Source organism: Cloacibacterium rupense, from assembly GCF_014645495.1.
Taxonomy (GTDB): domain Bacteria; phylum Bacteroidota; class Bacteroidia; order Flavobacteriales; family Weeksellaceae; genus Cloacibacterium; species Cloacibacterium rupense.
Map to the genome: position 1 here is coordinate 173015 of NZ_BMLV01000004.1, position 57671 is coordinate 230685.

A 57671-nucleotide genomic window follows, 5' to 3' on the forward strand; every position below is an offset into this window, starting at 1 on the left:
TGTTTATCGCCTTTTTGTACGAAAGCATTTTTCCAATCATTGATTTCGCCTTTTGCTTTTTCTTTTTTCAGAGCTTCAACTTCGGATTTTAAAGCAGCATTTTCTTCTAATAATTTCTCAATAGATTTTACTAAATCTTTAGATTTTAATAAAGAAGAAACTTCTTTTAATTGATTTTCTAAATTTTTAAAATATTCTGTTGCTTTATCACCAGAAATCGCTTCTATTCTTCTAATTCCAGCTGCGGTAGAACTTTCTGCCATCAACTTGAAATGTCCAATTTCACCGGTAGATTTTACGTGAGTTCCGCCACATAATTCTTTAGAACTACCAAACTGAATCATTCTTACTTTGTCACCATATTTCTCCCCGAAAAGCATCATTGCGCCTTTTTCTGTAGCTTCTGCAATGGGTAAATCTCGGTATTCTTGCAATGGCAAATTCTCCTTGATTTTAGCATTCACTTTTTCTTCTACTAAAGCCAATTCTTCTTCGTTCATTTTAGAGAAATGCGAGAAATCAAAGCGCAAATAGTCTGGACCAACATAAGAACCTTTTTGCTCAACGTGAGTTCCCAAAACATCTCTTAATGCTTCGTGTAACAAGTGTGTAACAGAGTGATTGGCTTGTGAATTTTTTCTGTCAGAATTGTTCACTTTTGCAGTGAAATTCCCTGAAATATTTTGCGGTAAATCTTTAATTAAAGAAATCACTAAACCGTTTTCTTTTTTAGTTTCTAAAACTTCAAAAGTTCCTTCGTTATTTTCAAGTGTTCCTTTATCACCAACTTGACCGCCACCTTCTGGATAAAATGGCGTTTCATTTAAAACAATTTGATAAAATTCTCCGTCTTTATTTTCTACTTTTCTGTAACGCGTGATTTTAACTTCGTTTTCGGTTTTATCATAACCCACGAAATTTTCTGGTAATTCTGCCACAACTTCCCAATCGTAAACTTTCTGTGCAGACGATTTTTTGGAACGTTGTTTTTGCTTTTCCATTTCTTCGTCAAAGCCTTTTTCATCAACGGTTAACTGCTTTTCTTCAGCAATAATTCTAGATAAATCGGCGGGGAAACCATAAGTGTCGTACAATTCAAAAACTTCAGCTCCAGGAAGCACTTTTTCGTTTTTAGAAATGGTATCTTTTATAATATGGTCGAGACGAACTAAACCGTGTTCAATGGTTTTCAAAAAAGAATTTTCTTCTTCTTTGATGACTTCGGTTACCAATTTTTCTTGCTTCACAATTTCTGGGAAAAATACGCCCATTTGATTTTTCAAAACAGCAACCAACTCAAAAAGGAAAGGTTCTTTCATATCTAAAAATCGATAAGAATATGAAATGGCTCTTCTTAAAATTCTTCTGATAACATAACCAGCACCACCGTTTGAAGGCAATTGTCCGTCTGCAATCGCAAAAGAAACAGCGCGAATGTGATCAACTACAACTCTAATGGCAATATCTTTTTCGTCTTCTAAAATTGCTGTATATGTTGCGCCAGAAAGTTCTTCTACTTTTGCAATTAAAGGCGTAAAAACATCGGTATCGTAATTAGAAGATTTTTGTTGAAGCGCCATACAAAGACGTTCAAAACCCATTCCTGTATCAATATGCTTTGCAGGAAGATTTTCTAGCGAACCATCAGCTTTTCTGTTATATTGCATGAAAACCAAGTTCCAAATTTCTACCACTTGAGGATGGTCGTTATTCACCAAATCTAATCCAGAAACTTTTGCTTTTTCTTCGGGAGTTCTTAAATCAACGTGAATTTCAGAACACGGTCCGCAAGGTCCAGATTCGCCCATTTCCCAGAAATTATCTTTCTTGTTTCCGTTGATGATTCTGTCTTCAGAAACGTGAGTTTTCCAAAAATCGTAGGCTTCTGTATCTCTTGCTAAATTTTCCTTTTCGTCTCCTTCAAAAATGGTTACGTACAGATTTTCCTTTGGAATTTTGTATACATCCGTCAATAATTCCCAAGCCCAATCTATGGCTTCTTTTTTAAAATAATTGCCAAAACTCCAGTTTCCGAGCATTTCGAACATTGTGTGGTGGTATGTATCACGGCCTACATCGTCTAAATCATTGTGTTTTCCGGAAACTCTCAAACATTTTTGAGTATCGGCAATTCTGTGAGATTTCGGCTCTTTATACCCAAGAAAATAATCCTTAAATTGTGTCATTCCAGAGTTGGAGAACATCAGAGTTGGGTCATCTTTCAAAACGATGGGAGCAGAAGGAACGATGAGGTGTTCTTTGCTTTTAAAAAAATCTAAAAACTGTTGGCGTATTTCTTGTGAAGTCATATTTTGGTTGTCGGTTGCCCGTTGTTAGTTGATGGATTTGTAAGATTGCAAATTTAAGGATTTTGGATATGATGTGAAAATAAAAAACGTTCAAACTCAGTTGAACGTTTTTCTAAATTTTTATTTCTCCAAAAGCAAACTGCACCATTCTTCGCGCTGTTGTTTGTTTTTGAGTTTCAAACCTTGTTCTGTGCAAACTTCTAAAATATCTTCTACATCAAAGAAACATAAACCAGAAAGTAATAATTCGCTGCCTTGGTTCATATCTTTTACGTAAGTTGGGATGTCCGAAATTAGGATATTTCTATTGATATTTGCTAAAATAATGTCAAATTTTTCTTTGCCTAAATTTTCGGCAGTTCCTAATTCTATGCGAAGTTCTACATTGTTTCTTTCGGCGTTTTCTTTAGAATTTTCTACCGACCATTCGTCGATATCAATCGCGAGAACATCTTTTGCGCCTTTCATTTTGGCATAAATCGCTAGAACAGAAGTTCCGCAACCCATATCCAAAACTTTTTTGTCTTTGAAATCCATTTCCAGCATTTGCTGAATCATTAAATGTGTGGTAGGATGATGTCCAGTTCCGAAAGACATTTTCGGTTGAATAATGATTTCTTCCATTGCAGGATTGGCTTCGTGGAATTCTGCACGAATCAAAACTTTGTCTTCAACATTAATCGGGGAGAAGTTTTTTTCCCATTCTTCGTTCCAATTAATGTTGGGCATTTCTTGGAAGGTGTAAGAAATTTTCACGTTTTCGTTATTGAAAATTTCTAGATTTTTGAAATTTTCTTCATTCACTAAATCTGTTGGAATATAAGCTAAAATGCCTTCTAATTCTTCGGTGAAACTATCAAAACCTATTTCGATGAGTTCTGCCATTAAGATTTCGTTCCAAGGTTCTAGTGGTTGTATTTTGAAGTTGAATTCTGTATAGTTTTGCATTTGATGATTATTTCGAGTTACTAGATTTGCAAATTTACGGAATTTGTTTTACGAAATGGTGGAAAGTTTTTGTAACACAAAGTTCTCGGAGATTTTCACAAAGTTCACAAGGTTTTTTAAGATTTTTGAGAGGCTTTGCTTTTGGGAGTTTTCTGTTTTCAAAATGAATGATTCTTTTTGTAACACAAAGTTCTCAGAGATTTTCACAAATTCACAAAGAGTTTTAAGATTTTTGAGAGGCTTCGCTTTTGGAAGTTTTTTGGCGCGAGCGAAGCGAGTGTCGATTGTTTTCAAAGTTTGGAACGTTCACAAAATTCCTCTTCTTTGAAGGGGTGGATTCAAAAATTTATAATTTTTGAAGACGGGGTAGTTTAGAAAAGTGAAAAGAAAAACTGCCCGTGAATTTTAGCCACGATTGAGCGGCGTGTTTGAATATTTTTATAAATTTTTGTTGGATTAAGCAAAGGAAAATTTATAAAAATATGAGTAGCGAAAGCGTGTCTGAAAGTAAAAGTAATCCCAAAACGTGTGCTTCTAAAACTACACCGTCAAAAATTTATAAAATTTTTGCCATCCCTTCTAAAAGAAGGGGAATAAAAAAAGAGCTGAAATTTTATTTTCAACTCTTTCTTAATTTTTAATTTTTATTTCTTAATTATTAAAACCTTCAATAATTTTAGAAAAATCTTCTAGTTTAAGAGCAGCACCGCCAATTAAACCACCGTCTATATCTGGTTGAGAGAAAATTTCTTTCGCATTGTCTGGTTTTACAGAACCGCCATAAAGAATAGAAATTTCGTTGGCCACTTCTTGTCCGTATTTTGCGGCGATAAGACTTCTGATGTGCGCGTGAATTTCTTGCGCTTGTTCTGGAGTAGCAGTTTCGCCAGTTCCGATTGCCCAAACTGGCTCGTAAGCGATCACCACTTTTTTAATTTCTTCGGCAGAAAGCGTGAAAAGTGCAACTTCGGTTTGGTTTTTTACTACTTCTAAATGTTGTCCAGATTTTCTTTGTTCTAAAGTTTCGCCGTTGCAATAGATTGGAGTTAAACCTTTGTCTAAAGCCAATTTTACTTTTCTATTGCAGTGAGAATCGGTTTCGCCGTGATATTGTCTTCTTTCGCTGTGTCCGATGATAGAACCGTCTGCTTCGATAGATTGCAACATATCTGCAGAAATTTCACCTGTGTAAGCGCCACTTTCGTATTCGCTCATATCTTGTGAAAAAACGCCGATTTCATTGTTTTCAAAAATATCTCTTGCCATCATTAAATATAATGAAGGAGGAGCAATCCACACTTCGCAATTGGTGGTATTTGCTTTTTTATATTCTAGTAATTGAGCCATCAATTGTTGAGCGTCAATTACGTTTTTGTTCATTTTCCAGTTTCCTGCTACGATGTTTTTTCTCATTTCTATAAAGTGTTGAGGTTAAATTTAATATTTGCAAATTTCTGAAATTTTCAAGATTTACAGAAATATTATGGTATGAATTGCATCAGTTTTGTAATTTTTTCTCGTTGATTTAGCTAATTGCTAGTAGCCAATTACATTTTCCAAATAGACTTCATAATAGAGTAGAAGTCGTGTTCTTCTTCTGAAACTACATTATTTGCTTTGATGAGTTTTTTTGCAAATTTCTTGAATTCTTCTCTTTCTTTTTCGATGGAATCATCATAGAAACATTGTGCTTGAAACTCGAAATGTGGTTTCCATTCTTCTGGCTTTAGAGAAGCAATTTGGTCAATTTCGTTGTCAAAATTAATGGGTAATGGAAATTCTTCTTCCAAATATTCTCTAATTACTCTTTCTTCGTCTGAATGAAATTTATAATCTACAGCAGAAAGTATCATTAGTAAATGAAATCCTGCGATGGATTTGTTGGTTTTTCTCATGTTATTTATTATTTTTTTTCATGCAAAGTCGCAAATTTTTTCGCAATGAGCGCAATGTTTTTATTAAATTTTTAATGCTTTAAAAAATCTTTCACACTTTTCTTTTCTTTAATTATCCCGTTTTCTAAAACCAAAACAAATGGATTGCTTCTTGCAATGGTTTTTATGGCGGTTCCGTCCATTGTTAAATGTGTAAAGCCTAATAAATCATTTTTTTCTGTTGATATTTCGTAAACTGTAAAAGAGTTAAGCTTTTTTTGAATGTCTTCTTCTAATTCTTCTGAAGAATGTGCAGCTTGCAATACTTCATTTGGTTTATAGCTAAAAACCAAATACACTTTCGGCAGATGCAAAATTTGATCTGTAACATCATTTCCTTTGGCATCTTCTAGTTTAAAATGGTCAATTGCAGATTTATAACCTTGTTTTACCAAAACAGAAACTTCTTTACCCGACTGAATTTGCCAAGGTGTTCCTTCTTCCCAATATTGTTTTTGGTTCACGTAATCGTCTTGTCCAACTACTTTTTCTTCGCCTGTTTTAGAATTTTTTAAAGTATAAGAGGTTTTGTATTCTGAAGGATTGGCTGCAATTTTTTGTTTTTCTACATTCATATCAACGCCAATTTTATAATCTCTGAAATCAATCAAAGGTTCGTGAGCAATTCCGTGATAGATAATGTAAGCAGAAGCCAAAATTCCTAACCAAAGAAAAGGCATTTTCAGACAACCTTTTTCGTTGGTTAAAGTTTCAGATTTTTTATTCAAAAACCATAAAATAAGCAAACCAAAAAGCAATACCATATCTTTCCAAAAGCTTTGCCAAGGTGTGAATTTTATTGCATCACCGAAACAACCACAATCCGTAACTTTATTAAAATACGCCGAATAAAACGTAAGAAATGCAAAGAAAACACACAATGCAATCAACGAAAGTAGTGTAGTTTTCAGTTTTACTTTCATTAAAAGCATTAATCCTAAAACTAGTTCTAATGCTACCACAAAAACAGCGATTTCTAAAGTGTATTTTTCTAAAAATGGTAAATTAAAAACATCTGGCGAAAAATATTCTTCGAGTTTAAAGGAAAAACCTTTCACATCAACTGCTTTTACGAAGCCAGAAATAATGAAGATGATGGCAATGATGTAGCGTAAGATTCTTTTCATTTTTTTAAGTTTGGAAGTTGGAAGATTATTTTCCGTGAGTAATTCTTTTAATTTCACCAGTTCTGTCATCAATAATAATTTGGAAAACTCCTCCTTTAAAACCTTCTTGTAAAGTTCCTTCAATTAGCCAAAAATTATTAATTCTATAGGTTTTATAAGGTTTTTGTCTTAAAATATTTTCTTTTCCATAAATTTGAAAAAGTGTGGCTTCAGCAATTTTTATTATCGTTTGTTTTTCTAATAGGTGTTGTGAAGTTTTTTTAACAATAACATTATGAGCAGTTTTGTTATTCAAACTTTCTTCAACAAACTTTCTTGCCTCTTCTAAATCTGAATTTTTTGATTGAGCAAAAGAAGCTGAAAAAAATAAAATTAATAATATTTGTATAATTTTTTTCATTAAGTAAATTCCTACGGAATGACAAACTAGGTGGTTACTATTTAATTTTCAAATTAGTGCTTTTTTTAATTTTTTTCTTCCGAAAACTTTATCAAACAAAATGCTGCATAATTCAACATATCATAATAATTAGCGTCAATTCCTTCTGAAGCTACCGTTTTCCCTTGATTATCCTCAATTTGTTTGGTGCGCAAAACTTTTTGATAAATTAAATCTGTGATAGATGAAATTCTCATTTCACGCCAAGCTTCACCGTAATCGTGGTTTTTACGAAGCATTAAATCTTTGGCTTTTTGAGCGTAATCGTCATATAATTTCAGAATTTCGGTTTTGTCTTCGTCTAAATTTTCAGAAAAACCTTTCTCTAATTGTATTAAACCAATGATAGAGTAGTTTACAATCGCTATGAATTCATCTTCTTCGTGTTCATCTACCATTTTTACATCAGTCATCTGTAAAGTACGGATTCTATTGACTTTAATGTAAATTTGATCGGTAATAGAACTTGGTCTTAAAACACGCCAAGCTGCACCATAATCTTGTAATTTTTTAGAAAACAAATCACGACATTGATGGATAACTTCGCTAAATTGTAAAGCTGTATTTTGCATTGAATTTTTTAGAATTGAGTTGTAAAGATATTAAATAATTAAAAAAAATATTATTCTATTTACCTTTAAATAAATAAAAAATTAAAAGTGAAATGAATATTATTAAAATTAAGATAAGTGAAATTTTAAATATTTGCATAAACTTACTATCATCCTTACTAGGAAGTATATTGAATAAATTTAAAAGCATATCAATAAAATCAAACATTTCTTTTGTCTCTTTTGTGGTTAAAAAATTATTTTTCTAATTTATGAACTTTCTTCGTGCCTTCATACATTTCATATTGCAAGAAACGGCATTCTAATTTTCCGTTGAAGAGTTTTATTTTTCTGGAAGGTCTTAAACCTACATTTTTCACGCCTTCTAAATCAGAAGAAATCATCCAAGCCAAAGTATTGGGATATTTTTGTTTGAAAGTATCCCCGATTTTTTTGTAAAAATCCGGGTCATTAATCGTAATTCTCTCATCATAAGGCGGATTGAAAACCATCAACAACGGAAACATATCTTTTTCAGATTCAAAGAAATTTTGTTTTTTTACTTCTATTACATCTTCCATTTCAGCGGCTTCTATGTTGATTTTGGCAGCATTTAGCATTCTTGCATCGATGTCGTAACCTACAATTTTCCCTGAAAATTCTTTCACTCTATTGATTCTAAATTCTTTGATTTTGGTAAATAATTCCGCATCATAATTTTTCCAATTTTGGAACGCAAATTTCTTTCTAAAAATCTGTGCTGGTAAATCCATCGCCAACATTGCAGCTTCAATCAAAAGCGTTCCACTTCCGCACATTGGATCAAGGAAATTGCCTTTTCCGTCCCAACCTGCCAATTGCAACATCCCTGAAGCGAGAACTTCATTAATCGGCGCTTCTCCTTGTTCTTTTCGGTAACCACGCTTAAATAAAGGATCTCCCGAAGAATCCATAGAAATCGTTACCAATTCTCTATCAATATGAAGATGGAATTTGATGTCAGGATTTTTCGGGTCAACATCTGGTCTGCGTCTTTCTTTCATCACAAAATAATCACAAATGGCGTCTTTCATTTTCAAAGCTACAAATTGTGAATGTTTGAATGTTTCAGAATAAACCGTTGAATCTATTGCAAAAGTTTGATTGACGTTCATCACGGTTTCCCAAGGAAAATCGAAAATTTTGTCGTACAATTTATTCTCATTCCAAGCTTTAAAAGTAGCAATTGGAACTAAAATTTTCACAGCGGTTCTTGCAGAATAATTGATTTTGTAGAGAAAACCAAGGTCGCCTTCACAGTTTACGGCGCGGTTTTTAATTTCTACTTTTCTACCTCCAAGTTTTTTGATTTCTTCGGCCAGAATTTCTTCTAAACCGAAAAATGTTTTTATCTGAATTTGTAAATTTTCTGTATCCATAGGTTTTTCTGAAGGCATTTTTGCCTCATTTGAAATGAAAGTGTAAAAATACGGAAACTAAAAGAAATAAAAGTGAAGAATTATAATTATTGATTTTTAGAGTTCTTTTCCTCAATCCATTTACTTAAATATTTAGTGCTTTGCAAAGTATGATGTTGAAGAATTTGTCCTAGAAAATTAGCATTTCGGTGTTCGTTCAAATGTTCTAAAATCCAATTTATTTTTTCATTAAAATCACTTTCAAAAAGTTCTTTTTTAAATAAATTTTTAGCAATTAGATAGCCGTTTTCTTGTGATTTTTGCCAAATGTTTTCGTCTTGATAGAGTAGTATTGCTTTTTCTACAAATTCCGTTTCGTTATCAGTGATCGAACCATTCCAATCGAAATTTCCGTACATAGCTTCTGCTCCGATTGTAGAAGTTACGTTCGGCAAACCAAATTGCATACTTTCTAGCAATTTCCCTTTAATCCCAGCTCCGAAAGGAATTGGTGCAAGTAGAACTTTAGCTTGATTGAAAGTAGTTTTTACATTTTCTGCTCTTCCTTTGATGATGAAACCTTCTTTTTGTTTGTGCAATTGGAAGACTTTTTCCGTAGCATAAGCTCCATAAATATGAATTTCGGCTTCTGGAAGTTGTTTTTTGATGTTTTTCCAAATTTTCTTGAGTTGAAGAACGGTTTGCCAGTTCGGTTCGTGCAAGAAATTTCCGATGCTTACAAAGTTTCTTCTTTCAGAAAATTGAGTTTCAGATTTCTTAATTTCAGCAAAAAGTGGAAGGTAAAAGAGGATTTTCTCATCAATTCTGAATTGATTTTTGAGCATATTCATCTCAAATTCAGATATAATGAGCGATAAATCACATCTTAAAATAGAAGCTATTTCTCTTTTGAAAACTTCATTGATTAAATCTAAGTGTTCTATGTTTTTATTTTGTTTAAAGGCTTTTTCTCTAGCACTTCTTAAAAAATGTAAATCTTCGGTATCAAGAATTTTTACCGCATCAGGAACTTGTTCTGAAACTCTCCAACCAAATTGTTCTTCTGTGGTGAATCTATCAAAAATGACAATTTCAGGATTGATTTTTTTAATGAGTTCGTCAAAACTATTATCATTGAGTACAATGTTTTGAAATTGAATGTTTTTTGAGTTTAAATCAAAACTATTTTCTGAAATAGAAGCGGTAGAAAGAAAGGTGATTTGATAATTCTGAGCCAGAAATAAGTCCATCAACTGAAGCATTCTAGAACCAGCCGCTGTAGAATGAGGTTCGGGAAAAACCTTACCAATAATTACCAAATTTTTCATTTTTCAAAAATATTGAAAACATTCTTGATACAAAACAAAAAAGAGAAACCATTTCTGATTTCTCTTTCGTGAGCGCGACAGGATTCGAACCTGTGACCGTCTGCTTAGAAGGCAGATGCTCTATCCAGCTGAGCTACGCACCCTTGTTTTTTTAGTGATTTTCTCACCTGTGACCGTTCCAATTTGAGTCGGAATGCTCTATCCAGCTGAGCTACGCACCTTAAATTTTTAAACTAAAAAATTCCCGAAGGAATTTGTTTTTTGTCGGGGTGGCAGGATTCGAACCTGCGACCTCCTGGTCCCAAACCAGGCGCGATGACCGGACTACGCTACACCCCGAAATTCTCAGTTGCGGAGGGTAAGGGATTCGAACCCTTGCGACACTTTCGCGTCGACAGTTTAGCAAACTGCTCCGTTAACCACTCCGGCAACCCTCCTTGCAAATTCTTTAAGAACTTCTATTCCGTAATTGCGAGTGCAAATATAGGACAGTTTTCGTTAATAACCAAAAAAAAATGATAAAAAATTTTTGTATTTTTGACTTTATAAACATTAATAAATAAAGGAAAATGCGTAATTCATTATATCTCATAGGTTTAGCTTTTTTAATAATTTCTTGTGGTTCACAAAAAGAAGTTGCGAAAACTGTTGTTTTGCCTAAATCAGTGTCTTCAAAACCAGAAGGTACTCCCAAACCACAGATTAGAAAGGATATTCAGGGCGGAGAATATTACACTGTAAATATTGCTGACCCTACAAAAAATGATAACACCATAAGTTATGGTTCTATAGTAAGTGCAAATCCTAAAGGATATGCCATTGCTAAGGTTTATTTTCCTGCAATTGCCCAGAATTTTAGACAAAAATATGTCATTTTACACTACACAGCTATAGATCATGATAAATCTGTAAAAGTACTCACTACACAATCTGTAAGTGCTCATTATTTGGTAAATGATTTAGATAATTCTGAAATTTATCAATTGGTAGATGAGAATAAGAGAGCTTATCATGCAGGAATTAGTGAATGGAGAAAAGATACTGGTCTTAATGATATCTCTATCGGGATAGAAATTGTAAATAATGGTTTCACTGAACAAGCAGGAAAAAAAGTCTTTGTTCCGTATCCAAATTATCAAGTGAAAAAAGTAGCAGAGTTGGTAAAAGATTTGGTTGCTCGATATCAAATTCCGCCAACCAATGTTTTAGGCCATTCTGATGTTGCCCCAACTAGAAAACAAGACCCAGGTCCACTATTTCCTTGGAAAAAATTGTATGATGAATATGGGATTGGAATGTGGTATGATGAAGCTACAAAGCAAACTTTCCTTAGCCAGATTGTTCCAGAAGAGTTTACAGCAAAGTTTAATGATGCTGCTTTTGTAATGGGAGTTCAGATTGAATTAAAGAAATTTGGTTACAGTTCTTTGCCAGAATCAGGCGTTTGGGATAAAGCAACACAAACTACAATTGAGGCTTTGCAGTACCATTTCCGACCAGAAAATTATGACGGAAAATTGGATATGGAAACTTGGGCTATTTTACAAGCACTGAATCAAAAATATTCAACAAAATAGATATTAATTATCAAAAGAAATTGACTTCGGCAAGCTATTTTCAGTAAGTTTGTCGAAGTTTTTTTAATTTACAATATGATGCAGACGATGATTGAAAATCAATACACAACACAAAATTTAACAGATAAAAGCGGATACTCTTACCTGCAAGTTCAGAATGATGAAAATGGTGTAAGAATTTATACTTTAAAAAACGGATTAAAGGTTTATTTGGCTCAAAATAATGATGCTCCTAGAATTCAAACCTATATTCCTGTGAAGACTGGAAGTAATAATGATCCAGCTGATAATACAGGATTAGCGCATTATTTAGAACACATGATGTTCAAAGGAACTTCTAAATTAGGAACATTAGATTGGGGAAAAGAAAAAGAGTTGCTCGGCCAAATTTCTGATTTGTATGAACAGCACAAAGCCGAACAAAATCCCGATAAAAAGAACGAGATTTACAAAAAAATAGATGAAATTTCTCAAGAAGCTTCCAAATATGCTATTGCCAATGAATATGACAAAGCTATTTCTTCGCTGGGTGCATCGGGAACAAATGCGCACACTTGGCTAGACGAAACGGTTTACAAGAATAATATTCCGAATAACGAATTAGAAAAATGGCTTAAAATCGAAAAAGAACGTTTTTCTGATTTGGTTTTGAGATTGTTTCATACTGAATTAGAATCGGTTTATGAGGAATTTAATAGAGCTCAAGATAATGATGGCAGATTGGTACATTATGCTTTGATGGAAGAACTTTTCCCAAAACATCCTAATGGTCAACAAACCACTCTCGGGAAATCTGAGCATTTGAAAAATCCTTCTATGAAGGCAATTCACCAATATTTTAATGATTTTTATGTGCCTAATAATATGGCAATGGTTTTGGTGGGTGATTTAGATTTTGAAGCAACGATTCTTTTAATCGACCAATATTTCGGGAAATTTGAATACAAAGAACTCCCGAAAAAGAATAAAATAATAGAAGAACCTTTAACCAAAGTAGTAGAAAAAACGGTGAAAAGTCCTTCTGCACCACGATTGCACATGGCGTGGAGAACAGATTCTTACGGAACACAAGAAGAAAGATTGGCGGAAGTGGTGGCGCAAATTCTTTCTAATTCTGGGGAAGCTGGTTTGCTGGATTTAAACATTAATCAAAACCAAAAAGCATTGCGTGCGGTAGCTTATCAATCTGGTTTTAAGCAATACGGAATGTTTACTATGGTGATAATTCCAAAGGAAAATCAAACGTTAGATGAAGCTAAAAATTTGCTTTTAGAACAAATAGATTTGGTGAAAAAAGGAGAGTTTCCAGATTGGTTAATTCCTGCCATTATCAATGAAATGAAACTTCAAAAACTGAAAAATTTAGAAACAGCAGATGGTTTGGCAACGGTTCTTTATGGTGCATTTATCAGTGAAAGAACTTGGGAAGAAGAATTGAATGAAATCTCAGAATGCGAAAAAATAACGAAAGACGAGGTAGTAAATTTTGCACAAAATTTCTTTAAAGACAATTATGTTGCCATCAAAAAAGAAAGAGGAGCCAATGAAGATCTCATCAGAGTAGAAAATCCTGGGATTACACCGATTAAAATCAACAGAGAGGTTCAATCTGAGTTTTTGACTGAAATTCTTAACGAAAAGTCATCGGAGATTAAACCTCAATTCATTGATTATCAAAATGAAATAGAAGTAGCCGATGTGAAAGATAAAAAAGTGAGTTTTGTAAAAAATAAGTACAACAACATTGCACAAGTTCACTTGATTTACAAAATGGGAACAGACCACGACAAAGAACTTTCCTTAGCAATAGATGTTTTGCAGTTTTTGGGAACAGAAGAATTGCTTCCACATCAATTAAAAGAGGAATTTTATAAAATTGGTATCAGCTATAATTTTTATACTTCGGCAGATATTTTCAGAATTTCACTCAGTGGTTTAGAAGAAAATATAGTAAAAGGTTTAGGTTTAATGAAACATTGGCTTACTTCCGTGAGACCAGATTCTGAAGTCTATGAAGGAACGGTGGACTTGATTTTAGAAAGCAGAGAAGTAGCCAAAAAAGACAAAAATAAAATAATGTCTGCACTCACTCAATATGCCAAATTTGGTGAAAATTCTAGATTAAGAGACGTAATTTCAGAGGCAAGGCTTAAGGAAATTCAAGTAGAAGAATTGACGGATAAAATTAAAAATTTAGTCAATTTTCCTTACGAAATTTTCTTTTATGGTAAAGATTTTAATGGGTTTAAAGCGATTGCAGATGATTATATAGAAGTTTCAATATTAGATATTCCCGAAGCGAGAATTTTCCCAGAGCTTGAAACTCAAGGAAAGGTATTTTTTATCGATTATGATATGGTACAAGTAGAAATGAGCAAAATTGGTAGAGCTAACGAAATTAATACGTCTAATTTTGGAAAAATTAATGTTTTTAATGAATATTTCGGACGAGGATTGTCTTCTGTGGTTTTTCAGGAGCTGAGAGAAAGCAAGAGTTTGGCGTATTCAGCGTATGTAAATTATGCCAACGCTAATGCGATAGGAAAACGTAATTATGTAGCTGCTTACATCGGAACTCAGGCAAATAAATTACATTTGGCGGTAGATGCTATGGATGATTTGATGAAAGATTTGCCTAGAATTTCTGCGCAGTTCGAAAATGCTAAAAATTCTGCTTTGAAACAAATTGCTTCTACCAGAATTACTAGAACTAATATTTTCTTCAATTATTTGAATTTGAATAAACTAGATATTTATCACGACATTAGAAAAGATATCTACCACGAAATAGAATGTCTAACGATAGATGATTTGGCAGCGTTTTATCATCAAGAAATAAAACCTGTTCAGTATAATGTAGCACTAATTGGTAAAAAGGAAAATCTTGATATGAAAGCTATTGAGAATCTCGGCGAGTTTCAAGAAGTGACTTTGGAAGAAATTTTTGGGTATTAATTGATAATGAGTAAAGAAATATGAAAAATTTAATTTTAGGATTATTTTTGATGGTGTCTATCAAAAATTTTTCGCAAGAAAACCAAGAAGGGCAAAAATTCAGATTGTCGCCTGAACAAAAACAAAAATCCATCGAAATTCATAAAAAATTTGATGCAGATTTGCTAAAACTTAAAACCAAGCAAGAAAATCAACTCGCCAAAACTAAAAGCGAAAGAAAAATTAATAGGTTAAAAAAAATTCATAAAAAACAAATAGATAGTTTGCACGAAGCTCACGAAAAAGAAACCGAACAAATCTATACACCAGAACAATTGGAACGTATAAAAAATATGAAAAAGAAAAGACTAGAAAAAAGAAAATCTAGTTAGAAAGCTATTGAGCATCTCTGCGAGTTTCAAGGATTGACTTTAGAAGAGATTTTTGGGTATTGATTTTCAAGACAAAAAAAGAGGCGGTCCAAAACTTTTTAGACAGCCTCCTACATATAGATTTTAAAATTTATTTCACAATTTTCATTTCATCTAAGAGCCATTTTGCGCCTGCAAATTTATCAATAATGAAGAGAATGTATTTCGTTTGAACCATTATATTTCTACTGAATCTAGGGTCGTAATTAATGTCGCTCATCGTTCCTTCCCATTGTCTGTCGAAATTTAATCCTACCAGATTTCCGTTCGCGTCTAGAGCAGGGCTTCCAGAATTTCCACCAGTGGTGTGATTGGTCGCCGTAAATGCTAATGGAATTTTGCCAGCCGCATTTTTATAAGTTCCGTAATCTTTAGAATTGTACAATTCTATTAATTTCTGTGGAACATCAAATTCATAATCTCCAGGCACATATTTTTCCATTACACCATCTAAAGTAGTTTCATAGTGGTAAGAAATAGCATCTGCAGGATTAGAACCTTTTACTTTACCATACGTTACTCTAAGCGTAGAATTGGCATCTGGGAAGAATTTTCTGTCTTTATCTGCTGCCATCATCTGAGCTAGATATTTCTTTTGAAGCGCATCTATTTTATCTTGCAAGGTCATAAATTCACCATCAGCTTTAGATAAATACGTTTCTTTCATTTGGGTTAAAGTCTGAAAAATAGGGTCAGCTTTTACCGTTTTTACCAACTCTGGAAGGTTAGAAAACACTTTGTTGATGTCAGAATACATGGTAGCTCCATTCACCGAATTTCTACCAGAAATCACAGAATTTCTGCTCCAATTTTCTAGAATTTGAAGATTTTGGTTGATATCTTTGAATTGTTCAAAACCTTTTGGTAAAAATTCTGGTTGCGTTTTATTGGCGTAAAGTGCTAATAATTTGGCAGTAACTTTAGCATCTAATTCTCCGTCATAATCTTTGTAAAAAGCAGACAATCTGTTTTTGAAATTATTGACAGATTTTTCGTCAGTTTTTCCTGCTTCATAAGCTTGGATAAAACTATAGAATTGATTGGCTAATGTAAGCGTTTCGGCATTTCTAAGAATTTCTGTATAATAAGCGTTGTTGAGTGCATAAGGCGCTTGTTGATTATAAAATGTATTAAATTCTGAAAGCGAATTTTTAATTTCAGGATTTTTTGAAATTAAAGAATTTTCGTATTGTTGTTTTTTGGCAACAGCATTAGATTTTTTAAGACCTTTGGTTTCGCCAATCCATTTTTTCCAATAATTGGCTACAGATGCGTATTTGGAAGCATATTTAATTCTGGTAGCATCATCTGCACGCATTTTTTCGTCAAGAGTTTTTAGGGCGATGTCTCTTACTTCTATTCTTGCAGGATTGGTGTCGGTAATAATTTTTTCGATGGCAATGCTTGGCAAATATTCATTGGTTCTGCCTGGAAATCCGAAAACGAAAGTGAAATCATTTTCTTTAATATCTTTTACAGAAATTGGCAAATAATGTTTTGGTGTAAAAGGAACGTTATCTGGTGAATAATCTGCTGGCTTGTTGTTTTTATTGGCATACACTCTAAAGATTGAAAAATCACCAGTATGTCTTGGCCAAACCCAATTGTCTGTATCCGAACCAAATTTACCAATGCTTTGTGGTGGTGCACCTACCAATCTGATGTCTTTGAAAGTCTCTACTGTAAACGCATAATACTTATTACCGGCAAACATAGGTCTCACCAAAATACTTTGGTATTCTTCTAATTTTTGAGATTTTCTGTATTGGTCAATATTTTCTTCAATTTTTTTATTGAGTTCTTTGTCGGTAAGTCCAGTTGTATTTCCTAGAATTTCTTTGGTAATATCTTTAATATCTGTTACGAAATCTACCACCATACCTGGATTGGTGAGTTCGCCTTTATTGTCTTTAGCCCAAAAACCATTAGAAAGCAAGTCGTTTTCTACCGTAGAATGACTTTGAATGGCACTATAACCGCAATGGTGATTGGTCAATAAAAGACCTTTCGGAGAGATAATTTCGCCAGTGCAACCTCTGTTAAATTGTACCACAGCATCTTTTATGCTTGGTTTTTGAGTACTCCAAATATCAGTGGCATTTATTTTCATTCCTAGAGATTTCATCTCTTTTTCATTGATTTCAGTAGGAATCCACATTCCGCCGTATTGTTGAGAAAAAAACGCAACAGCTTGGAATAATGATGCTATAATAATTGTTTTCTTTAGCATTGTATTGAATTATTTGTTTAAAAAATTAGGAATGCTAAAATTAGGGAAATTTATTTCAATGAGCAATTATTAAAGGTCAGAGTCAAGAATTTAATGAGCACTGGCTGCGGTTTCTACCGTTTTTATGTTGATTAACTCTAATTGAATGTGTCTGTCGTGAGCTTTAACCACAAAATCCGAGATAATTTCTAAAACATCGTGGTCTATAAAATGAATGTTAGTTCCATCTATAATTAATGAAGAATAGGGAGGTACTTTGTCTAGTGTATTTTTAATTTCTACTTTGTTTAGGAAAGTCACGTTGCTGTGTAATTTCAGAATATATTGGTCAATGCCTTGATAATGAGTTTTTTCTAAGTCATAACTTTCTTTGAAATTCTCTTTAATGATGTAGTAAATAGAAATTAATAGACCGATGCTTACCCCAATTAATAAATCTGTTGCCAAAATAATAACGATGGTAATAATGAAAGGAACAAATTGTTTCCAGCCGAGGTTGAATAAGCTTTTGTAGATTTTAATTTTTGTCAGTCCAAAACCAGTGAGGATAAGAATAGCAGATAGCGAAGCATAAGGAATTAGATTAATCAAAAACGGAATTAGAAGTACCGATAGCAATAAAAATACACCGTGTACAAATGATGAAACCTTGGTTTTAGCGCCAGCTTGTATATTGGCAGAACCTCTAACAACAACAGCAGTTAAAGGAATAGCACCCAATAATCCACAGAAAAAATTACCTACTCCTTGCGCCATTAACTCTCTATTTACTGGTGTAATTCTGTTGTGTTTATCCAGTTTGTCCATTGCTTCAATACTGAGTAAGGTTTCTAGAGTAGCTAGAGTTCCGATTAATAAACCATTTTTCCAAATTTCAATATTGCTTAGAATTTTAGTGAAATCAGGGAATTTAAGTTCTGCAAAAATATTAGAAGGGATATTGACCAATTGATTGGATTTCAGTGCGTAAGAAGAACCGAAATAAGTCAAAAGATAATTAATAGCAATCCCGAAAATCACCACCACTAATGAAGCAGGAAGAATGTTGTACTTCTTATTTTTGGGTTGTTTTAGGAAAATAAGAATCGCCAAAGAGATAAAAGAAATAAAGACCGCACCTCTGGTAATATTTGCATTGAATTCTTTTAAGTTTCCTAAGAAATTCGTTGAGGTGAAAATCTGTATGAAACCACTGCTCCAAAAGTCTGGTTGATTATAACCTAACGCTAGCGGAATTTGTTTTGAAATTAGAATAATACCAATGGCAGCCATCATTCCTTTAATCACCGAACTGGGGAAATAACTTGCGAAAACGCCTAATTTAAGTACCCCAAGTAATATTTGGAAAACTCCGGCAATCATTACTGCTAAAAGAAAAGTTTCAAAATTACCAAGGCTTATAATCGCTGCCGAAACCAGTGTAGTAAGACCAGCAGCAGGACCAGAAACCGCCAATTGAGAACCGCTAATTACAGAAACTACAACTCCACCAATGATTCCTGATAAAATCCCAGAATAGAGTGGTGCACCAGAAGCCAAAGCAACACCTAAACAAAGAGGAAGTGCCACCAAAAAAACCGTAAGACCTGCTGCTAAATCGTGTTTTTTGAACATTAACCAATAATACTTGAATGTTCGGTCTAGGTGCAACTCCATTTTTTCTAATTTTTTACAAATTTAGGGAATAATTGAGCGGTGAATAGGAGTTTTTGCTAAAAATTATAATGATTTACCTCATCCAACCTTCGATGATGTAGTTTTTGGGAATTATTGAACCACAAGAAACGTAAGTTTATAAGAATCTTTTCCGAATTTTTCTTCTTGATAGTTTTCTATTTTAGTGATTTTTAACCTACAAGTAATATTTTTGTTTGAAGAAAATACAGTTAGCAGATCTTTTTTAACTTTATAATTGTATTTAATTTTTGCAATCGAAATACTAGGTGGTTCATTACATTCATCTCCATAATTGATTGTAAGAAAATTCTTTGGATAAAAGATGAATAATTTACTTTTACAAAATGGAAGATTCGATGTAGTATAAAAAGATATGGTATCATTTTCTTTAAAAGGCTCGATATTGTCCGTCCATAATTTATTATCAATACCATATTCTGTTATTTTGGCATTTGCTCTTTTTTCAGTTTCTGTAATTATTTTCTTTAATTGTTTATTCAAAGAGCTTTGTCCAAAACCAAAATTGAACATTAAAATTAAAACCAAAAATATTCTATTTCTCATTATCAATTCTCCATTTTCATCTTTCAATCAAATCCAAAAACTGTTGTTCGTCTAAAATCTCAATGGTTCCGATGTCTTGTGCTTTTTTCAGTTTGCTACCTGCTTTTTCGCCTACAACCAGATAGTTCAGGTTTTTAGAAACAGCCGAAATGTTTTTTCCGCCGTGTTTTTCTACCATTTCTTCTGCTTGTTCACGAGTGAAAAGTGAAAGTTTTCCTGTGAAAAGGAAGGTTTTTCCTTCCAGAGCATTGCTTAAAACTTCATTGGTATTTTCTCCTTTTTCTAATTGAACGCCGTAAGATTTTAAACGCTCTATCATTTCCAAGTTTTCAGAATTTTTGAAAAATTCTGTAATGGAAATCGCGATTTTTTCGCCAATGTCTTCTACTTGACAAAGTTCTTCTACCGATGCGTTTCTTAGTTCCTCAATGGTATTGAAATTCTTTACCAATTTTTTGGCAACGGTTTCGCCAACGTGTTTTATGCCAATTCCGTAGAGCACTTTTTCAAACGGAATTTGTTTAGAATTTTCTACACCATCAATAATATTTTGCGCTGATTTTTCAGCCATTCTCTCCAAAGGAAGGAGTTGTTCTTTGGTTAAAGTGTAGAAATCTGCACAATTTTCTATTAATTTTTCTCGGTAGAGTTGTTCGATGGTTTCGCTTCCTAAATTTTCAATATTTAGAGCTTTTCTAGAGACATAATGTATCATTTTTCCTACCACTTGCGGTGGACAATGCGTTTCGTTCGGACAAAAATGAATGGCTTGATCTTCTAGTTTTACGAGTTCTGTTCCGCATTCTGGACAGTTTTTGATGTATTCTATCGGTTGTTGAAGTAGTGTTCTTTTCTCTAAATTGACCCCTACAATTTTCGGAATTATTTCTCCGCCTTTTTCTACATACACAAAATCGCCATCGTGTAAATCTAGTTTTTTGATGATGTCTTCGTTGTGCAAACTTGCTCTTTTTACTGTAGTTCCCGCCAAAAGTACAGGTTTTAGATTTGCTACTGGAGTGATGGCACCCGTTCTTCCCACTTGGTAAGAAACGCTTAATAATTCGGTTTCTACTTTTTCGGCTTTGAATTTATAAGCCATTGCCCAACGTGGAGATTTCGCAGTGTAACCCAATTGTCTCTGTTGTTTCAAAGAATTGACTTTCAATACGATTCCGTCAATTTCGAAAGGGAGGTTATGGCGCTCTTTATCCCAATAATTGATAAAGTTTTTAACCTCGTCTAGAGATTTGCAAAGCTTAGCTTGGTCTTCCGAAACTTTAAAGCCCCATTTTTTAGCATTGGCGAGTAAATCCCAGTGTGTTTCTGCTGGGAAATCATCGGAGATGTATTGATACAAAACCGCAGAGAGGCCGCGTTTTCTTACTTCTGCAGAATCTTGCATTTTTAAGCTTCCAGAAGCAGTATTTCTTGGGTTCATAAAAAGGTCTAAGCCTTCTTCTTCTCTGGATTTATTGATTTTATCAAAGTTTTTCTTTGTGAGATAGATTTCACCACGGATAAAGAATCTATCAGGGAAGTTGCCTTTTAATTTTAGGGGAACATCCGAAATAGTTCGAACATTGTTGGTAATTTCATCTCCTTGGAAGCCATCGCCTCTGGTTACGGCCTCTTTTAGTTCTCCATTTTCGTAGAGGATAGAAATAGAAGCGCCGTCGTATTTTAGTTCTGCTACAAACTCTACTTGTTCGTCTTCTATGGTTTTTAGAATGCGGTTTTCCCAATCTTCTAAATCATTAAAATCATAAGAGTTGTCTAGAGAGTACATTCTAAATTGGTGCTGTACTGTAGGGAAATTTTTGGTAACACCACCACCAACACGCCAACTAGGGGAGTTGGCATCGTGGAATTCTGGATGTGCTAATTCTAAGTCTTGCAATTCTTTTAATTTCACATCGAATTCAAAATCTGAGATGGTAGGTTCGTCTAAGATGTAATAATTATAGTTATGTTGATGAAGCTCTTCGCGGAGTGCTTCTATTTTTTGTTGGATAGTTGAGGGCATTTTGTTCTGATGATTTAGAGCAAAAATAAGGAAATTTGTTGATTTTTATTAGGGTTTTCTAGGATTGAAGGAGATTGAATTTTTGAGCGTCTTATCATGATGGTTATGTGTGGATTGACATTGGGAAATAGGTGAGTAAAGTTGGGTTTTCTTTTTTCATACATGATTCATACATCAGCTATACTTCAGCCATACATGAGCTATGTGTTTGCCATGCATTTTTCATACACTATCCATACACCATCCATACACTATCTATGCTTTATCTATAGACTTTCTATACCTTTGGTAAGCTGTAGGATTTTCATAAATTTTTTAGTTTTGGAGTATAAAAAAAGGCGGTCTCATAGGAGGCCGCCTTTCCATTTTATAGAAAATACTCGTGTATTAGTTCGCTAACTTAACGTTTACTGCGTTTAATCCTTTTTTTCCTTGGGTAACTTCATAAGTTACTTTGTCATTTTCACGGATGGTTCTTGTAGCCAAACCTGAGGTATGAACAAAAATGTCTTCTCCACCGTTAGATGGAGTAATAAATCCGAAACCTTTGGTTTCGTTGAAGAATTTTACGGTGCCTTCTTGCATAGTAATGTGAATATAAATTGTTATTATTTTACTAATTGAATGTTGATGGCTGAAAAGCCTTTAGCGGATTTTTCTTTTTCAAAAGAAACTTTGTTTCCTTTTTTCAAAGGAACAGGACAGTTGTTTTGGTGGAAAAAAACGTTTTCTTTAGAGCGGTCTTCGGTAATGAATCCATAGCCTTTTTCGCTAAAGAAAGTGATGATACCCGTTTTGGTAGTTTCTTCAGCTTCAATAGGAGCGGCTCCTAATTGGATGTCTTCTAGAGAGATTTCGTCTCTTTTTTCAGGAGGTGTATTGGTAATTCTCCCGAATTCATCTACATAGGAAAACATTTCTTCTAAATTTTTTCCTTTGTTGTTGTTTTCTTTACGCTCTTCTCTTCTGAGCGCTTTTTCTTTTTGTTTTTGAAGTTTTTTCTTAAAATTTTCTTTTTTTGAAAAAGAATCTGCCATAAATAATGCTCTTTTTGTTTTAAAATTAAAGGTATAACCAAATGGTATTGGTGTAGTTTTTCATAAGGAGAATTGTTTCAATCTGCATTTAAACGAGGTTTCAGCTTATGTAATGTCTTACTCTGAATATCGATAAAGAGGTTTTATTTGTTCTTGCCCTCCGTTATGTTTATCAATAATGATTGAAACTAAAAAAGAGGTTGCTCTGAGCAAAAACTGAAAAAGAAATAAAGAATATTCTAAACAGTAACAGCATGGCAAGATACTTACCTAAGTATTAATAATTGACAAAGGTAAGTTAAATAATTGAGATGACCTAATTGGGGGAGGGTGATGAGTGGATGAGTGGTAGAGTGGAAGAGGTGAAGTTGTAAAGTTGTGAAGTTGTAAAGTTGTAAAGTTGTGAAGTTGTGAAGTTGTGAAGTTGTAAAGTTGTAAAGTTGTAAAGTTGTTAAGAGGTGAAGTTGTGAAGATTTTATTGTCCTAGGTCCTAAAGGAAGTAAAATCTTCCATTTTTTTCTTGAGTTATTTTTGAAATTTTTGAAATTTCTACAGGTAGGTTTATTAGATTTTTTTAACGCAAAGATTCATTTTTGTGGATGGATATTTTAAGGAAGCAAAGGCATAAATGCTTGTGGAGGTTATTTCTAATCATAGTGTTCTTAGTGAAACCTTAGTGCTCTTTGTGTTTAAATAAATTTTTAACGCAAAGATTCATTTTTGTGGATGGATATTTTAAGGGAGCAAAGGCATAAATGCTTCGCGAAGGGTGTGGAGGTTAGGAGGTGAAGTTGAGGAGTGGTAGAGTGGTAGAGTGGTAGAGTGGTAGAGTGGAAGAGGTTAGGAGGTGAAGAGGTGAAGTTGTGAAGTTGAGGAGGTGAAAAAAAAGTTGAGGGTGGAGTTGTTTAATTTAGTAATTTTAAGGATTGAAAAATATAAAACCAATAATAACCTAAAAAAGTCTTCTTTTATGAAGGCACTACCGCTATGAACAGAAATTTTATTCTCTTTTTATTCCTTGTTTTTAATTTGAGTTTTGGGCAGAATACGCCTGTTTTGATACCCGGAACCTCTTACTCTATGGTTCCACCAGAGGGTTTTGTGGTGTCTGCTAATTTTTCGGGGTTCCAGAATAATGAAACAGGTTCTTCTATTATTGTGGCTGATTTTCCGGCTTCCTATGAAGAATTGGTAAAGGGTTTTACGAAGGAAGCTTTGAAAACAAAAGGAATGGAATTGATTTCTAAAGAAACTGTGTCTTACCAACAAAAAGAGGCCATGCTCTACAAGGTAAGTCAGATAGCTAATGGGATAACCTATCTCAAGCAGATATTATTGTTTGGAGACCTTAAGAATACGGTTATGGTCAATGGCATCTATCCCGAGTTGTTTAGTGCTCAAGAAAAAGCAATGCGCACGAGTTTGTTTTCCATAAAAATGAACGAAAAACAAATTGCCAACCCTCTAGAAGCTGCCCCTTACGCCATAGATGTCAGTGGTACAAGTTATGTTTTTGTGAAATCAATGGCTGGTTCTTTGCTGTATAGTGAAGATGGTCAACTGCCTAGTAAAAAAGGAATGCTTATCATAAGTAATTCTCTCGGCAACAAAGTCTATACTGATGAAAAGCAACAAGCTATAGAAAGATTAAAAAAACTACCCAATGCCAGTAAAGCCATCATTCAAAAAGTTGAAAAGGTCAATATTTCGGATATGCAAGGGTACGAAATTGTGGCTCAAGGAGATAAGGGGCAATTGCTCTACGAGGTGATGCTTTTTAATTCTGAACGTGAATATTACCTGATTGTAGGAGAAGCCAACGAAAATAAAGTCAAAAACCTAGAAGTATTTCAGAAAGTAGCCAGAACTTTTCGGGTAAAATAAATGTAGGTTAGGAGGTTAAGAGGTGAAGTTGAGGAGTGGTAGAGTGAAGAGTGGTAGAGTTAAGAGTGGAAGAGGTGAAGTTGTGAAGTTGTAAAGTTGTGAAGTTGTGAAGTTGTGAAGAGGTTAGAGAGTTAGTGTTATCTATAGTCTCATCTCTATCAATCATCAGTCATCAATTGTCAATTATTAGTCATTTATATCGATAATCAAAAACCAATAAAATCATCAGTTATGAAAAATGTAAAAACATTATTCTTTTTTCTTTTCTTTTTACCATTTGTTATTTTTGGACAAGAAACGGTTTACACGACATTGACCACCAATGCTGGAGAAGTGAAAATTCCTGGGGAATGGAAACAGCACAATACCATGGATGATTCTGGGCAAACTTATCTAAGCAATCAAGAGCACGTCATTATTGCTATTGCCAGAAATCCACAAAAAGCCTACCCATTTTATAAAAGTACTTATTCTGATTTTGAAAATGTAAAGGCCTTTTACCAATGGGATCCAGACTACCGAAGAGAAAACCATTATAAAACCCAGCATTTAAAAGACAATACAGAATTGCAGTATGTCATTTGGAAATACCATGATGGGAAACTGGATAATATTTTTTTATTTGGGGTTTCTAAGAAAGATTTCTTGAACTTAATGGTTTATACCGATAAGTGGAGTGAAGAGGAACAAATTAAGTTTCTGGAAAATTTATTTAAGCTGAATAAGTAGGTAGTTGGCGTTTGAACGGAGAACTGGTAGAGTGGGTTGGTGAAGGGGTTAGGAGGTGAAGTTGTAAAGATGTAAAGATGTAAAGATGTGAAGATGTGAAGATGTGAAGTTGAGGAGTGGTAGAGTGAAGAATGGTAGAGTGGAAGAGTGTAAGAGTGTAAGAGTGGAAGATTGAAGAGGTATATGCTTCGCAAAGGGTGGTTGGTATTTTTTATTTCATGGTATTTTCTTTTGGTGTTCTTTCAGTTTTGTTTTGGTTTTCTTCGGAAAAAGAGACGTTTTTCCGAAGGACTCCCGAAGAAGTCTCGAAGGAGACTCGAAGGATTGTAGGAGAGGGGTGGTCAAATCTGGACATTACTGGACATTAGTGGACAAATAAGGACAATAGTGGACAAAACTGGACATTAGCGGACAAAGGTGGACATTTTTATTTTCTGTTTTGTTTCCATTGGCCTTTTGATTATATTTGATGGAAATACATGAAAGTAAATTCTACCATGAAAAAATACATCATACTTACCCCAGAGGGACAAACCCTAGCGCCTAATGCAGAAGTGGAGGTAGAGAATTTGCAAGTGCTGGGCGTGGTAGAGGGCGTAAGAGACGAGAATGAAGCCATTATCAAACTGTTGCAAGAAAATAGTTGGATTATCGATGCGGAATATAATGTGGCAGAATTTATTGTCTATGAATTACTTTAGTCTGATGAATTTTCCTTCGATATGGGCTTGTTCTAGCAGGTCTGCATTTTCTTTGCCATAGGCTATCAAAATACTGGGAGCACCGGGAGTACCTTTTTGTTCGCCATCTGTGTTATAGAATTTTATTCTGCCTTTTACAAATAATACCGCGTGGGCATCGTTCCAGATGTGATTAAAGAAGCATTTGGTTTCTGTTCTAGCGAAGATTAGGGCAATGCCGTTGCCATGTATTTTCAGTTTTTCCATCCATTTTTCCATTCCTTTGCCATAGGGCGGATTCATGTAAACTCTGCCGAACCATTGTTTTTGCAGTCCATCATCATTGATATTGAAGTTGGTTTTAGCATGTACGAAAGGCGGATTGACGGGAGTGCAAGGATCTAAATCAAAATCGCCTAATTTTTTGACTAAATCAGGGGGTGTCAACCATTCTATGGTGGTGTTTATTGATTTTTCGAAGCTTACATTCATTGATTTTTTTTGGCAAATATGTGATCAATTTTTCAATTATGCAAGTGTAAATAGATCTAAATCAATAAGTTGCGTGAAATAAGTATCATTTTTATTGGATTGGAATTTTGTAAGTTTTTCTATGGCAGGAGGTTAGGGGATAAAATAAAAAATAAAAAAAGTCTTATTGTATAATTTATTAAAATAAAGTTATAAAAAAAATATAATAAAAATCGGGGAACCCGTATTTTCATGTGAAGTATTTTTTTTAAATTTATAAATTATTAAAAACTGATAATTATGAATAGACTATGACTAGAATTCTAGTTCTTACTAATGAAAATAAAAATCCCACGGAAGTACGCAGGATTAAGTTTTTCTACGGCTTAAAAGCCTTGTTAGAAAAAGTATCTCAGAATTTATTAAAACAAATTTATAAAAATATTTAATATGAGCAATAAAAAATTTGGAATTGATTTAGGAACAAATTCATATGGTTGGGCAATTAGAAATTTTGATTTGGAAGAAAATCAGATAGAAAAAGCTGGAGTAATCAGATTTGGTAGTGGTGTAGGAATTGATAAATCTGGAAGTGTTTTTACTTTTGCTTCAGTAAGAACAAAGGGAAGAGGAGTAAGAAATAGATATAAATCTGAAAAAAATAGAAAATTTGAGTTATTAAAATATCTTATTAAGTATAAATACGTGCCATTAACAGAAAATGAATTAAAATCTTGGAAAAATTATGTACATCCTAATTTAAGAACTAACGAAATTATTTCACGTAAATTTCCAAAAGAAAATATTAAATTTCTAAATTGGTTACAAAATGATTTTTCTTATTTAGATTTTGATGAGAAATTAAATATATACGAGATCAGAGCAAAATTAGTAAATGAAAAAATTGAAGATGAAATTTTAAGAAAGCATCTTCTTGGGAGAGTTTTATATCATATTGCTAATCATAGAGGATTCAAAAGTAGTAAAAAAGTAAAAGAAAATATAGAAGATGATAATGCGGAAGATGATATTTCTTTAAATAGAAAAAATCCTATTGGTGCAGAAAGAAAAAAAGCTAGTAAAATTGAAGAAATAGCTTTAAAATATAATGTAAAAACCATAGGGGAAGCTTTTGCTAAAGAAATTTCTTTCGGAAATAGAGTAAGACAAGAGTTACAACAATATGCAATCAGAATAAAACAAGAGGAGGAGGTAAAACTTATTTTTGAAAAGCAAGGTTATGTATTGGAAAGTGAGGAATTTAAAAATCTATTCAAATCTGTTTTTTTTCAAAAAAAACTTAAGTCACAAAAAGGAAATGTTGGAAACTGTACATTAGAGAAAAACAAAACAAGATGTTATTTAAGTCATTATGATTTTGAGGAATTTTCTGTTAGAGAGTTTTTAAATAATGTTCGAATTAATAGAAAGCCTTTGACTAAAAATATAAAAGATATTTTGTGGAATGATTTTTTCTTAAAAAGAGTAAAAAGTAATTTTAAGTTTTCTGAAATTAAAGAGTTTCTCTATGTAAATTTTTATTGTAAAGAAACTGATTATTTTAATTATAGAGATAAACAAACTATTGGAGGATGTCCTATATCAAGTTACTTTTTTAAGATCTTTGGTGAGAATTGGCGTGATTTAAGAATTGAGACTAATCTTCAAAAAGCAAATGCAAAAAGAAAAGATAAAAGAATCATTTACAATATTGAAGATGTATGGCATTTACTTTTAGATGAAGAGGATGACGAAAATCTAAAAACAATTTTTCTGAATAAATATAATTTTTCTGAAAAACAGATAATTGATTTATTAAAATGTAGCAGAAAGTTTGAACAGGGTTTTGCTTCTTTATCTCTTAATGCAATTAGAAAAATTCTAGTTTTCTTAAGAGAAGATTTTGACAATGTGAGTGCAAAACTTTTAGCAAATGTACCAATAGTTATAGGAAAAGAGCAATATGAATCAAATAGAAAAAAAATAATAGAGTTTTTAATAAATATACAAGATGAAGTGAACTTTGAGAAGTTAACATCTAATATCGTTAATGAACTTATTTATGAATGGAAAAATGAAGAACAAAAGAGAGGTTATAGAGACGTAGAATATAAACTTTCAAATAATGTTGAAGGAAAAGATATTTTGAACAAACTACAAATACGTTTTGGAAAAGATACCTGGACTGATTATTCTGAAGAAATAAAAAAGAAATACTATAATACATGTTTTAATAAATTTCAATTTTTTTTCAAAACAAGTAAGCGTGAGTTTATAAAATTACCAACTTTAAAAGATACGTTTAAGGGGTATTTGAAAAATAATTTTTTGAGTCATTTTTCAGAAGATACAATTAACAAAAAATTAGAAAGAATATACCATCCATCAGAGACAATTATATATCAAAAACCTGAAAACTCTGATGTTATTCTTCAATTAGGAAGTCCAAAACATCCTGCATTGAAGCAGCCAAAGGCACTTAAATCTTTACATATTTTAAAAAATCATCTCAATCAACTTTTGAAAGAAGAGATTATTGATAGTGATACAGAAATTATTATTGAGATTGCAAGAGAATTAAATGATATTAATAGAGCGTGGGCAATTGAACAATATCAGAAGAAGCAAGAACAAGAAAGGGAAGAAATAAAAGTATTATTAGAAGAATATTTTCTTTCAAATGGATTAAATGTAAATCCTCAAAGTGAGGATGATAATGATAAAATGAGATTGGCAATTGAGCAAATCGAAATGGAAGAAAAAGATTATGATTATTCTATAAAAGAAAACTCAAAAACGAAAGAAAAAAAGTGGGATTATTTCATAAAACAAGAGAAATCAAAAATAGAAAAGTATGTTGATAAAATAAAACTATGGAAAGAACAAAATTTCAGGTGTATTTATACAAACAAAAGTATTTCTTTTAAAGATTTGTTTAATGATAGAATTGTTGATTTTGAGCATACAATTCCCTATGAAATTTCACAAGATAATTCTTTACGAAATAAAACCCTTTGTTATTCACATTACAATACTAATATAAAAAAAGCAAAAATTCCAACAGAACTGATTGATGATTATGAAACTATAAGAAATAATATAGAACATTGGGTTCAAAAAGTTAAATTTATTGAAGATAGAATAGAATTTTGGAAGTTAGAATCTAAAAAAGCTGTAGGAGATAAAGAGAGAAAAGATTCAGCAATTAGAGAAAGACATTTATGGAGTTTAGAATTGAATTATTGGAAAGGAAAAGTAGAAGGGTTTTTAGTAAAAGAAATAACAGAAAAGTGGTTGAATTCTCAATTAGTTGATACTCAAATAATGACAAAATATGCCTATCATTTTTTGAAAACAATATTTAATAAAGTAAGAGTTGTAAAAGGAAATGATACAAAAGAATTTAGAAAAATATTACAAGTACAACCAAAAGAAGAGCTAGAAAAAAACAGAACACACCACTCCCATCATGCAATAGATGCTGCTGTTTTAACACTAATACCCCCAAGTCCAGAAAAAGAAAGAATAAAAGTTATAGCAGAAGAATTTCGTAAAAAATACAAAAAACAATATCATGATTATGTGCCTTATCGAAATTATAGTTCGGAACATGTTTTAAAAATTAAAGACGAAATAATAATTAATTATAAAGAAAAAGATAAGATTTTTTCATCTTTTGTGAAAAATTTAAAAAAGAATGGGAAAAGAATTCCTTTAGAAATATATAACAAACAAACTAATAAAAAAGAGATTGTTTATCAAAAAAATGAAAAAGGTGAAATTGAATTTAGAAAATATGAGGATGGCAACTTTATAATTAAGAAAGATCAATTTGGCAATCCGATAAAAGATCAGTTTGGCGGAAAAATTCCTATTCCTGAATATAAAAAAATGAAAGGGGATGGTTTTAGAGGTTCTATTTTTCAAGACTCTTTTTATAGTGAATTAAGTTATTTTGAAAGAGATGAGAATGGTAATTTTAAATTTGATAAGGAAGGTAATCATATTTTGAAAAAAAATGTGATAGCAAAACGAATTCCTATAGATGATGCCAAGAAAAAAATAGATGCAATAATTGATTTTCAAGTAAAAGAAAATGTAAAAAAAGAAATAGAACGTATAAAAGAAGAAGAAAATTTATTGAAAGATAATAAACTTGAATTAGTTGATAAAAAAATATACCAATTAAACAGAAAAGGAGAAAGGGTAAAAGATCAGTTTGGGAAATTTATTACTTATAGACATGTGAGATGTGCAATTCCAAATACTAAAGTAGTTCCAATAAAAAATCATTTATATGGAGATAATAGACATTATCTTGCGCAACATGAAGAGGTGAGTTTAGCAGCAATCTATGAAATTAAAACAAAAAATAAAATAAAGAGAGAATTAAAGACACTAAATCCTATACACATTGCAGAATTGAAAAATAATCTGAACATACTTGACAAAAAAGATTTTTTTGAATATTTAATTGATGAAAAAACAGGTGAAATTATTTATCCAAAATATGTTTTCTCTAAAAAAACTAAGGTACTATTCTATGGTAATGAAACTATAGAAGATTTGAAAAGAATTTATAATGAAGGAAATATTGAAGATATTCAAAAAAGATTTTTTATGATTTCAGGTATTGAAGAAAATAAAGCAGGAAAAAAAATTATTTTCCAGAATTGTTTTATGGCAGGAGATGCTTTAAAAAGTCTACCAAAAAATTTATCAGAATTAAATCTAAATGAGAATGTAGAAACTTATAAACTTTCACAAGGGAATTGGAATTTTATTATGGAGGGTTATGATTTTAAAATTAATGCATTAGGTGAAATAGAATTCAAATAAAACGCAATATGTTATTTCGCTCCATTTACATCGGCAATCCCGCTTATCTTAAACTCAAAGACGAGCAAATGAAAATTCTTTGTCCGGAAACCAAAACCGAAAAGGGCAGTGTTCCTGTGGAAGATTTGGGGTTGTTGATGTTAGACCACTTTCAAATTACTATTTCTCATCAATTGATACAGAAAATGATGGGAAATAATGTTGTGGTGGTGAGTTGTGATGCGCATCATCTTCCGCATGGAATGATGCTTCCCTTGTTTGGTCACACTGAACATTCAGACCGAGTAAAAGACCAATTGGAAGCCAGTGAACCTCTCAAAAAACAACTTTGGAAACAAACCGTAGAATGCAAGATTGAAAACCAGAAAAGTGTCCTGATGAAACTGGGAAATTATTACGAACCTATGATTGAATATCAAAGAAACGTAAAGTCTGGAGATATAACGAATATGGAAGGGATTGCGGCACAGCATTACTGGAAATATCTCATCAGTCTTGATTTTTTGAGACAACGTTTCGGAGATTCTCCCAATCAATTTTTTAATTTTGGTTATGCGGTTCTTAGAAGTATTGTTGCCAGAGCCATTGTAGAAACGGGTTTGCTTCCAGTGTTGGGCATTTTTCATAAAAATAAATACAATCCTTATTGTCTGGCAGATGATTTAATGGAACCTTACCGTCCTTTTGTAGATTGGTTGGTAATGGATTGGCTTACCCAACATCCAAATTCTGAAGAATTGACCAAAGAGTTCAAAGCCCACCTATTACAAATTGCCACCAAAGATGTAAAAATAGACGGAAAAACAAGACCCTTGTTGGTTGCTGTTAAAATGACAGCTTCATCGCTTTATAAATGTTATACAGGAGAAAAACGATTGATTTCTTATCCTGAATGGTTATGAATACCGAAAGGTTTAACGCTTACCGAATTATGTGGGTACTCGTTTTGTATGATTTACCAACCGAAACTAAAACCAATATGAGAGATGCAAGTCTATTCAGAAAGCGACTATTGGATGATGGTTTTTCACTTTTTCAGTTTTCTATGTACGTTCGACATTGTCCAAGTAGAGAAAATGCAGAGGTGCATATCAAGAGGGTTAAGTCAATGTTGCCAAAGGCTGGAAAAGTGGCGATAATGTGTATTACCGACAAGCAATTTGGTGAGATTGAAATCTTTTTCGCTAGAAATAAAGAAGAGCCGCCACCAACCTTTCAACAATTAGAATTGTTCTAAATTTTGAATCCTAAAAATGAAAATAATCCACTGTAATTCAGTGGATTAAATTTTGAGGTTGTGCTTTATCACAAAGCTAATAAATTCTGAAAGCTTTTTCTAACTATAGGAGATCCTAGAAAGATGCAACACCCGTTGTGCTTTATCACAAAGCTAATAAATTCTGAAAGCTTTTTCTAACCTTAAAAAAGATCAAGAGCCACTGTTCTCTGTTGTGCTTTATCACAAAGCTAATAAATTCTGAAAGCTTTTTCTAACTAAATCTAGTTCCTAAGTGCCACATTCTAGGTTGTGCTTTATCACAAAGCTAATAAATTCTGAAAGCTTTTTCTAACTTAAGAGAAGAATTATATCAAAACCTAGATGTTGTGCTTTATCACAAAGCTAATAAATTCTGAAAGCTTTTTCTAACAGTTCCCAGATTTGTTTGCAGAAAAGTTTGGTTGTGCTTTATCACAAAGCTAATAAATTCTGAAAGCTTTTTCTAACTACTACATTACCTATTACGAGTTTTTATATGTTGTGCTTTATCACAAAGCTAATAAATTCTGAAAGCTTTTTCTAACCATTAATGCGAGTTGCTCTTCCCTAGTTAAGTTGTGCTTTATCACAAAGCTAATAAATTCTGAAAGCTTTTTCTAACGCAAAAGATGCGCAAAAAGCACAAGAAGATGTTGTGCTTTATCACAAAGCTAATAAATTCTGAAAGCTTTTTCTAACTTTAACATTAAAGTGGTTTTTTTGGTGGTTGTTGTGCTTTATCACAAAGCTAATAAATTCTGAAAGCTTTTTCTAACTTCACAACGAACGTCGTGAAATGCTTCTTGGTTGTGCTTTATCACAAAGCTAATAAATTCTGAAAGCTTTTTCTAACTTTCTTCTGTGAGTGGGATTTTTTCAAAATGTTGTGCTTTATCACAAAGCTAATAAATTCTGAAAGCTTTTTCTAACCATATATCTAACTTCGGAATTCAAGAATTCGTTGTGCTTTATCACAAAGCTAATAAATTCTGAAAGCTTTTTCTAACCATAAAAAAGAAGTAAATGAAGAAACAACAGTTGTGCTTTATCACAAAGCTAATAAATTCTGAAAGCTTTTTCTAACTAATTAAGAATAACAATGTAGAACGGAAAAGTTGTGCTTTATCACAAAGCTAATAAATTCTGAAAGCTTTTTCTAACTAGCGGTCAAGTTTGATGTTTTTACGGTAAGTTGTGCTTTATCACAAAGCTAATAAATTCTGAAAGCTTTTTCTAACCATAATCATTGTATTTATAACCTAATTGTTGTTGTGCTTTATCACAAAGCTAATAAATTCTGAAAGCTTTTTCTAACAAACTTTCTTTTTTCATCAAAAAAGAAATTGTTGTGCTTTATCACAAAGCTAATAAATTCTGAAAGCTTTTTCTAACCACCGCCGACTGCGTATATATCTTTTGATAGTTGTGCTTTATCACAAAGCTAATAAATTCTGAAAGCTTTTTCTAACTTCAATCAACGTACTATTACATTTTGCACTGTTGTGCTTTATCACAAAGCTAATAAATTCTGAAAGCTTTTTCTAACTACCAGAACCGTCTATGTAATTTCTACGCAGTTGTGCTTTATCACAAAGCTAATAAATTCTGAAAGCTTTTTCTAACTACCAAGTATTTCTTTCAGTATCAGATTTTGTTGTGCTTTATCACAAAGCTAATAAATTCTGAAAGCTTTTTCTAACTTTTAAAGGCTTGGGTTAAATTAGGAGTTAGTTGTGCTTTATCACAAAGCTAATAAATTCTGAAAGCTTTTTCTAACAGTCTTACTGAACCCGATCATTCATTAACTGTTGTGCTTTATCACAAAGCTAATAAATTCTGAAAGCTTTTTCTAACATTATAAATTCTGGCCTTCAAGATTGGGTTGTTGTGCTTTATCACAAAGCTAATAAATTCTGAAAGCTTTTTCTAACATTTCTAGAAATACCTAGTATTTGTGAAAAGTTGTGCTTTATCACAAAGCTAATAAATTCTGAAAGCTTTTTCTAACGTCAGCATTATCAATTATTTTTTGCGCTTCGTTGTGCTTTATCACAAAGCTAATAAATTCTGAAAGCTTTTTCTAACCTGAATTGAATTATAAAGTAGAATTGCTTTGTTGTGCTTTATCACAAAGCTAATAAATTCTGAAAGCTTTTTCTAACTATCTTTAACATCTTTATTTGTTAGAGATTGTTGTGCTTTATCACAAAGCTAATAAATTCTGAAAGCTTTTTCTAACTTGGTTGCTGCTCATCCTAATTTACCAATTGTTGTGCTTTATCACAAAGCTAATAAATTCTGAAAGCTTTTTCTAACTATTGGTAGATGATGACCGATATGTAGAACGTTGTGCTTTATCACAAAGCTAATAAATTCTGAAAGCTTTTTCTAACTATGAAGGACTTGATCTTACAATTTTAGACGTTGTGCTTTATCACAAAGCTAATAAATTCTGAAAGCTTTTTCTAACTCGAAAGTGGTTATCAATCTGCAGAATTCTGTTGTGCTTTATCACAAAGCTAATAAATTCTGAAAGCTTTTTCTAACCAGCGGCTATTTTGCCATATTGGACCACTTGTTGTGCTTTATCACAAAGCTAATAAATTCTGAAAGCTTTTTCTAACTGTCACGTTTGACAAAATTTCAAATTGCATGTTGTGCTTTATCACAAAGCTAATAAATTCTGAAAGCTTTTTCTAACCTTTGAAGTTTTCATCAGACTTAGCGCTCCGTTGTGCTTTATCACAAAGCTAATAAATTCTGAAAGCTTTTTCTAACAATAAAGAAGTAGATGCTACACCTACATCTGTTGTGCTTTATCACAAAGCTAATAAATTCTGAAAGCTTTTTCTAACTCTAATTGCTTTTGGTCAGTATTATAAGAAGTTGTGCTTTATCACAAAGCTAATAAATTCTGAAAGCTTTTTCTAACTATGAAAATCACCAAAGAATTTAAAGACAAGTTGTGCTTTATCACAAAGCTAATAAATTCTGAAAGCTTTTTCTAACTATTTTGGTCTCAATTCCTTTGGGGGGTTTGTTGTGCTTTATCACAAAGCTAATAAATTCTGAAAGCTTTTTCTAACTGGAAGAGAGAGAAAAAATTGCACTTAACAGTTGTGCTTTATCACAAAGCTAATAAATTCTGAAAGCTTTTTCTAACGATGATAGCACGTCTACTAATGAAAATGATGTTGTGCTTTATCACAAAGCTAATAAATTCTGAAAGCTTTTTCTAACCGTGAAGTTCTGAAGAATCTGTGGCGGTAAGTTGTGCTTTATCACAAAGCTAATAAATTCTGAAAGCTTTTTCTAACTGAAGTGTTATAGCAAAAAGAATCTGCGTTGTTGTGCTTTATCACAAAGCTAATAAATTCTGAAAGCTTTTTCTAACCTTCTATACTATCAAATCTTGCTTCTATTCGTTGTGCTTTATCACAAAGCTAATAAATTCTGAAAGCTTTTTCTAACCAAATTTTAGATAAATACCAAGAGCTTTGCGTTGTGCTTTATCACAAAGCTAATAAATTCTGAAAGCTTTTTCTAACTTACCCAAGAAGTAGATAAGGCTTTCGTAGGTTGTGCTTTATCACAAAGCTAATAAATTCTGAAAGCTTTTTCTAACAATTCATGTTGAGCTCTATAGAAAGAACCGGTTGTGCTTTATCACAAAGCTAATAAATTCTGAAAGCTTTTTCTAACAATAAAGATTTTGGAGTTGATGGAGAAATAGTTGTGCTTTATCACAAAGCTAATAAATTCTGAAAGCTTTTTCTAACTAACATTATCATTTACATTCTCATTAACAGTTGTGCTTTATCACAAAGCTAATAAATTCTGAAAGCTTTTTCTAACTAGAAGCAGAAAAGCAAATGGAGCTACAAAGTTGTGCTTTATCACAAAGCTAATAAATTCTGAAAGCTTTTTCTAACATTGAGAGAATTAAGCAAGAAGCTCTGATTGTTGTGCTTTATCACAAAGCTAATAAATTCTGAAAGCTTTTTCTAACATTTAATTTTATATATTTCTCGAATTCAAAGTTGTGCTTTATCACAAAGCTAATAAATTCTGAAAGCTTTTTCTAACCTTACTGAGGCTCAATCTACAGAGAATAAAGTTGTGCTTTATCACAAAGCTAATAAATTCTGAAAGCTTTTTCTAACTATGAGAAAGTAGGTGCTGAGATTGGTAAGTTGTGCTTTATCACAAAGCTAATAAATTCTGAAAGCTTTTTCTAACTGCAACGGAATTGAAAAAGTGATATTTGTCGTTGTGCTTTATCACAAAGCTAATAAATTCTGAAAGCTTTTTCTAACATTTCCCTTGACTTTTCGTAATTTTTGTAAGTTGTGCTTTATCACAAAGCTAATAAATTCTGAAAGCTTTTTCTAACCTGCAGGTTATGAAGGTGAGATAGATAGTTGTTGTGCTTTATCACAAAGCTAATAAATTCTGAAAGCTTTTTCTAACCTTGAAGCTTTTGAATTTCTGGTTCTATTAGTTGTGCTTTATCACAAAGCTAATAAATTCTGAAAGCTTTTTCTAACTTTAAAAGGTTTTAAACGTTTTTTTTAAATGTTGTGCTTTATCACAAAGCTAATAAATTCTGAAAGCTTTTTCTAACTTCACGCGTTGTATTTCTCTCATGTATTCTGTTGTGCTTTATCACAAAGCTAATAAATTCTGAAAGCTTTTTCTAACTCGTTGATGTTTTGTTTTAGAAATTCTGCAGTTGTGCTTTATCACAAAGCTAATAAATTCTGAAAGCTTTTTCTAACTAGCTGCTGTAAGTGATGTTCAAAAGCAAAGTTGTGCTTTATCACAAAGCTAATAAATTCTGAAAGCTTTTTCTAACCTTTGGGAATTGCTGGAATTGGTAATTTATGTTGTGCTTTATCACAAAGCTAATAAATTCTGAAAGCTTTTTCTAACGTGTAGATTTGCAGGGAATTTACCCGAAATGTTGTGCTTTATCACAAAGCTAATAAATTCTGAAAGCTTTTTCTAACTTAGATTAAGAACAGATATTTTTATTGAAAGTTGTGCTTTATCACAAAGCTAATAAATTCTGAAAGCTTTTTCTAACTAGCCAAACTTCAACGATTGAAATGTCCGTGTTGTGCTTTATCACAAAGCTAATAAATTCTGAAAGCTTTTTCTAACCGAAATTAACATCGCCATCCAAATGACCGAGTTGTGCTTTATCACAAAGCTAATAAATTCTGAAAGCTTTTTCTAACTTACGTTTTATTTTAGATGGTTATCCAGACGTTGTGCTTTATCACAAAGCTAATAAATTCTGAAAGCTTTTTCTAACTAGAGCAGATTAAAATGATTTTTTTCATAGGTTGTGCTTTATCACAAAGCTAATAAATTCTGAAAGCTTTTTCTAACAAAGGTATTTGTGGTCCATTTTAAAATAATGTTGTGCTTTATCACAAAGCTAATAAATTCTGAAAGCTTTTTCTAACCAGAAATTCTAATTCCACCAGCATAATATGGTTGTGCTTTATCACAAAGCTAATAAATTCTGAAAGCTTTTTCTAACAAGAAGCTACAATCACCTTTATTATATTTGGTTGTGCTTTATCACAAAGCTAATAAATTCTGAAAGCAATTGACTCACTACGTTCGTCGAAGCTTCGCTTTCACAACAAATAAGTCAGAGAAAGAATCGATAAGTTTTAGATATTAAATGAATTATGAGAACAATTGACTCACTACGTTCGTCGAAGCTTTGCTTTCACAACAAAGAAGTCAGAGAAAGAATCAATAAGTTTTAGATATTAAATGAATTCTGAAAGCAATTTACTTACAACGTTCGTCGAAGCTTCGCTTTCACAACAAAGAAGTCAGAGAAAGAATCGATAAGTTTTAGATATTAAATGCATTATGAAAGAAATTTGCTTACAACGTTCGTCGAAGCTTCGCTTTCACAACAAATAAGTCAGAGAAAGAATCAATAAGTTTTAGATATTAAATGAATTATGAGAACAATTGACTCACTGCGTTCGTCGAAGCTTCGCTTTCACAACAAAGAAGTCAGAGAAAGAATCAATAAGTTTTAGATATTAAATGATTTCTAAGAGCAATTGAAACATTATGTTCTTCGAAGCTTCGTTTTCACCAGATTATATTTTTAAAACATTGATAAGCATTAGATAGGGAATGATTTCAATAGTACTTTAGATAAAATAGGGCATGTAGACTTTACTTTTTATATGATTTGTTTGAAAAATCTTGTTTTCATTGATCAACTAAAATGGTATATTTACGGTATGAAATACAGATTAAGATTGTTGATTTTATGTTTTGCTTTTTTAAGCATTTATAAAATTTATGCACAAAATAGCACTAATCCCATCCATATCGTAGATAAGGAGTTGGGTTTTAAAATGGATTTGCCGAGAGGTTTTACGAAAATGGACAGTAAGGAAGTGGGTGCTGCATTGCAGATGGGTAAGAAGCAGATTGATAAAATATATGATACCGATTTTAATATCAATGGTTTAGAGCCTAATTTGTTTAAAAAAGATGATAATAATTATTTTATCATCAATATTAAGGATTTCCCTGACTCTGAGGAAGCCTATCAAAAAGAAGTAGCCAAATATAATAGGTTGATGTATACTACTTATCAAAAATCTTTTCCCAATGTTGAGCTTACTGAGTCTACAGAAACTAAAAAAATAGGGAATGAGGTCTTTACGAAATATTCTTTGAAGGCTGTAGTATCAAAGGCTTTGACTATGAAAGTTTTTAATTTTAATTCTTTGTATAAAGGCAAAGATGTTACTTTGGCTGCGGTGTACGTGGATGATGAGGTAGGGCAAGAAATTCTAAAAGCTGTAGAAAGTGCCAGTTTTAAATAAAACGGAAGGTTTATCTACGATAAAAAGGAGGGCTGCAGAGTATTGTAGCTCTTTTTTTTGGTTAAAGTAAGCAAGAGTTTTTGATAGAATGCAAGAAATGGGTAGCTATAAAAATCCCCCCTCTATCAAGTGGTATAATAGGGGGGGGAGAGAAATATAGTGGTAATACAAAAATTCTATTTTTTGGTATAGATGGCTTTGCCTTCTTTGATGGTTTGTAGTACGGAGATGTCTTTAATTTTTAGGGGGTCTATTTTAAGAGGGTTTTGGTCTAGGATGACAAGGTCTGCCAATTTACCTTTTTTGATAGAGCCTTTAAGGTTTTCTTCTTTAAATTCATAAGCTCCCCAGATGGTGATAGCTTTTAAAGCTTGATAAGGGGTCAATCTTTCTTCTTTACCCATGATGTCACCACTTCTGCTTTGTCTATTGATGGAGGTCCATAGAATCATCATCATATTTGGGAGTGCAACGGGAGCATCGGTATGGGTGTTGATGTGTACTCCTTTTTTGAGTGCAGATTGCACGGGGCTTATTTCTCTGGCTGCTTTGTCCCCGATGATTTTCTTGTACCAGTCTCCCCAATAGAAGGTGTGCATAGGGAAGAAAGAGCCAAAGATTTGGTATTTTGCAAGGCTGTCTATTTGGTCTTTTCTAATGAGTTGACCATGGATGAATATATGTCTACGGTCTTGTTTTGGGAATTTTTTTTCAGCGTTATGAATGGCTTTGATGAATTGGTCTCCAGCAGCATCGCCATTGCAATGGGCTTTAATTTGTAAATTTCTTTGGTATGCTAGGTCAACCGCACTTTGTACCTGTTCGTCAGTCATTTGTGCATAACCTTTATACCCAGTTTTTTGACCATCAGGAGGAATTAAATACGGGATAGTTCTCCAAGCAGTTCTACCTTGTGGTGAACCGTCTAGAGTTATTTTTAAGCCTCCAATTCTATAGTGGTTGGTGTATTTTGTGCTATTCCATTCGCTATCAAGGAATTTAGCCATGCTAGGGTCAAGAAAAGACAAAAGGTCTAATTTTAGTTTTCCTTTTTTGGCGTATTCTACAAATTGCAAGTGGTTTTCATAGGTTTTACCTTCGTTTAGGGTGGTGTATCCATAGCTTAGAGCCATTTCTTGTCCTTTATCCATGTAATATTCTGCATATTTACTTTCAGGAAAGAATAGTTTAAAAATAACGGGCGTAGCCGTGTTTTCCTCTAAAACGCCATTAGGTTCTTGAGAATTAGGCAGTCTTCTAATGACTCCACCAGGAACAGCTTTCGTTTGAGCATTTATATTCATTACTTCTAAGCCTTTGCTGTTTAAGACACAGAAATGACCAGAAATGTGCAATACACAAATGGGGATATCTTTAGAAACTTTATCGAGGTCTTCTCTGGTAGGGAATCTATTTTCTTTAAGAACGGCATCGTCAAATCCCATTCCTAGAATCCATCCTTTGGTTTTGTCGGTACCATTTTTGGTATGCCAATCTTTTAATTCGGCAATTAAATCATTCATGGAATTGCATTTGCCGTCAGGGCTTGCTAAAAGATTAGCCGTAACGGCCTGAGCACCGAAGCCGGCGAAATGGGCATGTCCATCGATAAAACCTGGGGTCATGGTTTTTCCGTTGAGGTCAACTCTTTCTGCATCAGGGCTTAGTTTTTCGGCCTCTTTTAGGTTTCCAACAAAAGCTATTTTACCATCTTTTACCCAAACAGCTTCTGCATATTCTGGGGTCTCGCCTCCTTCGGCAGTGATGATGTCTCCCCCGTAATATAAAGTTCCGTTTTTGCCTTCTTGGGTTACTTCGGTGAAGTTTTTTCCGGGTTTAGCACAGGCGATGATTGCAGTAACAAGAATGAATCTCAAAGCTGTTTTAATTAATTTTTTCATCGTAGTTTTTGGTTTAAAGGAAGTAGTGAGTTTTATAAAATGAGATAATACCCAAAATTAATACAGTTTGTAATACAAAATTCAAGAGGTTACCTGCATAAAGATGTGTAATAACTGGGAGTAGATTATAGGATAGATAAGGCAGAAAAGGATGGGGAGTAAAACGAACTCCATCTCAATGATTTGGGATGGAGTGTCGTAAATTTGTACTGGATTAACAGTAATTGAGGAAAATTAGGAATGTTTTTTTTTCATTATTGTGAGTTTAGAATCTTATATAAAAAATGTTTGGAATTATTATTGAGAATTTTAATTTAAGAATTTAAAATAATTGCACCCCAAAAACAAATCTTTGATTATCCCATTTCTTACCAGATAAATCTTCTCTGGTGCCATACCAATATTCTATACCAACGGTTAAGAATTTTTTAATTTTCCACATGGTGTTTATACCTAACTGTGTAGATCTATACGTAAAAATAGAAGGATAATCTGTTCGGTTATCTAGTATCACCATACCACTCATTACGTTAGAGCGCAAGACGTCATTCCATTTATGTTGTAAAGCAAGATAATGGCCCATAGATTTTCTTAAAGATAATTTGTCATTAGGAATAATAATGCCAGCAGCAAGAGGGTCTGCTCCTACCATATAGTTTCCTATACCTGCGCCGGTAGAAAATACATATTGAAGTCTTGTTTTAGGTGAAAAGTTGTAATGAGTACCTGCAGATAAAGCCCATCCAATTTTTTTGTATTCTACATCATTTTTATCGGTAAGCCAGAAGTTTCTTAATAGGCCACCTATGAAGAAGTGAGTTTTGAATTGAGGATGTACCCATGATAAGTTTGTAGTAACTGTAGGAGCGATTCTGTTTTTAATTTCTGAACCAAGAACATCTGCATTTGGCGCATTTTCTACAGAAGTAGAGAATTTGAAATTAGGAGAAAGTAATTGAGTCCATTTAATCTGTTCTTGTCTTTCATTTACCATTAATCCACTTACAGTAGGTTCAGAAAGAGCGTCGGGGACAGAATAAACGTCTCCGATGTTGCTAAAATATTTACCGGCAAGGAATTCGGTTTTACCAGATTTAGTAGTAATTGTTAAGTAAGCAACTCTAAAAGAGAAGTTAGTAGGTTCTCCTCTAAAATTCCATTCTACATAGCCTTTAAATTTTAAGCCTTCTACATCTGTAAGAGCGGTTAGGGTAATTCTGGTGGCTCTAGCATCTATGTAAGATTGCCCATGTTGAGCAGCATCTACCCCTGGAATGCCCAGATAACCAGGCATACTAGCGTCTAGTTTCATTTCGCTTTTGGTATCAACAATACCAAGTGTTTTAAAAAAGCCACCAATAGCTAATACACCATATTTAGAACGAGAAACAATTGCAGCACCTGGAATTTCGGCTTTACTTACTTGCTCAGCATTAATGTCGCCAATAGGGTTTCTACCAATTACTATAGAATCTTTGCTACTAGTTTGAGCAAAAATTACTGAGCTAGAGAGTATTAATGTTATTTTAAAAATATTGTTAATCATTTTATTATAGTTTATAAACAGATTTGCCTCCTTTAAAAGTTTCTTGCACTTTAATGTTTTTAATGTCTAAAACATTTACTTTTAGAGGGTTTTTATCTAAAATAACTAAATCAGCTTTTTTACCAGCTTTAATAGAACCTTTGGTGTTTTCTTCAAAACATTCATAAGCGCCATTAACAGTAAGTGCTAATAAACCTTGATAAGGCGTGATTCTTTGGTTAGCACCAATCACTTTATTTGTTCTAGAAAGTCTATTAACCGAAGTCCAAAGTAGAAACATTTGATCCATAGGAGTTACAGTACAATCTGTGTGATTGGTACATATTACGCCATTATCAAAAGCGTCTTTCATAGGGCTTAAATAATTGGCGCGTTCTTGGCCAAGATTATCTACATGAACATCTCCCCAGTAGTAAGTATGATTAGTAAAGAAAGAAGGTAATAATTTGTATTCTTTGTATTTCTTCATTTGGTCTGGTCTCATAATTTGAGAATGGATAATAACGGTTCTTCTGTCTTTATCTTTATCTCCTAATTTTTGAGTTGCAAATTCGTGACCTTTAATCATCATATCCACAGAAGCATCACCATTGCAATGAGAATACAATTGAATATTATTTTTATAACATACAGTAAACAATTCATTTACCATATCTTGAGTCATTGCGGGGAAGCCTTTACAATCATGAGTGCATCCTTCTACTTCTGTAAGGTATGGTTTTGTAATGTAAGCGGTTTTACCTTGTGGAGAACCGTCAACAGCTAATTTAAGACCTTGAAATTTAAGATGATTTTGATATTTTCCCCATTGCATATTAGGGTCTGCTATTACTTCTTTAGCATAGATATAAGCAGGTAAGGCAACGATATCTAAAAATAGTTTATTATTTTTTGCAGCTTTTTGTAGGAGTGTAATTTTGGTGTCCATAGCCAAATGTTCTGCTGCTGTAGTAACGCCACAAGAAGCGTAATAATTTTGTGCTCTGGTAAGTTTGTCAAATTCTTTTTCATCTGCTCCTACTTTCATTACAAAAGGAATGAAAGGTTGCATAGCCGTTTCTTGTACAAGACCTTCTAATTCTTTAGAGCCTTTTTTTCTGATAAAAGTTCCACCGGTAGGATCTGGGGTGTCTGCAGAGATACCTGCCATTTTAAAAGCAGCGGTATTACAAACTAGCATGTGCCCAGAAGTATGTTTTAGAATTACAGGATTGGTAGGGAAAGCTTTGTCTAGTTCAGCAGCCGTAGGATGTCTTTTTTCTGCTAGAAAATTTTGGTCATAACCGCTACCCATAATGATATCTGTATCTGAAGCGTTATTAGTTTTTTTAATTTCTTTAAGTTTTTCTATGATTTGTGGTATGTTTTCTACCTCGCCAATTGGAGGAGGATTGAGATTGGCTTGTAAAAGTTCATCAGCATACATACAAATATGGCTATGGCCATCTACAAAGCCAGGTAAAAGAGTTTTGCCTTTAAGGTCTATCATTTCTGTATTGCTGGCATGGTATTTTTCGGCTTCATTTTTACTGCCAGCAAAAATGATGTCATCTCCTTTTGTTACTACGGCTTCTACATATTGAGGGGTATTGCCTTCCATAGTGATGATGTCTCCATTATAGAAAATCTTATCACTTGAAAATTCTTTGCTTTTGTTTGAGAATGAGCAATGATTAAATGAAATTATTATTATCATCGCAAATGTCATTTTTAGTATTTTCATTTTAATTCAATTTAGTTGACGATAAAATTATTACATTTACATTTTATAAGTGATTGTTTAATACCTACATAAAGATGTGTAATAAGATAAAAAAGTATTTTTAGAAATGAGAATATTTAAAAATTTCATAAAAAAGGGTAGGTTATTGTCGTTGGTTATGGTGTTAGTGTTTGAATTTGTATTTTCTCAACCTCAATATGATAAGATAATATATGACTCTTACAATGGATTTACCAATACTCTAAATGATTTAGTGCAAGATGAAGAGAAGATGCTTTGGCTATCTACAGAAGATGGATTATGGAAATTTGATGGGTACAATCCTGTTCGTATAAAAAATAGATATGAGAGAGAAACAGGTAGGTCTGCAATAAAATCAATAGTATATAAAGGATATATATATACCATATTTACAGAAAGAGGATGTATTTCTTACAACTTGACAACAGGTGAAGAGCAACTATTAACACTACATGAAGTACATGATATATCTATAGAAGGCAACAAAATATATCTATTGCTTAAAAATTTAGATATTCTTATCATCAGAGATCATCAACAGACCCTTTACAAGACAGGTTTTAAGCGTACAGTTTCGGGATATAAGAGAGCAAGTATAGTGGTCAAGAATGGAGTTATTTTTCTTTCTATACCTTTATTAGGGTTTTACAAAATAGAAGATAATAATCTAATGAAATACTCTCATGTGGAAGGAGCACTTTTGCCAGGGGGTGTTTTTGGAGAGCATTTTAAAATCTATTCTGAGTCCATTTTTTATTCTGGATTAAAGTATCCTATAGTCATTAGGAAAAATAATATTGTAAGTCAACCATTAAAAGGTCTAGTCTATCATAGGATTAATGATTTTGATGTGTTTCAGGGCAAGAGGTATTTCATAAAAGATAGTAAATCAGTATATCTAGAGCGAGGGGTAGGTCAATACGAATTGATTATGAGTATAGAAAATGTAGAGTTGAGGAAAATTCTGGTAGATGGGCAGCATATTTATATTGCGACCAATCAAGGGCTGATAGATGTGGTGAAAAAGCAAGATTACCTGGTGAATTTAAAAGATGATGTGTTTAGTCAAAGGTTTCGGGTGAGGAGAAAAATTATTGCACAAGAAAATGGTTTGTACCTATTCAGTAACCCTAATATTTTGTGGTATGGGCAAGACCAAACCTTAAAAAGAGTAGCTCAGCCAGCGCTATCTGTATATGATGCAGCAAAGGTAGAAGGAGGTTTTTTGTTGGGCACAGAAGGTAAAGGTCTTTTATTTGCCCATCAAGATTTTACGAATTTTAAGTCAATATTGCCATCAGATAGCAACAATCCGGTATGTACGGTGTATTATGACCCGCGACTTAATAGGGTCTATGCAGGTGATTACCATTACCTCTACCTCATTAATGATTATGGAAAGCCAGCGCAAAAAATAATAAAAGTGCCGAATCTTTTTAATGATAAGATGATAAAAGCGGTGGCCATAGATGAGGAAAACAATAGGATTTTGGTAGGAACAGATGGTGGGATGTTTGTTGTGAATGGCAAGAATCTGAAGTATGTGAAATTCAACATTAGAAATAGAATTATAGGAGATATTTTAATTGATAAAGGGCAAAAGTTGGCTTATATAGGAGATGATAAAGGCTTGAGTATACTTAGATTAAAGGATTTAAGAATTGTAAAACAACTGGCTTTTGATTTTATGTATCCCTCTAAAATCACAGGATTGTTACAAGATGAGAAAGGGAGGTTATGGGCCAGTACTTATAGTGGTATTGTAGGTTATGATTATGCCAAGGACCTTATGATTAATCTACGAAAGAAAAATGGACTGATGAATACCGAGTATAACTATAAAGCTAAGGCCAAGATGCAAGATGGGCGATTGATTTTCGGGGGGCTGAACGGGTATGACATCATAAACCCTCAAAAAATGAATTTCAGTTTGAATAAAGAAAAAGGGGTCGTCTCTGGATATCATTTGATAGGTAAAGACAGTCTCTACCGAAAGATGATGAAAGATGAGAGCATCAGTTACCGAGGAGATACCTATTATTCTAGACTATACCTAAGTGTACCAAGTACATTGCAAAGACACCAATGCACGTTTGAGTATCGGGTAAATCAAGGGGCTTGGAATGCTCTGAAGGATAGATATTACATAGATTTCATAGGATTGTCGGCAGATGTTTATCATATAGAAGTTCGGGGAAGTGATGAGTTAGGAAAGAAGATTCCGTTCCAGCCTATTACTATAAAAGTAAAAGAATCTTTTTATGAGAGTAGTTATTTTATAGTAGGGAGTCTGATTCTTATTTTTTCATTGGCCATATTGGTATTTTATTTGACCAACAGAAACCTCAATGTAAAGAATGAGATTTATGAAAGGGTAAGCATGGATTTGCACGATGAGGTGGGAACAGTACTTTCTAAAACCTCATTGATCTTGCAATATTTTAAAACGATAGATGATGAGCAAAAGAATAAAATTGTAGAAAACATAAACCAGGCTAATTTCAGTTTACGGGCTTATATCAATAACAGTAAGCATCAAGAAGTCGCCATAATGGATTTGTATGACCACTGCAAAGAGTTTGTGACGGAGACTCTGAGCATAAAAGGGATAGATTTAGATTTTAATTACCAAGGGAGTGACCAAGACAAGATAGGTTCTGAGCTGAATAGAGATGTGACGATGTGTATGTACGAAATCACCAATAACATTATTAAGCATTCATCTGCCAGTAAAGTAAGTATTCTCTTTGAATGGAGTAAAAAGTTTCTATCGATAAAGGTAGAAGAACATGGAGGGCAATTAATGGTAAAAGAAGGCAGTGTGGGGCATGGGATTAAAAATTTAGAAAAGAGAGTATTAAGAAATCAAGGAAATATAGACATTGTAAATGATGCGGAACACCAGAAAATGGTGATAAGCATAGGCTTTAAAATATAAAAAATCATATGAAAACCTATAGAGTAGTCATAATAGAAGATGATGCAGAGTTTGCAGAATTGCAAATGAGGATAGTAAATGAGATTTCGCAGTTTGATTGTGAAAAATATTACGTGAACGCTTTGGATTTTATATCACAACATCAGGACGAGGTAGATATTCTTCTTTTGGATATCATATTGCCACAACTGGATGGGATAAAAGCCATCCCGATGATTCTTGCTAAATATCCGAAGGTATCTATTATTGTCAATTCTATACGAGATGATACAGAAACCATCTTAGAAGCACTAAGACAAGGAGCAGTAGGGTATATTGATAAGCAAGATTTTGTGCAGTATATTGAAAAAGTATTGTTTTCTGTGATGGATGAAGGGGCATTTATGACTCCAAAGATTGCCAAAAAGGTTTTTAATTTTTTTCAGGTTAAAAAGAACCATTTAGAAAATTTGACAGAGAGAGAAACGCAGGTGGCTCACGGCATCATCGATGGGCTTTCGTATAAATTGGTAGCCGATAGGTTGGGTATTTCTATAGATACCGTAAGGATGAACATTAGAAATATCTATAAAAAAATGAATATCCATAGCAAATCTGAATTGATAAGTTATGTGGTAGGTCAACAATATAAAAACAGATAAAAAGGCGGTTGATTTTTTCACTGGATTTATCTGGATTAGACTTGAAGTTTTGTAAAATTGACTTCAAAAGAAGTTGTTTCTTGGATGATAAATGTTTGTTTTTTCGATTTGGGAATCAAAAAGAGGGCTGAAAAGTCTAATAAAAAATAAGGTTATATATGATAAGCTTACATGGCCTATTGTTGTAAGTGATTGATAAGTAGTGTTTTAGGGGTAGAGTAGTACTAAAATGGTACTTCTAAAATTACATGTGTAATGGTTTTTAGCATTTAATTTGCGGCTAGAAATTAAAAACACAAATGACAATCAAAACACTTTTGGTGAAACAAAAACCAGCCTATTTCTGCATTCGTAGAAATATGGTTGGTTTTTTTTTGATGCTCATTGTGTCTTTTTTTAGGGGCAATACTTTAGATAAAAAATATGAACCTTCTGAGGGTTCAAAAGTATACACTGCAGATACGCTGCAAGTAAATCAAGCTAAAGGGGTAATATACCTCACCGGAGGAGCTACCATTATAGATACTGAGGGGGCGCTGCATCATTATGAGTTGGTGGTAAAAAAGGCAACTCAAAATAAAAAGAAGCCTTCTCCATCTAAACGAATAGCTTTGGCAAAGAAGAAGGTTCAGAGGCCAGTTCAGGTGAAGAATATTTCGACCTATGAGCATTATGAAACTGTACCAGCATCTAAAGAGGTTATGTATGGTTTTCATGAGCATGTTGTGGTATGTAGTACCCAGCAAAATCATTACCAGAGGTCAATGGCGGTATTGGGAAGTTATTGTGAATATTTAATTTTCTATGCCGATTCTGATGATTTGATAAGGGAAGTTCGTTTGGACTTTTTGTCTATATCTGAAGATTTTTTCTCAGTGAGGCCACCGCCGGTTTCTACAACTAATTCTCTTTTTATCTAAAAACTAATTTTAGAAAATTTCTTCTTTCAACTTTAAAATAACTTCTAATGAATATAGATTTATCTTTTTTTAGATATATCAAAAGAATAGTATATTTATTTATTCTCTTGATATTTAGTGTAGGGTATTCACAATGTCCACAGAGTATTGTTTTCCCTAATTCTCAGACTGATGCTGTTGCTCATATTAATTCTAGTAATTACAAGCTAGGGAATTCTGTGCTTTCTTTGTCCCATCAAAGATATGGCTCTGCAGGTACTTATACAGTAGACATTGCAAACAATCACCAAGATGCTTTTGGAATTAGGACACAAATTGGCTCTAATAGTAGTACGTTAAATAATAGGGTTGAAAATCAATTATCTTTTTCTTCACCAGTTTACAACTTAACATTTGATGTGAATGATGTAGATGATCTTGATGTGATAATTATTGAAGCTTATGATCAAAATAATGCTATCATCCCAATGTCTGCTTCTAGGTATACATTATATACAGGCACATTTGTAACCTATAATTCAACCAATAAAACATTTACCGCTAGTAGTAGTGGATCAAATAAGAATGATACAGAAGCTAGAGTAAGCTTTAATTTTAATGGATTGTATGTTTCTAAATTTATTATGAAATATTATGATGGGGATAGTGATGGTTCTGTAACTATAGCTAATTTGCAATCACCATCTCTTTGTGCCAATGCGGATGCTTATACAGGTACTTCGGGAACAGCATTTACTACTACTTCTGTTTTGGCTAATGATTCTCACCTTGGAGTTGCTGCTAACATAACTAACGTTACCGTATCTGCGGTAGGTGTTTTACCTGCTGGTTTTACATTGAATAGTAATGGGACTATTACGGTAGCAAATACAGTAGTAGGTGGTACTTATGTTATAAATTACAGAATATGTTCTACTATTCAACCTACCAATTGTGCAACATCTACAGCGACAATTACTATAGCTGATAATCCTTGTGGTAAAACTGATAGTGATGGAGATGGCGTTTTTGATAGTTGTGATTTAGATGATGATAACGATGGGATTTTAGATACAGCAGAATGTGCAGCTACCGCAGGAACTATGGTCTCTTGGTTTAATGGTAATACACCCCAAGGAAATTTTGGAGCGACATTAGCTTCACCATATACAACTACTGATTTCACAGCTGCAAGTATTGCTTCTACGGATATAGGTTCAGGTGTAACAGTTGGCTGGATTGGTTCTCCTCAATATTATCAAACGATAAGTAATGTTAATGCTACTACAGAAGCTGAAGCAATTACCAATAATGAGTATATGCAATATCGTATTACAGTTGGCAATAGCCCATTTGTACTTACGCAATTAGGGTGGTATGTAATTCCTTCTTCTGTAGATGGTACGCAATATACATTCTCAGTAAGAATGTCAGATAATAATTTTAGTTCTAATCGCAGCATACTTGGCGGTACCAGTTATGTGCCAGCTGGTGGTGCAAATGCAACCGCTAATGTAGTAAGTGGACCGATTTATTTAGACGCTAATAAAACTTATACTTTTAGAATATATTTTTATAATCCAGGTGGAGGATCTTCTGCAAATTTTGGGTATGATGATTTTAGACTTATTGGCTATAAGGATTGTGATACTGATGGAGATTTTATCCCCAATAGAATAGATTTAGATTCTGATGGAGATACTTGTCCAGACGTTATAGAAGGAGGTGCAACTTTCTTACCAGGAGCTACCTATATCACAGGGAACAGAATAAATACAGCGGTTAATACAAGTGGTGTACCAGCAGTGCCTACATCAACACCTGCAGTAATAGGATATACACAAGCTGCGGGGCAAACGGTTAATCAATCACAAACCATAAATCCTACAGTGGTAGCTGGTACAGCTTCAAGTAACCAACTGATTTCATCAGGAGATACACCCAGTACGTTGTCATTAACAGGTTATACAGGAATAACGATTCAATGGCAAGTTTCTACTGATAATATTAGTTTTACCAATATTACAGGAGAAACTGCTGCAACATATTCTCCTGGAGCATTAACTGCAACTACCTACTACAGAGCTGTGGTAGGCAGTGCAGGAGGTTGTACTGCAATCAGCAATGTAGTTACTATTACGGTATGTGCATCTGGAACAGCAGCTCCCATTATAAATGATGCAACGAATTATATAGCAATTAATAGTGCATATTCTATTCCTTGTGGTAGTACAACGGCAGATTTAAGTGGTTTAACAGCCTCTAATAAGCCAGCACCAGCTAGTGTAATTCTAACTTGGCATAGTGCAAGCCCAGCTACCACGGCAAACAGAATTAATCCTGTAACAGCGGTTACTGGCGCAACAAGAAAAATCTACGCTGCGTTTTATGATACTACTAATAATTGTTTTTCAGGTACTAAAGAAATTACACTTTACGCTCCTATTTGTGCTGTAGATGATAACTATGTAGCTACCCCTATTATTTCTGGGGTAGGAGGTACATTGCCAAGTGTTTTAGGAAATGATACCTACAATGGCAGCATTATATCTACTTTACCCACAGGTACCGTAAATTTAGGTTATTCATCTTGGAATATAACCTATATCACCTTAAACCCAGATGGTACGGTAGAAGTACTTCCTGGCACACCACCAGGAACATATACATACACCTATGAAATTTGTGATAACGATCCAGATGCCGTTGTAAATAGCAGTTGTAGATATGCAACAGTTACAGTAAAGGTAGTAGGGAATCCAGTTTGCTACGAAGACCCAAGCTTAGTAAATGGTGCAACATATCCTGTAAAACATGGTATTACAATATTGGGAAGAGCAGGAGAGGATAACGGCAATTGGCCAATGCTTAGAAACTCTGCTTACACCGCAATAGAAAGTAAAACCAAAGGTTTTGTGATTACCAGAATGACGAGTGACCCAGCATTGACATCAGCAGATAATCATATTTCTAAAATTACAGCTCCAGTAATAGGAATGATGGTTTTTGATACATATGAAGATGGTGGAAAAGGATGTTTGAAAATCAATACCGACGGTACTACCACAGGCTGGAAATGTTTCAACAAACAAAGTTGTCCTTAATTGGTAATAATTAATAAACCCTAAACCTTCAAGGTTTTCAAAACCTTGAAGGTTTCTAAAAAAATAAAACAATGAAAAAAATAATAGTAACATTGTTGGTTTCCATTTCTATATTGAGTTTTTCACAAGTAAGAATAGGAGCAAACAATGCAGTAAATAGTCTAACGAATACAACCTCAGTTTTGTTAGAATTTGGAACAGATAAAGACAAAGGAATCATACTCCCTTATGTAGAAACAGTGCCAAGTGGAGCCAACGATGCCAAAGGCGGAACCCTTATTTTTGATGTTTCTGCAACAACAGAAAATCCTAATGGAGAATACAAAGTAAAAGTAAAAAACGAAACCACAGGATGGAGTGATTTATCAGTTCAATCAGGTTATTCTACAACAGTAGAAACAGATGTAAAAGATCCGCAAGCTACGCCATTAGCAGACAAAGCAGGCGCAAAAGTTATTATTGGGAACAAAGATACCACAACAGACGGTGTTTTGGTTTTGGATTCTAATGATAAAGCAATGATATTACCCATCGTAGACGATTACAAAGCCATCAAAAATCCATCCGCTGGGATGATGGCATTTCTAAAACACCCAACAGACAATACCAAACACCGTTTAATTGTCTTCAACGGACAAAAATGGACGTTTTGGGAGGCGAATTAGTGTTCTTTTCAAATTATTAAGGTTTTAACTTAAAATTAGTTTCAATATATAGAAAGTAAATTCAATCAATAAGATTATAACCAAGAAAGTAGGCTGTTCTCATCATTCTTAGAGACAGCCCTCTTTTTTGGACACTAAAAAAGAGAAATATAATTTTCCTTAAAATTTTTGATAATAGTTCTTTATAATTCATTTTTTAGTAGTTGTAAATTGAATCATTAATTCGTATTATTGTAAATGATTATTTTGATTAAATTCGTTTTAATAAATGAGTATTAAAATAAATTGGATATTTAGTGTATTCGCAATATCCTTAATAGTTAGTTTTTCTTATGGGCAGACCCCCAAAAAAGAGTTAGACTCTCTATTTGAAAACAATGTAAAGTCTCTTTTTCTAAAAGGGGAGTATGAGCAATCTTTGGCTTTATGTAAAAAAGTAATTGCAGGATATGAAGAGCTGAATGATAAGGAAAGTACTTTAAAAGCTTATCTTTATGCTGCAAATATTTGCAGTAATATTTACAGAATTCAAGAAAGTCTACATTACTTGGATCTTGCATCAGTATATACAAATGATATTGATAATCCCAGATTATTATCTAAATTAAATGCCTGTTATAGCAGAAACTTTTATTATTTAGGATATAAAAAAAATGCAATTATTTATATTGATAAGGCCATAAATAACCTAATTGATAATAGCGATAAATACAAGAAAGAACTTCAATATTACTACGGGGTTAAAGCCCTTATATATGAAGATGAAAATAATATAAAAGAATTGTATCATAATTTGAAATTATCTCATAAGGCTTATCCAGATGTTTACTCATCTGCAAGGTTGGCAAGGTACTTTATCAATTTTAATAAAAATCTAGATTCGGCAAAATATTATTTAGATTTTGGAGATCAACTTAACAGCACAGGAAAGTTTCCTATTTATCAAAAATCAATATTGAAAAGAAACTGGGGAAGGTACTATCTAGAAAAAAAGCAATATCAGGATGCAGTGATCAATTTTGAAGAATCTCTGGCTATTTTGAAGAATCTCAAAAAAAATCAAGATATTAAAGATGCTTATAAATTACTTTATGAAGCTTATAAAAAACAAAATAATGATAAAAAAGCGAGCCTATATCTAGAAAAATACTCTCATTTGAATGACAGTATAAAAATAATAAACCAAAAATTACAAGAAATACCACTGCATAAATTTTTAAAAGAAAAAGAAATTTATGTAGAGAAAAAATCAAATAGAAAGATATATTTTATTGTTTTTGCCTTTGTATTATTTTCTTTGCTTGCTTGGGTATTCTATAGAAAAAGAGTCAAAGTATTTCTTCAAGACAAGCAAAAAACTAAAATAGAAACTGATGTTTTAAAACTTAAAATCAATGATTCTTTTCAAGAATTGGTGAAACTAGCCAAAGAAAATGCACCAGAGTTTTTTGCCAAGTTTAAAGAAACATATCCTAGAGTGGTTGTAAAAATTTTAGAAATAAATCCAAGTCTTAGGGTTTCTGAACTTACTTTATGTGCTTATATTTTTTTAGGGTTTAATGCAAAAGATATTGCCAGATATACTCATAAATCTATCAATACCATTAGAAATAGAAAATACAACTTAAGAAAGAAACTGAATCTCTCAGAAGAAGTGGATATCAGTTTATGGTTTAGAAATTTTGATAATGAGAAGAATGATTAGAAATAAGATACATTTTAAAGACCTATTTTTTAACGATAATTTGTTGTCAATTGATATGTTGATGGTCTTCGTTATTTTGTTTCTCTGTCCAAGTATACTGAAGGCACAATATACACCAAAGGAAATAGATTCTCTGATGACTAAAGAAGTTTATCGATTGAGAGACGAAAACAATATCCAAGAAATAGCAAATCTTAGTAGGAAAGCAATACAATATTCTAAAAAAATCAATTATAAAAAAGGAGAAATTTATGGATATGCAAGGCTAGGAAATGCTCTTTGTAATCTTAAAAAATACAAAGAAAGCTTAGAAGCATTAAACACAGCACAAAGGATTATAGAAACATCTAATATAAAGGATAATGTAATTTCTGCTAGTATATTTTTGGGGATGGGAAGGTGTTATTCTGAATCTAAGACTTCATATGATAATGCGATAATTCAATTTGAGAACTCCTTGAATTTTGCCAATAGAATTCTTGATAAAAATGATAAAAATCTATATTTGTCAATAATCTATTCTAATCTATATTCTGTATATAGTAATATGAATAATAAAAATGAAGCAGTAAAATACCTTTACAAAGGCTTATCTATAAAGGAAGATCCCTATGCATGCATTTGTTTAGCAAACCATCATAATTTGAATAAAAATATTGATTCTGCAAAATTTTATTTAAAAAAGGCTGAAACCTACAATCTAAACGATTTTAATAAAGCCACACTTGATAATGAATGGGGAAAATACTATGAAGAAAAAAAAGATTATGCTAAAGCTATTTTGCATTATCAATCTGCTGAGGATTTAGCAAAGAAAATAAATGAAATGCTAATACTAGATAAGGCATATTCAGGATTGTACAGTTCGTATCATAATATAGGGAACTTAGAAAAAGCTATTGATTATTCTGATAAGAGGGTAATGTTAAAAGATAGTATTGTGAATAAGCAATCAAGTAATTCTGAAATAACCATTAATGATATTGTTAGAAAAAAAGAGAAATTAATTCACAAAGAATTTTCAAAATCACAAAAATTATATTTTATATTAGGGGTTTTAGTCTTACTTATTCTCTCGTTTTTAGCCTTTAAAATATACAAAAACAGCAAAGAGAAAAATAAGGTTCAAAAATTAATCGAAGAAAAAGAAATAGAGATTAAAGAAAAAGAAACTCTAGCAGAAAATCTTCAGCTCAAAATAAATGATTCTTTTGACGAATTGATTAATTTGGCCAAAAGCAATAGTCCTGAGTTTTTCACCCGATTCAAAGAAGTTTATCCTGAAAAGATAGATGCATTATTAGCAATCAATGACAAATTGCGCGTTACAGAGCTTACCCTATGTGCTTATATTTTCTTAGGATTTAAGACCAAAGACATCGCCTTATTCACTTTCAAATCTATCAACACCATAAGAAATAGAAAGTACAATCTGCGAAAAAAATTGTTTATAGAAGAAGACCAAGATATGGAAATATGGTTTAAAAAGCTATAATACATCCCTAAATAAGGTTTTTTAAACAAAATGGTACTCTAATGGTATGCCTATTTTTTGGCTTTAGATTAGAAATAGAGTTCCTTTGTACCATTAAAAAATTATTTTTTTAATTATAGTTTTACCATCATTACTTTACTTTCTAGTATAGAAGTCTTAATGTGTTTTTAGAAAGAGTAGCGTTTTTTTCAATTTCTTTACGAAGAAAGGAGTAATGATAAAACTAGGTCATTTACAATTAATCCCATCCGCCCACTGGGCGGATTTTTTATTGTTAATAGGAGAAGAGATTTTATAAAAAAAAAGTAAATCTATCTTTATTTTCACCAATTGATTTCTAAAAGTTCTTCACCAATCCTAATCCTAAAGCTTGGTCTTGATAAAAGGGAGCGATGATGATGGCCGATTGGTTGTTGTTTTTAAAGAGCCACTGTTTAATTTTAGGGTAAAGCCAATAGGCCAATTCTGTAGATAAGATTCCAAAACCAGCACCTGCTACTACATCACCTACCCAATGTTTATTGTTAAGCGCTCTGTATACCCCAGTGAAAATGGCAATAGGATAGCCTGAGAGGCTGAGCCAAAAATGGGTGTCTTTGTATTCTCTAAATAAAAATTGAGCTGATGAAAAGGCTGTGGTGGTGTGCCCTGAGGGAAAAGAAAGTGCATTAGAACCATCTGGTCTTTCTTCTTGGGTTAGGTGTTTCAGGGGAGTAACTAAAGAGGCAGCAATCAATTGAGAGGTGGCATAGATGAGGGTTCTGTCTTTAAGATGGTGTTTTCCTTCTACTCCTGCCCAATTGAGTCCGTACACCATCACCGCAGGTAGGTATTGGGTATAATTGTCTAGTTTTATTTTATCAGGTCGATGTTCTGTGATTTCGTATCGGGTAGAAAGATTGAGTTGTTTGAGGCCATCTATGGACAAGCTAGCCACGCCATAACCAATTAAAATACTTGGTATGATTAGTCTTTTAGGCGTTATTCTGTAATCGTTTTCTGATGGTTTTATACTGTCTTTTGAGGCAGAATACGAGGTAGAGACGGTGTTTTGTGCCCCAACTAAAGAAGTTCCGTAGATTAATTGTATAAAAAGGGCTAAAAAAAAGCATTTAATTTTCATGGAATAATAACAATAAATACCCAAAAATAGTATTCAGGAAGGACTAAAACAGTGATTTTGGAGCTTATAAAGGTCTCAAAACGAGTAAAAAGGGTATAAAATGCACATTTTGTGATAAAAAATAATAGAAATTATAACAACAATTGCATTATTATTCTATATTTGCTACTACTAACATTATAATTAAATAAACCTATGAAAGAATTGATCGAAAAAATCAATGGAGAATTTGAAGCTTTCGCTAAAGAAGCACAACAACAAGCTGAAAAAGGAAATAAGGCTGCAGGTACTAGAGCTAGAAAATCTGCTTTAGAATTGAGCAAACTTTTCAAAGAATTCAGAAAAGTATCTGTGGAAGAAGCTAAAAAATAATCTTCCTCAAAAGAACAAAGAATTAAGAAGCATAGAATTTTTTTTCTGTGCTTTTTTTATGGGGTAATGTTAGTGGCTATTACTTTTATTAAATTAACAGTAAAAATTATTTTTTATCTATCATAGATTGTCCTTCGTGGTTTTCGTACCTAGAATGTTTGGCTTCTCCAATGATTTGTTTTCCGTAGATGCTGTTGTGTCCTGATAAAAGATAAGAGACTACACATGCAATGGCCATGTAAATTCCGGTTTCAGCACCGAACAATTCTATTCCCATGAGCATACAAGCCAAAGGA

39 protein-coding genes, 3 tRNA genes and 1 CRISPR repeat array (2 of these 43 running past the window's edge) are annotated in these 57671 nt (G+C 32.8%); of the genes, 18 read left to right on the top strand and 24 right to left on the bottom strand.

Features of this window, described 5'->3' with window-relative positions; all coding sequences use genetic code 11:
* The 12 genes from alaS to IEW40_RS10030 form a co-directional block, all read right to left on the bottom strand.
* Positions 1-2309, bottom strand: partial view of an alanine--tRNA ligase gene (gene alaS / locus IEW40_RS09975; RefSeq protein ID WP_188617951.1) — the 5' portion only. Its footprint begins 295 nt before the window's first position; the window shows 2309 of its 2604 coding nt (coding positions 1-2309); it begins with the start codon at positions 2307-2309; its stop codon lies off the left edge, out of view.
* Between the two features lie 120 nt (positions 2310-2429).
* The gene (gene prmA, locus IEW40_RS09980) at positions 2430-3257 is read right to left on the bottom strand and encodes a 50S ribosomal protein L11 methyltransferase (RefSeq protein ID WP_188617952.1); all 828 of its coding nucleotides are present in this window, start codon (positions 3255-3257) and stop codon (positions 2430-2432) included.
* A 651-nt stretch (positions 3258-3908) separates the two neighbouring features.
* On the bottom strand, positions 3909-4670 hold the full coding sequence (gene tpiA / locus IEW40_RS09985) for a triose-phosphate isomerase (RefSeq protein WP_188617953.1): 762 nt from the start codon (positions 4668-4670) through the stop codon (positions 3909-3911).
* A gap of 134 nt (positions 4671-4804) precedes the next feature.
* Positions 4805-5152 (bottom strand): tellurite resistance TerB family protein, encoded by a 348-nt coding sequence (locus tag IEW40_RS09990; protein WP_188617954.1) that lies wholly within the window; start codon positions 5150-5152, stop codon positions 4805-4807.
* Positions 5153-5223: 71 nt separating this feature from the next.
* On the bottom strand, positions 5224-6318 hold the full coding sequence (locus IEW40_RS09995; RefSeq protein WP_188617955.1) for a BT_3928 family protein: 1095 nt from the start codon (positions 6316-6318) through the stop codon (positions 5224-5226).
* A gap of 25 nt (positions 6319-6343) precedes the next feature.
* A complete protein-coding gene (locus IEW40_RS10000) occupies positions 6344-6718 on the bottom strand; it encodes an NTF2 fold immunity protein (RefSeq protein ID WP_188617956.1) in 375 nt (124 codons plus the stop codon).
* A 65-nt stretch (positions 6719-6783) separates the two neighbouring features.
* A complete protein-coding gene (locus tag IEW40_RS10005) occupies positions 6784-7329 on the bottom strand; it encodes a DUF1599 domain-containing protein (protein WP_188617957.1) in 546 nt (181 codons plus the stop codon).
* 236 nt (positions 7330-7565) lie between these two features.
* The gene (locus IEW40_RS10010) at positions 7566-8726 is read right to left on the bottom strand and encodes a THUMP domain-containing class I SAM-dependent RNA methyltransferase (RefSeq protein ID WP_188618068.1); all 1161 of its coding nucleotides are present in this window, start codon (positions 8724-8726) and stop codon (positions 7566-7568) included.
* 86 nt (positions 8727-8812) lie between these two features.
* Complete coding sequence (locus IEW40_RS10015; RefSeq protein WP_188617958.1) at positions 8813-10033, bottom strand: glycosyltransferase; 1221 nt, start codon at positions 10031-10033, stop codon at positions 8813-8815.
* A 69-nt stretch (positions 10034-10102) separates the two neighbouring features.
* A tRNA-Arg gene (locus IEW40_RS10020) sits at positions 10103-10176 on the bottom strand.
* A 121-nt stretch (positions 10177-10297) separates the two neighbouring features.
* Positions 10298-10372: transfer RNA gene (locus IEW40_RS10025), tRNA-Pro, on the bottom strand.
* A 13-nt stretch (positions 10373-10385) separates the two neighbouring features.
* A tRNA-Ser gene (locus IEW40_RS10030) sits at positions 10386-10470 on the bottom strand.
* 132 nt (positions 10471-10602) lie between these two features.
* Between IEW40_RS10030 and IEW40_RS10035 the strand changes: the two genes are divergently transcribed.
* From IEW40_RS10035 to IEW40_RS10045, 3 genes are all read left to right on the top strand, one after another.
* A complete protein-coding gene (locus IEW40_RS10035; protein ID WP_188617959.1) occupies positions 10603-11610 on the top strand; it encodes an N-acetylmuramoyl-L-alanine amidase in 1008 nt (335 codons plus the stop codon).
* Between the two features lie 78 nt (positions 11611-11688).
* Entirely contained in the window at positions 11689-14565 is a 2877-nt protein-coding gene (locus IEW40_RS10040; RefSeq protein ID WP_188618069.1) for a M16 family metallopeptidase, read from the top strand.
* A 20-nt stretch (positions 14566-14585) separates the two neighbouring features.
* Complete coding sequence (locus IEW40_RS10045; RefSeq protein WP_188617960.1) at positions 14586-14936, top strand: hypothetical protein; 351 nt, start codon at positions 14586-14588, stop codon at positions 14934-14936.
* 130 nt (positions 14937-15066) lie between these two features.
* Here IEW40_RS10045 and IEW40_RS10050 read toward each other — a convergent pair whose 3' ends face one another.
* From IEW40_RS10050 to IEW40_RS10075, 6 genes are all read right to left on the bottom strand, one after another.
* A complete protein-coding gene (locus IEW40_RS10050; RefSeq protein WP_188617961.1) occupies positions 15067-17205 on the bottom strand; it encodes a S46 family peptidase in 2139 nt (712 codons plus the stop codon).
* A gap of 90 nt (positions 17206-17295) precedes the next feature.
* A complete protein-coding gene (locus IEW40_RS10055) occupies positions 17296-18861 on the bottom strand; it encodes a SulP family inorganic anion transporter (RefSeq protein ID WP_229663427.1) in 1566 nt (521 codons plus the stop codon).
* Positions 18862-18972: 111 nt separating this feature from the next.
* Positions 18973-19473 (bottom strand): hypothetical protein, encoded by a 501-nt coding sequence (locus IEW40_RS10060; RefSeq protein ID WP_188617962.1) that lies wholly within the window; start codon positions 19471-19473, stop codon positions 18973-18975.
* Entirely contained in the window at positions 19463-21472 is a 2010-nt protein-coding gene (gene ligA, locus IEW40_RS10065; RefSeq protein WP_188617963.1) for an NAD-dependent DNA ligase LigA, read from the bottom strand. Before ligA ends, IEW40_RS10060 begins: the two co-directional genes overlap by 11 nt.
* Before the next feature lie 387 nt (positions 21473-21859).
* Positions 21860-22057 carry a cold-shock protein gene (locus IEW40_RS10070; RefSeq protein ID WP_188617964.1) on the bottom strand — a complete coding sequence of 66 codons (198 nt, stop codon included), beginning with the start codon at positions 22055-22057 and terminating at the stop codon, positions 21860-21862.
* Between the two features lie 23 nt (positions 22058-22080).
* Positions 22081-22509: a cold-shock protein gene (locus IEW40_RS10075; RefSeq protein WP_188617965.1), complete on the bottom strand. Its 429-nt coding sequence runs from the start codon at positions 22507-22509 to the stop codon at positions 22081-22083.
* Positions 22510-23496: 987 nt separating this feature from the next.
* Here IEW40_RS10075 and IEW40_RS10080 point away from each other — a divergent pair.
* The 3 genes from IEW40_RS10080 (at position 23497) to IEW40_RS10090 (ending at position 25823) form a co-directional block, all read left to right on the top strand.
* Positions 23497-24393, top strand: a complete 897-nt coding sequence (locus IEW40_RS10080) for a hypothetical protein (RefSeq protein WP_188617966.1) — start codon at positions 23497-23499, stop codon at positions 24391-24393.
* Between the two features lie 231 nt (positions 24394-24624).
* On the top strand, positions 24625-25122 hold the full coding sequence (locus IEW40_RS10085) for a hypothetical protein (RefSeq protein ID WP_188617967.1): 498 nt from the start codon (positions 24625-24627) through the stop codon (positions 25120-25122).
* 479 nt (positions 25123-25601) lie between these two features.
* On the top strand, positions 25602-25823 hold the full coding sequence (locus tag IEW40_RS10090) for a hypothetical protein (protein WP_188617968.1): 222 nt from the start codon (positions 25602-25604) through the stop codon (positions 25821-25823).
* On the opposite strand, the gene IEW40_RS10095 is transcribed toward IEW40_RS10090, so the two are convergent.
* Positions 25815-26294 carry a DNA N-6-adenine-methyltransferase gene (locus IEW40_RS10095; RefSeq protein WP_188617969.1) on the bottom strand — a complete coding sequence of 160 codons (480 nt, stop codon included), beginning with the start codon at positions 26292-26294 and terminating at the stop codon, positions 25815-25817. The genes IEW40_RS10090 and IEW40_RS10095 overlap by 9 nt on opposite strands.
* 429 nt (positions 26295-26723) lie before the next feature.
* Between IEW40_RS10095 and cas9 the strand changes: the two genes are divergently transcribed.
* The 4 genes from cas9 (at position 26724) to IEW40_RS10115 (ending at position 39242) form a co-directional block, all read left to right on the top strand.
* Positions 26724-31112, top strand: coding sequence for a type II CRISPR RNA-guided endonuclease Cas9 (gene cas9, locus IEW40_RS10100; RefSeq protein ID WP_188617970.1), 4389 nt, complete (start codon positions 26724-26726; stop codon positions 31110-31112).
* Positions 31113-31120: 8 nt separating this feature from the next.
* Positions 31121-32014 (top strand): type II CRISPR-associated endonuclease Cas1, encoded by an 894-nt coding sequence (cas1, locus tag IEW40_RS10105; RefSeq protein ID WP_188617971.1) that lies wholly within the window; start codon positions 31121-31123, stop codon positions 32012-32014.
* The gene (cas2, locus tag IEW40_RS10110) at positions 32011-32349 is read left to right on the top strand and encodes a CRISPR-associated endonuclease Cas2 (RefSeq protein WP_188617972.1); all 339 of its coding nucleotides are present in this window, start codon (positions 32011-32013) and stop codon (positions 32347-32349) included. The genes cas1 and cas2 overlap by 4 nt, the downstream gene beginning before the upstream one ends.
* 57 nt (positions 32350-32406) lie before the next feature.
* Positions 32407-37995: a CRISPR direct-repeat array (repeat unit 47 nt; unit sequence GTTGTGCTTTATCACAAAGCTAATAAATTCTGAAAGCTTTTTCTAAC).
* A 653-nt stretch (positions 37996-38648) separates the two neighbouring features.
* Positions 38649-39242: a hypothetical protein gene (locus tag IEW40_RS10115; RefSeq protein WP_188617973.1), complete on the top strand. Its 594-nt coding sequence runs from the start codon at positions 38649-38651 to the stop codon at positions 39240-39242.
* Positions 39243-39418: 176 nt separating this feature from the next.
* Here the strand turns inward: IEW40_RS10115 and IEW40_RS10120 are convergent, their stop codons facing one another.
* From IEW40_RS10120 to IEW40_RS10130, 3 genes are all read right to left on the bottom strand, one after another.
* Positions 39419-41143, bottom strand: a complete 1725-nt coding sequence (locus tag IEW40_RS10120; protein WP_188617974.1) for an amidohydrolase — start codon at positions 41141-41143, stop codon at positions 39419-39421.
* 322 nt (positions 41144-41465) lie between these two features.
* Positions 41466-42689 carry a DcaP family trimeric outer membrane transporter gene (locus IEW40_RS10125; protein WP_188617975.1) on the bottom strand — a complete coding sequence of 408 codons (1224 nt, stop codon included), beginning with the start codon at positions 42687-42689 and terminating at the stop codon, positions 41466-41468.
* Between the two features lie 4 nt (positions 42690-42693).
* Positions 42694-44412 (bottom strand): amidohydrolase, encoded by a 1719-nt coding sequence (locus IEW40_RS10130; RefSeq protein ID WP_188617976.1) that lies wholly within the window; start codon positions 44410-44412, stop codon positions 42694-42696.
* Between the two features lie 106 nt (positions 44413-44518).
* Here IEW40_RS10130 and IEW40_RS10135 point away from each other — a divergent pair, with 106 nt between their 5' ends.
* The 7 genes from IEW40_RS10135 (at position 44519) to IEW40_RS10165 (ending at position 55880) form a co-directional block, all read left to right on the top strand.
* On the top strand, positions 44519-47371 hold the full coding sequence (locus tag IEW40_RS10135; RefSeq protein ID WP_188617977.1) for a sensor histidine kinase: 2853 nt from the start codon (positions 44519-44521) through the stop codon (positions 47369-47371).
* 8 nt (positions 47372-47379) lie between these two features.
* Positions 47380-48012 carry a response regulator transcription factor gene (locus IEW40_RS10140; RefSeq protein WP_188617978.1) on the top strand — a complete coding sequence of 211 codons (633 nt, stop codon included), beginning with the start codon at positions 47380-47382 and terminating at the stop codon, positions 48010-48012.
* Positions 48013-48311: 299 nt separating this feature from the next.
* Entirely contained in the window at positions 48312-48932 is a 621-nt protein-coding gene (locus tag IEW40_RS10145; protein WP_188617979.1) for a hypothetical protein, read from the top strand.
* Between the two features lie 47 nt (positions 48933-48979).
* Positions 48980-52015, top strand: a complete 3036-nt coding sequence (locus IEW40_RS10150; RefSeq protein ID WP_188617980.1) for a DUF8696 domain-containing protein — start codon at positions 48980-48982, stop codon at positions 52013-52015.
* Positions 52016-52086: 71 nt separating this feature from the next.
* Positions 52087-52680, top strand: a complete 594-nt coding sequence (locus IEW40_RS10155; protein ID WP_188617981.1) for a hypothetical protein — start codon at positions 52087-52089, stop codon at positions 52678-52680.
* A gap of 268 nt (positions 52681-52948) precedes the next feature.
* A complete protein-coding gene (locus IEW40_RS10160) occupies positions 52949-54385 on the top strand; it encodes a tetratricopeptide repeat protein (protein ID WP_188617982.1) in 1437 nt (478 codons plus the stop codon).
* The gene (locus IEW40_RS10165; protein ID WP_229663428.1) at positions 54378-55880 is read left to right on the top strand and encodes a tetratricopeptide repeat protein; all 1503 of its coding nucleotides are present in this window, start codon (positions 54378-54380) and stop codon (positions 55878-55880) included. The genes IEW40_RS10160 and IEW40_RS10165 overlap by 8 nt, the downstream gene beginning before the upstream one ends.
* A 337-nt stretch (positions 55881-56217) precedes the next feature.
* On the opposite strand, the gene IEW40_RS10170 is transcribed toward IEW40_RS10165, so the two are convergent.
* The gene (locus IEW40_RS10170; RefSeq protein ID WP_188617984.1) at positions 56218-57003 is read right to left on the bottom strand and encodes a phosphatase PAP2 family protein; all 786 of its coding nucleotides are present in this window, start codon (positions 57001-57003) and stop codon (positions 56218-56220) included.
* A gap of 195 nt (positions 57004-57198) precedes the next feature.
* Between IEW40_RS10170 and IEW40_RS10175 the strand changes: the two genes are divergently transcribed.
* Entirely contained in the window at positions 57199-57375 is a 177-nt protein-coding gene (locus IEW40_RS10175; RefSeq protein WP_188617985.1) for a BF3379 family histone-like protein, read from the top strand.
* Between the two features lie 106 nt (positions 57376-57481).
* Here IEW40_RS10175 and IEW40_RS10180 read toward each other — a convergent pair whose 3' ends face one another.
* Positions 57482-57671: the end of a voltage-gated chloride channel family protein gene (locus tag IEW40_RS10180; RefSeq protein WP_188617986.1), read on the bottom strand. The gene runs 1124 nt beyond the window's last position; the window shows 190 of its 1314 coding nt (coding positions 1125-1314); its start codon lies off the right edge, out of view — the gene reads right to left on this strand; its stop codon occupies positions 57482-57484.

What these genes read in the sequence shown, in the direction of transcription:
- prmA (WP_188617952.1), bottom strand. Translation starts at nt 3,257, where the DNA reads ATGCAAAACTATACAGAATTCAACTTCAAAATACAACCACTAGAACCT.
- tpiA (WP_188617953.1), bottom strand. Translation starts at nt 4,670, where the DNA reads ATGAGAAAAAACATCGTAGCAGGAAACTGGAAAATGAACAAAAACGTA.
- IEW40_RS09990 (WP_188617954.1), bottom strand. Translation starts at nt 5,152, where the DNA reads ATGAGAAAAACCAACAAATCCATCGCAGGATTTCATTTACTAATGATA.
- IEW40_RS09995 (WP_188617955.1), bottom strand. Translation starts at nt 6,318, where the DNA reads ATGAAAAGAATCTTACGCTACATCATTGCCATCATCTTCATTATTTCT.
- IEW40_RS10000 (WP_188617956.1), bottom strand. Translation starts at nt 6,718, where the DNA reads ATGAAAAAAATTATACAAATATTATTAATTTTATTTTTTTCAGCTTCT.
- IEW40_RS10005 (WP_188617957.1), bottom strand. Translation starts at nt 7,329, where the DNA reads ATGCAAAATACAGCTTTACAATTTAGCGAAGTTATCCATCAATGTCGT.
- IEW40_RS10010 (WP_188618068.1), bottom strand. Translation starts at nt 8,726, where the DNA reads ATGGATACAGAAAATTTACAAATTCAGATAAAAACATTTTTCGGTTTA.
- IEW40_RS10015 (WP_188617958.1), bottom strand. Translation starts at nt 10,033, where the DNA reads ATGAAAAATTTGGTAATTATTGGTAAGGTTTTTCCCGAACCTCATTCT.
- IEW40_RS10035 (WP_188617959.1), top strand. Translation starts at nt 10,603, where the DNA reads ATGCGTAATTCATTATATCTCATAGGTTTAGCTTTTTTAATAATTTCT.
- IEW40_RS10040 (WP_188618069.1), top strand. Translation starts at nt 11,689, where the DNA reads ATGCAGACGATGATTGAAAATCAATACACAACACAAAATTTAACAGAT.
- IEW40_RS10045 (WP_188617960.1), top strand. Translation starts at nt 14,586, where the DNA reads ATGAAAAATTTAATTTTAGGATTATTTTTGATGGTGTCTATCAAAAAT.
- IEW40_RS10050 (WP_188617961.1), bottom strand. Translation starts at nt 17,205, where the DNA reads ATGCTAAAGAAAACAATTATTATAGCATCATTATTCCAAGCTGTTGCG.
- IEW40_RS10055 (WP_229663427.1), bottom strand. Translation starts at nt 18,861, where the DNA reads ATGGAGTTGCACCTAGACCGAACATTCAAGTATTATTGGTTAATGTTC.
- ligA (WP_188617963.1), bottom strand. Translation starts at nt 21,472, where the DNA reads ATGCCCTCAACTATCCAACAAAAAATAGAAGCACTCCGCGAAGAGCTT.
- IEW40_RS10070 (WP_188617964.1), bottom strand. Translation starts at nt 22,057, where the DNA reads ATGCAAGAAGGCACCGTAAAATTCTTCAACGAAACCAAAGGTTTCGGA.
- IEW40_RS10075 (WP_188617965.1), bottom strand. Translation starts at nt 22,509, where the DNA reads ATGGCAGATTCTTTTTCAAAAAAAGAAAATTTTAAGAAAAAACTTCAA.
- IEW40_RS10080 (WP_188617966.1), top strand. Translation starts at nt 23,497, where the DNA reads ATGAACAGAAATTTTATTCTCTTTTTATTCCTTGTTTTTAATTTGAGT.
- IEW40_RS10085 (WP_188617967.1), top strand. Translation starts at nt 24,625, where the DNA reads ATGAAAAATGTAAAAACATTATTCTTTTTTCTTTTCTTTTTACCATTT.
- IEW40_RS10090 (WP_188617968.1), top strand. Translation starts at nt 25,602, where the DNA reads ATGAAAGTAAATTCTACCATGAAAAAATACATCATACTTACCCCAGAG.
- IEW40_RS10095 (WP_188617969.1), bottom strand. Translation starts at nt 26,294, where the DNA reads ATGAATGTAAGCTTCGAAAAATCAATAAACACCACCATAGAATGGTTG.
- cas9 (WP_188617970.1), top strand. Translation starts at nt 26,724, where the DNA reads ATGAGCAATAAAAAATTTGGAATTGATTTAGGAACAAATTCATATGGT.
- cas1 (WP_188617971.1), top strand. Translation starts at nt 31,121, where the DNA reads ATGTTATTTCGCTCCATTTACATCGGCAATCCCGCTTATCTTAAACTC.
- cas2 (WP_188617972.1), top strand. Translation starts at nt 32,011, where the DNA reads ATGAATACCGAAAGGTTTAACGCTTACCGAATTATGTGGGTACTCGTT.
- IEW40_RS10115 (WP_188617973.1), top strand. Translation starts at nt 38,649, where the DNA reads ATGAAATACAGATTAAGATTGTTGATTTTATGTTTTGCTTTTTTAAGC.
- IEW40_RS10120 (WP_188617974.1), bottom strand. Translation starts at nt 41,143, where the DNA reads ATGAAAAAATTAATTAAAACAGCTTTGAGATTCATTCTTGTTACTGCA.
- IEW40_RS10125 (WP_188617975.1), bottom strand. Translation starts at nt 42,689, where the DNA reads ATGATTAACAATATTTTTAAAATAACATTAATACTCTCTAGCTCAGTA.
- IEW40_RS10130 (WP_188617976.1), bottom strand. Translation starts at nt 44,412, where the DNA reads ATGAAAATACTAAAAATGACATTTGCGATGATAATAATAATTTCATTT.
- IEW40_RS10135 (WP_188617977.1), top strand. Translation starts at nt 44,519, where the DNA reads ATGAGAATATTTAAAAATTTCATAAAAAAGGGTAGGTTATTGTCGTTG.
- IEW40_RS10140 (WP_188617978.1), top strand. Translation starts at nt 47,380, where the DNA reads ATGAAAACCTATAGAGTAGTCATAATAGAAGATGATGCAGAGTTTGCA.
- IEW40_RS10145 (WP_188617979.1), top strand. Translation starts at nt 48,312, where the DNA reads ATGACAATCAAAACACTTTTGGTGAAACAAAAACCAGCCTATTTCTGC.
- IEW40_RS10150 (WP_188617980.1), top strand. Translation starts at nt 48,980, where the DNA reads ATGAATATAGATTTATCTTTTTTTAGATATATCAAAAGAATAGTATAT.
- IEW40_RS10155 (WP_188617981.1), top strand. Translation starts at nt 52,087, where the DNA reads ATGAAAAAAATAATAGTAACATTGTTGGTTTCCATTTCTATATTGAGT.
- IEW40_RS10160 (WP_188617982.1), top strand. Translation starts at nt 52,949, where the DNA reads ATGAGTATTAAAATAAATTGGATATTTAGTGTATTCGCAATATCCTTA.
- IEW40_RS10165 (WP_229663428.1), top strand. Translation starts at nt 54,378, where the DNA reads ATGATTAGAAATAAGATACATTTTAAAGACCTATTTTTTAACGATAAT.
- IEW40_RS10170 (WP_188617984.1), bottom strand. Translation starts at nt 57,003, where the DNA reads ATGAAAATTAAATGCTTTTTTTTAGCCCTTTTTATACAATTAATCTAC.
- IEW40_RS10175 (WP_188617985.1), top strand. Translation starts at nt 57,199, where the DNA reads ATGAAAGAATTGATCGAAAAAATCAATGGAGAATTTGAAGCTTTCGCT.